This window comes from Haloarcula sebkhae (assembly GCF_014647415.1).
In the GTDB taxonomy this organism is placed as follows: Archaea; Halobacteriota; Halobacteria; order Halobacteriales; family Haloarculaceae; genus Haloarcula; species Haloarcula sebkhae.
In genome coordinates, this window is sequence record NZ_BMPD01000004.1 from 57,672 (window position 1) to 115,342 (window position 57,671).

A 57,671-nucleotide genomic window follows, 5' to 3' on the forward strand; every position below is an offset into this window, starting at 1 on the left:
CGTTCTTAGTCGACGGAAATCTGTGCTTGACTCCGCCATGGAGTCTCACAACCTCGGAGGATAGATTTGTTGTGTCCCTTTCTATTGGTGTAGGCGGTAGTGAACTACTCGATCAATACAGCTGCATATCGATCACCGATCAAGTGTCAAGAGATTATGCGGCCCGGTGGACACCGAGAGGGACACAGCGGAATGCAACACGTCTGTTCGCCCGTCGAAAAGCGTTTTACGTGATTGTCTGCTAGGTGAGGTGTACTGATGGAGCGGAGTATCGAGATCTCAGGCAACTCGATCGTATACCTCTTCTACGCGGTTTCGCTGGCTATCGTCCCGGTTTTGTTCTACTTCGTCGTATGGCCGCTGGATAATCTCACCAGCCTCGCTGCGGCTGGCGTACTCGCCGTGCTGGTTCTCGTGGCGGTGGCTGATTTCTGGTACTGGAAGACCGGCAAGTTGCGGGCACACCTCAGTAAAACTGCGAAGCGGGATCTCCCGTACGACATCACATACACCCCCTTTGCGGACCCCGGGCATATGGCCAAAGATTCCTGGCACAAGGCGGTCCGTCGCTTGCGTGGTGAGGACGACGAGGACGACTAATCCCTCGACTGGACATCTGCGCATCGAAATGGCAGTGCATCACCGGACAGAAGCTAAAGAGAAGAACGGCTCTGCTGAAATCAACAGCGGCTGATACAAATGAGGTGCTGTATAGAAGGCGTGGATAGGTCACCAGTTCGGCACACGATCTCACCGACTCGAATTGGTCAGTATAGAGGATATACGTACTTTTTTGAGTAATCAAAGGCAGGGCTTGCAATGCGACACGTGTGGACTGGGGCTGTCAGCCGCCGTGGCGGTAGGCAGTGCCCTTCGTCACGACTCGTCGTCCCGGTCCCGCCAGAGCAGGTAGTCAAAGGACTACCGCGTCCGGTTGTTCTACTTCGTGTTCGCGGTACTCTTGTACAATATCTGGCGGCTCACGGACTTCCTGCTGAAAGCGGGTGTCGACGACGAGATGGACTACGAACCAGTGTTGACCGCAGGCGAATGCATCGAGATCCTCGTTTCGGCGTTACTCCCACCAACTGACCGGCTGGGCGCCCTCTGAGTCCGCTGCTCGTGAGTGGCGACACTATTCAGCAGCGCCTGAATTCACGATATTTCTCACGTCTATCCGACAATTGCCTCCATACCCGGTCGATATCGACCGTTGACCGCCGAGAAAATCACGACTCGAGGCAGATTCGTCCCAAAAACGAGCGTATCCTCCGAAACAGTGGTGTCTACAGAATTCGATTTGGTATAGCAGCATATGATTTATGCGCTGCGGTAATTCAATCGCCAGTATTTGTCTTGTTGTGGGTTTCTGCGTGAGAAAACAATACAAGACAAACTATTAGTTGCACGATGAATATGCGCTACATACGAAAAATCGGTGATTCAGACGAACCAGCTAGACCAGTTCGTCGGTTGCTGCCGCTCCACCCCAAAACCAATGAGTAAAATTCGCTACTCAACCATGGACTTCGCTGACTGCGAGTCTTTCTATCACGAAACAGTCGTACCGACGATGGAAACCAATGGATTGGATCCGACCGCTGAAACCCCCACGTACACTTGGCTGAACCGACAATTCCCGGGATTCGTAAAGCACCTCCAACGGCGATTCGACCTGTCTCCGGGGCAGTTCTACGATGAAATCGGAGTACCAGAAGCCACGACTCCATCAGGATCATTTGACTTCCTCTCTGACAACACACAGCAGGCCATCGAAGCGTACCTCGACGAGCTTTCGACTCGACGTGGGCGTGCTGACGCGACGATCGACACACGGCGGTCGATTCTACGACGCTACGGGAAAGTATATACCAATATCCACGATACAAAAGATTTGCTCGCACCGCTGGAGAATCCCGACGAACGCGTTGCGGAGATGGATCGGGTAGCGGCGACGTTTGATGCGATGGACCAACTGGACGATGCCCTGACGACGCTTGCGTCACGGCGAAAATACGTTCAGGACACACGGCAGTTCTACAAGCACCTGGTGATGTTCGGAAACGCCGCGTACAATCCACTCGCTGATCTCGAAATCCGGTTTGGGTGGGATACGACTCCGTCCTGGAACAACAAAGCACTTGATAGAAACGCTGTCCAGCAGCTGTATGCAGCAGCGACTGATCAACGAGACAGATTTATCGTGGTCGCATGTTGTGGTTGGGGGCTTCGCCCGAGTGAAGTTGCATCACTACATATCCGGCAGCTCAACCTTGATCCGGACGATGATTCCCATCCGTACATAGAGTTCGGTGACGGCGAGCGGAAAAACGGTCCTGGGACCGTGGCTCTGCTGGCCGGTCTGGAGACAGTAAAGCGCCGTATAGAGACGCTTGGCGGTCCAGAGTGGAGTGGCTATCTCTTGCCCTCTCCGTCTGCAGCTACTGGCCATCTAACTGCCGAAACCGTCCGACGCCGGTTCAAGTCAGTGGCCGAGGCCGCAGATGTCACTGTCGACGGCGCCACACCAACGCCGAAAACTGGCCGTCGATTCTGGTATACTACGTACGGCGCTGCTGTTAGGCGAGTTGCAGAACGGTTTGAAGACGTCGCAGCGGAGCAGGGCTCGGCGTCTGCACAAGTCGTACTCGATAACTACCTCTCCGAGTCTGAAGCCCGGTCTCACCGACGGGCGGAGATGCGCGAGACGCTTGCAGGGCTGTTCGTCGAGTAGCCCACGTTTTGCAAGCCCGCTTCAGAAGGCGGCGTGTGGCTATACTATATAGCTATGCCGTCTGACTAATCTTTATATCTGTGCAGTGAATCCGATACGGTATGCTGACCTACACCGTGTACAGCGAGGCCGGCGGTGTCGGCAAGACAACGATGGCGGCGAACCTCGCTGTCGCCGACGCCCGTGCTGGTCACGACGTACTGGCAATCGATATGGACCCACAGGAGGGGAGCCTCTCGTTCCTGTTCGACGTCGCGGACCACCGAACGGACTCAGAGGCCGATAGCTTAGTTCGGCACCTCGTCGAACGGCCACGCGGGCCGTTCGCTGACCTCATCGAGACCTCCGAAGGTGTCGATGTCCTTCCCGCACACAACTCTCTGGAGGTGCTTTCGAAACATCTGCGGCGTCGCGAGGAGGAAGCGGCGGACTTCGGTGAGAACTGGAACCCGAACGTCCAGCTCCTTCGTGTGCTAAAGGACGCGGGCGTTCCGTCTGAGTATGACACTGTCATCATTGACCCGCCTGCGACCGCAGACGTGAAACTGTACAACGCCTTGCACGCGACGCGGAACCTCGTCATTCCATTCGAACCAAGCGGAAAGGGTCAGCAGTCCGTCGAGGGTCTTGCAGATCTCGTCACCGGACTCGAAGACACGCTCGATATCAACGTGGGCGTGTTAGCTGCCGTACCGAACCGGTTCAAAGGAACCAACGATCAAGAAGAGATGCTCAAACGGCTCCGTACGGAGTCGTACGACATACCTGTAGTGTTCCGCGAGCGAACGTCCTTGCTCGAAGGGTGCTGGCGCAAACAGTGTTCGGCGTTCAAATACATCGAAGAACACCGGAGCCGGGAACGTGAGTATGAAATGGAAACGCTAGAGCAGTTCGAAGAACTGGCGGCACACCTCCGACAGACCCGGGAACAGGAGGCAACAGCATGAAGTCCGGCTCCGGCGACGATCCGTTTGCAGAGACGGATGCAGATACAGAACCGGAATCGGATGGCCAGCAGGATGAGGTGACGGCTACCGAAACTGAATCCAGTGACGTACAAACTACGGCTCAGCCTGACATCCCATACAAATTCCGGCGGGACTCCGTCAAGCAGGATCGCAAACAACGGCCGATTTTTATCCGGCCCGAGGTTGAGGAGCGGGAGTCCACGTTCCTCCGCAATTTGGAGGACGAAGTCGGCGAAGACGTCTACAAGACTGACGCGCTTGAAGCTGCTCTCGTCGTTGCTATGGACAATCCGGATCTTGTCGCCGAGAAGCTCCGTGAGTGGGGGTACGACTGGGAGCAGTCAACTGCTTCCCGCTAACCATCTTTGCTTTCTGACGGAAATTAGCGCTGTCGACGAGGAGCTTCATTGGCACTTCGCCGGTGGTCTTGTCCGATACTTGTTGTTCTGAGCCTTCCCTGCCGAATGCACTGGAACTGATAGTTGTGCTGGCTGACTATATTTGTACACTCGCTTGCTCGACTGGGTTTTGCAGCTATACTTATTGGCTATAATCACTGGCTATGGTGTGTAGCTTCACTGATTGGCTATTCTGAGTAGCTATATTAGCTGGATATGTGGATCAGTCATTTTTGATCGCTATATGCTCTCGTCACCCCCTCTATGTGGTACGGCGAGCTGATAGACTGAACGTCGAATCTTGACTGAAGGCGCTAGATGAAGGTTCGGACAGCACTCAGAATATCTGCAGGCTGCTGCGGTTCGAAACTCTCCTGATACTCAATGTCTGACTTCGCTAATCGAGCTATTCCGTCTAACCCGATGCTGTGATGGATTGGTGAGGCCACACCAGTGACAGCTTTGGTCCAGAAGTTCTGGCACACCAACCTGCGTTTGTACGAGTCTTCTTGCACGAAGGAACTCACAGCGGCTCGGCCAGACTGTGCTGCATGTATCATTCCGAAGCCAGTCAGGCGGTTCGCCAGTCCGATGGCGTCGCCCGCGATATGGACCGTGCAGTCGTTTAGCTCGTACGAGCAGTGTGAGAGGCTCCGCAAGCCGTTTGAAACGTCAGTTCCGCTGTACAGGGCCTCACGTTCTGGGGCCTCAATATCGATTTCAGCAAGCAACTGTTGCATATCCTTGTACAGTTCAGTAGGGGATTTGTTCTCCCGACAGCCGAGGCCGACAGTTGCCTCTTCCGGTGACTGTGGCACGATCCAGAGGAAGTAGTTCTCGTACGCAAGTGCTCGCGGCTCGGGATACAGGTGCGAGAAATCGGCCTCTATCCTCCCGCTTAGCGTCGGACACGTTACGTCGTACGACAGGGACGTAAACCGGCTTGAGATCGGGAACTGACCGGTGGCATCAATCAGCAGATCCGACTCCGCAGATAACCGTCGAAACTCCGCTTCGTCGATGTCCGCATTCTCAACGATCTCTGTTCGGTCGAGTGTGCCCGCCCAGTGCTTCTCTAACTCGCCTCTGTTCAATATCACGCCATCAGGAACATTTATCGCAGTTTTCCCGCTGGAGCCGACGAATATCCCGGTATTAGCTTCCCTAACGTATCCCGGAACATGTCTATCTAGTGGCAGCCGTGAGTAGTCCCAGACCATCTCCCCCCAGGCCCCACGCCGATCACCGCTGTATGCACCCTTATCGTAGAGTTGCACGTCAGAAGTAACCTCTTCAGCCAATTGCGCTGCTGCCAACCCGGCGAACCCCCCTCCGACGATTGAAACCCTCATACCGTACCATTCGATGGTAGCTATTTCAAATATCCCATTGCCCGCCCGTATTTGACGCCGTTTCCACGCCACAACCGACAGTTTGTCTATCGACCAGCGTAGTGTTCGTGTGATGCTCCCTGCTCCGGGAGTCCTGTTTACCCATCACCAAACCCAAGTTAACATCTGTGAATAGAGCGGTCAGGGTGAACGGAGAGAGACTCGATAGCCGAGGTCTAACAGAATATGTGACAATATAGCTGACAGATCGCGTCGGAAACTCGGTCACGCCTTTCTACCCGAAGGACGCTGAATTGGGACCCTAACAGCATCCGGCTGCGAAAAGTAGTCGGGTCCAGTAGCAAACTCACGAATCGTATCACTTTAATCGGTCCTGCCAATAATATTCCCAAGAGATCTGCTTATACAGCTACTATCAAAATTCAGGTAGTAAATTCAGTACAAAGACCAATAGATGGCCGCAATACAATATTATATCAATTAATAAAGCTGCAAAGCCGCTATTCGACACCTAAAATTCAGATGCCGACATTTTGGTGTCGTGAGACATTCACATAGTCGTCTTCTCATCAAATTATACCGTGTGGTGGTATAACGAATGTACCACTGTTATTATGTCGCAGCCGTGGCCGTTCTATTGGCTCTGAATGTTTAGTCCCACTCCAGCCACGCTCCGCTGCTCGCATCACATGAATCGACTGAGGGGTCAGAGATGTGGTTGCTGATGAGCGGAACAATGACGGTTGGTGTGGTGTCTTTGAATGTCGGTTTCGCGATCGACTGACTACCTGAGTCGTTGGATGGAGACACACTCCCATCTTACCGTCCGGCAGGGGACCGATTACCCCTCTTCTCCTGTGCATTGAATATACCGAACAAGATCCCGGTGGCTCTGATCCTCGTTGCACTGGATGACGTATGGCCGAGGCCATACAGAAAGAGCGCACGGGGTGCCGTTGTCAGCAGGGGTGTTCTCTCGCGTTAACAAGGAACTCCGATTCGGAATTAACGAATATAGCAGAATTGCAAGCCGCTGTGCGTCGTCTTAGGCAATACTCGCTGCGACTGTTGGGCCTGATAAAGAACGTGTGAAGTGCGGCGCTACATCACTGCCGTGTGCGATATCTGTGCACAGAATCTTTGTTAACGCTCCGCAGAAGTGACCGTAATATTTGATATACGTGAATACTACTCATCGCTGGCGGCTGCGGACTCCAAATTGATCTCGATGATGTTTGCTGCCTCCATCACCAATTCCGGAAGATCACTACGAAGGTATTCGCCAGAGAGTCGCATTTTCGGTGCGGTCACGCTGATCGCACCACAGACTGTTCCGTCCACGTCCTGTATCGGAGCGCCTACGGATCGTAGTCCCCTGATTTCCTCCTCATCGTTTACTGCGTATCCCCTATCTCGAATGTCCGCGAGTTCTTCCCGCAGTTCGTCGGGTTCAGTGATCGTCTTTTCTGTCTGCTGAACGAGTCCCTCAGCGGCCACTGTTTCAGTGACTCGCGCTTCGTTGAAATGTGCCAGCAGCGCTTTTCCGGTCGCAGTACAGTGGAGATACTGTGGGGATTCCCTGGTTCGTCGTTGGTAGTCCACGGCCACAGTCGCGCCCCCATTGTGCTCGTATAGCGTTACCTCCCTGTTCCGGTACGCAACTGTGAGGTGAACCCATTCGTTTGTCTCTTCGGCTAAACGCTCTACTTCTTCTTTTCCGAGCTGATAGAGATTAACCCGATTCCGGACGCTTTCACCGAGCGGTATGAACCGCAGCCCTAACCGATAGACATCGCCTGATTTGTCGATAAATCCCTCAGCAACGAGTGTCTGTAGATACGTATGGAGTGTACTTTTCGCAACGTCAATATTGTTACAGAGGTCGGAAAGCGTCGCCTCAGACTGTGACTGAAGTTCACGCAGGATCTCACTGGCAGTCTGCATTGACTTGATTCGTCGGGACGGTGGTTCGCGTTCAGTCATGTGTTGATCCTCGTTTATCATGGTTATATGATTTTGGCATATCGAACGCTCAGTCTGGTGCTGGTTCCTTTCAAAAATACGGACCAGACTGGGATGATCTGTCTCGGCGCACCGGACTTCGAAACACAGTCGGATCCGGTCCAGACATCACGACTGGCTGTCCCCTTCTCTCCATGAACTTTTATTAATGATGGTGTCGATGGGGCAAATGACATGCGCTGTTGCCACAGTCGGTGCAGTCGCCAAACTATTCGTATAGAGTCTGAAAAACCGATTCGTCCCTCATCAGAAGGAACGGACCCTGATGCAAATACATCGCTGCGCAACCAGCGGAATCGAGATGCGTAATAGAATCAATACGTATGAGTTCTGAATTCGACATCAAGCTGTACGACGACATCGACCCCGAAGACCGGCCCTCTCTGGGGGAGGCGCTAATACCGATCATCGGGATGCTAACCGCGCTGGGTATAGGAATCGGAATTTACGGACTTGACCCGCAGTTCCCCCTCCTCTGGGGTATTGCCTTCACTGGACTGTTCAGTTACTACCGATTCGACATCTCTTGGGACGAGATGTATGCCGGGATCACACACACGTTGCTGATGGGCATTCAGGTCGTGTTCATCCTGTTTATCGTCTATGCGCTTATCTCGACCTGGATACATGCTGGAACGATCCCGACGCTCATGTACTACGGCCTTGACCTGCTGCATCCGATAGTGTTCCTCCCGCTCACAGCGATCATCACTGCGGCGATAACGTTTGCCATCGGGTCATCGTGGACCGCGGCGGGGACGCTCGGTGTTGCCTTCATCGGAATCGGTTCTGGACTGGGACTCCCTGAGCCGATGACCGCAGGTGCAATCCTCACCGGCGCATACACGGGCGACAAGCAGTCACCGCTCTCGGACACGACAAACCTCGCTTCGGCGGTGACGAACACCGATCTGTACGATCATATCAACGCGATGCGGGCAGGGACGTTCCTTGCCTTCTCCATCGCTGTCGTCCTGTACGCCGGTCTCGGTATTCGCGCGTCAGGATCTATCCCTGTCGATCGGATCGCTGAGATACAGACGGCACTTACGGGTTCGTTCACGATTTCTCCGCTCGCGTTCTTCCCACTTATCGTGACATTTGGGCTGGCGATATACGGCATTTCCGCAATTCCAGCTCTCGGTGCTGGTGTCTTTGCCGGCGCGATAACCTCGGCCGTGCTTCAGGGTAACTCGTTCACGTCGGTCTGGACCGTCGCACAGAGTGGGACAAGCCCGGAAACGGGGATGGAACTCGTAAACGGCCTCCTCGCAAGCGGTGGCATGGTCGGCGGTGCATGGGCGGTAACAATTGCTATCGCCGCACTCGCACTGGGCGGCCTGTTCGAGTGTACTGGAATTATCGCTGTCTTAGCTCATCATCTCGGCCGGCTCAGCAAGAGCGTTGGAAGTCTCACCGGCATTACGGTTCTGTCGTCAGTCTCGATGAACGTCCTTGCGGCAGAACAGTACATCAGTATCGTTGTTCCCGGCGTGACGCTGGGCAGTCTCTACGAGGAGAAGGGGCTCAAGACCGAGAACCTTTCGCGGGCGATTGAATCTTCCGGGACTGTCACAAGTGCGCTCATTCCATGGAACAGCGGCGCGGTGTTCATGGCTGGCACCCTCGGCGTCAGCACGTTCCAGTATGCGCCCTACTACTTCCTAGGCTTCCTTTCGCCGCTCATCCTCATTCTCATGGGAGTTACCGGCTGGCAGATCACATATACTGAGACTGAGGCTGACGACCAGATGACGAGTAACGTGGCTGCACCGGCAGATAGTGACTGAGAGTACCGCTCGAAACGAGTAACCATGTGAGATTCCGGAGCCAATTCTGAATCTACAGCACACCTCCGTTCTCGTGACCTGCTGCCTACTGGGTCCAGCGTAGCAGTGAGTGAAATACAATAACTGACACAGTCCGGTGAGCAACAATGATTGAAACAATTGAATGTATAATATTTTGTGTAATATATGACCTATTCGGTAACGTAACAACCGTTCGATGACTTGTTGATGCGAGAGGCTAGTCTTCTAGAGATTAAGATCGGATTATATCACGCTTTAACACTTCAAACCCACATTCAGAGATTCTTACGCCTAGAGAACGGATTTAACATACCGACAGATCTAGTTCCACTGGATATAGTGGAAAACTACATTGTTGGTTCATCTGTGTAAAAAGTGGGAAGAGTGGTGCTGAAAAACTGAACAGCGAAATCTCATTCTTTGCTACTAGGGCAGTGCATCTGGCGTTAGTGGCTCGCCGCACTAGCGTAGACGGCACAATGACTTGAACTGCCATCTAAATAGTAATATATCCTTCTTATATTAGAATATTACATAATCGCGGAAGAAACGTTCTGGTTGAAGTGGTCTTGTATTACTCATCCCACTGTTTTGTGGCTGGCGGGCCAACACCTGTAGAGTGTTCTCTGGGTAAAAACGCATGAGAGAGATGCCAGTAGCACCTGAGCGGCTGGAACTAGCAGTAGCTATTGCAACCTAGTTCACAACACGGCACAAATCACCAATTCAGTTGCCACTGACCCGTTCAGACCACTACAACACGGTCAGTCTGCCAGCAGCCCCGAAACTCGCCGACGGACTGCACTGACAGACCGAACTCGTACGTGGTTGTTCGTCCATCCGGGCCTGTAACCGTTACCCGCTGTTCAGCGTAGTTCTCATCCTGTTCCACAGGGCCTCGCACAGCCTCCCTGAAGTTGATCATCGGGCGGTACTGCGGTGACTGGACCATGGCTACGAACCGGTCAAGTGGGCCAGTCGAGCGGCGGTTGGCCGGGGAGGCGAAATTGTACGCCGTCATGATCCCCGCGTTCTCAAACGGGTCGTCGTTCGTTTCCAGGGCATCGAGCTGGATGGCAACAGCATCGCCGGGGCTGTATGTCTCGCTGGGCGTCGGAAGGCCGGCCACCGGGTACTCGCGTTCAGACATTGGTATCGTAGGGACGAGCGCGTATCTGTAACAGGTGCTGTATCAGCATGAATGGCACGGCTGAGCGACCACAGGCCGGACACCGACGGGAGTTTGTGTCACCGCCGACTAGATCAACTGACCGCGAACATGGCCCCACTCAGGGACGTACTTATCGAAACCATGCTGCTCGACGAGGAGCAGTTTCGCCGTCGGCTTCCGGACCTCGTCGAAACACATCAACTCCGGAGTGTTGACCCGGAACCCGCTGACGAGTCACCGGCCGCTGTCCTTCAGGATCTCAAGGGATTCGAGCCTACCTCGGTAACGGGTTTTGAGCGAGAATATATCGCGAAAATGGTGCGACTTGGGACGATCCCTCTGGGCCTGACGCTCACTGGCCCGGCGTATCAGGACAATCCAGTCCGATATGCGACACAGACGTTCCAGGAGATGACTGGGTATTCGCTAGCCGCGCTTCGCGGCGAGAACCTTCGACTGCTGCAGGGACCAGCAACAGACCCCGAGGCGGTCGCCACGCTTCAGGAGGGGATCGATATCTGGGAACAGCGGACCGTCGAACTATGGAACTATCGTGCGGACGGCACACGCTTCAGAAACCGGGTGACGATAGTGCCACTCACCGGTCCTGACGGCTCCATCACGAACTGGCTCGGGGTGCAGAAAGCCATCGACACAACAGACGACTAACTATCGGTAGCACTACAGAACGATACGTCCCATCACAGGTACCCAGTCAGCCTGCAGTATAGAGTAAATACGCCAATGCCGTTGTCATCCCGGCAGCAATCAGCAACGCCCATCCGGTTAGCCGGACACGTTTTCCGTACTCGCTCAAACTGCCGTCTTCGGTTCCGAGTATCGTGACGAGTCGACTCGGATGCCTGAACGGACTCGGTGGTTTTGGGGCAGGCAGTCGCTGCCGGAGCTGCCGGTACTCGGTGAACGACCAAACGCCGTACAGACACAGCGAGAGGATCATTCCGACCCAGAAGCAGAACGCTGCGATCAGGGGGAGTCCGACCGGACCCAGAAGTTCTGCCTGTATCCCCTGCGGTGCCCCTCCAAATCCACCAGTATTCAACAGCCCGAGAACTAACCCGACCATCGAGAGCCAGAACGCGGCGAAACAGATACCGAGAAGCTGTTTCGATAGCCGGTGCATAGTCGCTCCGTGACGAGCAACCCATGACTCGCGAGGCGCTGGCTGTCCCTCACTTGCCGGGCGTAGTTCTTGTTGGCCCGGATTCTTGGCCCCTAGTCCAGCTAGCACACCGATCACAGAGAGAACGCCGCCGACGGCGATGGCGCGCAGTGGGAACGGTGTCCGCTCCCGAATCAGGAACGCGTCGTCCGGGTCGGCTGGTGAGACGTACGCGCGGGTCGTTGTTCCAGGTTCGTATGACTCGACTACCGACTCCGCTTTGGACCGGTCGGAGTACGTTCGGATGCCCGTACTCGGGAACACCTGTTTGCTGGTGTACGTCTCTCCTTGATACCGGTACGTGTAGTGAATCTCCGGTTCGTAGTCGATTCCCCGACCGCCGTCCAGTCGGTCGACACGAGCGTCAGTGATGGTTGCCTGGACGGCCACGGCGTTGTTGACCGCCTGGGACTGCTGGACGTAGTCGTACCCGCCGAACCCGAGAAGACCAGCGGCAAGGAGCAGCAACAGCGCGCTCTTCCGTGAAAGGTGGAGGGTCGTGATTCCGAGCGGGACCTTCATGTCAAAAGGCAGTATTGTGTCCCGCTCGTATGAGCGTAGCGCTCGAAACAAAACACTTCACGGGCCGGCCGCCTTCTATCTGAGAGCGACCGAATCAATACGCTATCGGTCGTCGACCTTTCCGTCACGTCGGTCACGCTTTCTCGCTTCCGGGTCCCGCTCTGCCGGATCGCCGTGTCCGCCGCCACCGGGCGTTCGGACGGAGACGGTCGATCCAGCTTCGACATCCACGGAAGCCTTCGCGGGAACCGGCTCGCCGTCGACCAGATTCTCCCCCGTCGCACCGTCCTCGCCACCATCGATCCCAGCAGGGGCTGTCCGTCGGCGCTCCGTCAACAGTGACACGGTGGCATCTGTCTCGACGGTGACGGTGCGTTCGAGGCCCAGGCCACCGCGGTATCGGCCGTCGCCGCCGCTCGACGGACGTAGCGCGTACCGCTCAACACGGAGCGGATACTCGGTCTCCATCGCTTCGACGGGCGTGTTGAGCGTGTTCGTCATTCCGACCTGTACGCCATCCATCCCGTCTTTCCCGGGTCGGGCTCCGAACCCGCCGCCGATCGTCTCGTAATACGTGAAATCGCCGGTTCGGTCGCCGATGATGAGGTTGTTCATCGTTCCCTGTCCACCGGCGGGAACCCGGTCGGGGACTGCCGTGGCGAGCGCCGCCAGCGTGACATCCATGACGCGCTGGCTCGTCTCGACGTTGCCACCGACGACTGCGGCCGGCGCGTCCGGGTTGAGCACTGACCCTTCAGGCGCGGACACAGACACGGGTTCGTAACAGCCGTGGTTCGGCGGAATCTCCGGGTCGGTGATCGCCCGGACGACGAAGTAGACCGCGCTCTTGGCGACCGAGAGCGGCGCATTCAGGTTGCCTGCCACCTGGTCGGCGGTCCCGGCGAAGTCGACAGCGATTGAGGCCCCATCGATGGTGACGGCCACCTCAATCGGAATGTTAGCATCGGTTACACCGTCGCCTTCGAGGATATCCTGCGCTCGATACGTTTCGTCCGGGAGCACGTCGAGTTCAGCCTCGACCCGCTCGCGGGAGTACTCGATGACGGCATCGAACGCATCGAGCAGGGTCGACCCGTGTTCTTCGAGGAGTTCACCGATGCGTTCCTCGGCCCGTTCGTTTGCCGCACGCTGGGCCCGAAGGTCTGCCTCGCGCTCGTCCGGCGTCCGGACGTTGGCACGGATAAGGTCGTGAACCGCCTCGTTGGGTTCGCCGCCGTCGACGAGCCGAACGGCGGGCAGGCGGAGCCCCTCCTCGTAAATCTCCTTTGCACCCGGTGGCATACTCCCCGGCGAACTCCCGCCAACGTCGGCGTGATGCGCTCGTGAGACGGCGTACCCGACTATCTCGTCGTCGGGCGCGACCGTCGAGACGAGCGTGATGTCGGGGAGATGTGTCCCGCCGGCGAACGGGTCGTTGACGATGAACACGTCACCCGGTTTCGGGTCCTCCTGCAGGACGATATCCACCGCGTCGGGCATCGCGCCGAGGTGGACCGGGATGTGTTCCGCCTGTGCGATCATCCGACCCGACGCGTCGAAGAGCGCCGTCGAACAGTCCTGTCGCTCCTTGATGTTCGGGGAGTAGGCCCCGCGGATGAGCACGTGGCCCATCTCGGTTGCAACGCTTTCTAGCTGGTTCCTGAGGATTTCCAGCGTCACTGGGTCGATCGTCTCCTGTTCGTCAGTCGGTGTCGTGGCTTCGTCGTTCATGTGTCGCTCACCGCTGCTGTCAGTGTTCCGTCATCGCGGACCTGAACGTCCCAGGCCGGTGGAATGACGATCGTGCTCTCATCGCCCTCGACAATCGCGGGGCCGTCGATTCTGTCCTGTGGTGGCAGTTGTGCCCGCTTGTAGACCGGCGTTTCGCGGACCTCGTCGGCGAACACCGCCTGCCGAGAGCCCTTCTGTGGGTCGCTAGCGGCAGTGTACTCGACCGGCGGCGCGCTCCGCTTAACCGTCGTCGTCACGCGACAGTTCACCAGTTCGACCGACTCGTCCGCTCGGTAGCCGTAGGCGGACTCGTGGGCTGTGGCGAACCGCTCGCGGGCGTCCGTGGTGTCGAACGGCCGGTCGACGTCTACGGTAAGTTCGAAACTCTGGCCGGCGTACCGGAGGTCGGCGGAGCAACGCACTGTCGCCGCCTCACGGTCGCTGACCTCAGCCAGCAGTTCTTCTGACAGGTCCTCGTAGACTGTGTCGACATCGTTTGGGTCGACTGCGCCGAGTGAGCGCTGATACGTCCGTACTGCGTCGCGCTTCTCATCGGCTGCGAGCAGGCCATATGCCGACAGCACGCCTGAGGCGCGTGGAACCACCAGTCGATCCATATCGAGGCTATCCGCGATGGATGCCGCGTGCATTGGCCCGGCACCGCCGAACGCGGCGAGTCCGAACTTCCGCGGGTCGTACCCACGCTCGACAGTCACGGATCGAATGGCCCTCGTCATGTTCGCGTTCGCGACGCGGTAGACGCCACGGGCGGCTTCCAGGGGCCCATCGAGCCCCCCCTGGTCAGCGAGATCCGAAAGCGCGTCGTATGCGGCATCCGCATCAAGTGAGAGTTCACCACCCAGACTTGTACTTTCGCCGATGTAGCCCAGCACGAGGTTCGCGTCGGTGACGGTCGGCTCCGTTCCGCCCTTCCCGTAGCAAGCGGGGCCAGGGTTCGCTCCGGCAGAGCGCGGGCCGATTCGGAGTGCGCCCCCGGCGTCGACCCAGGCAATGGACCCGCCACCTGCGCCGACTGTTTCGACGTCGATCATCGGCGTCTTGATCGGCCGCTCGTTGATGACGCCCTCCGTTGTCCGTTCGGCTTCGCCATCGCGAACGAGGCTCACGTCGCTGGACGTCCCGCCCATATCGAACGTAACGAGCCCGGCCTGTTCGTCAGCCGCCATCGACCCTGCCCCAACGACGCCAGCAGCAGGGCCAGAGAGGACGGTCGTCACAGCGTTCCGCCTGACAGTGTCGGCATCGGTGATGCCGCCGTTCGCCTGCATAATTCGGGGCTGTGGAATCCCGAGGTCCCGCGCACGGTCGGTCAGACGGCTGACGTAGTGGTCAATTGCCGGCCGTACGTAGGCGTCGACGGCTGTCGTCGACGTTCGTTCGTACTCGCGGAACTCGGCGAGGACTTCGTGCGAGGCCGAGACAGGCACGTCGAGCTCATCCCGCAGGATGTCTGCGACGCGTGTTTCATTCTCGGGGTGTGCGTACGCGTGCAAGAGCGAGACCGCGACAGACTCGACATCCATCTCGCGTAGCTGCTCGGCGATTGACCGGACTTCGTCCTCGTCGACGGGCTGTTCGATACCGTCGGTGGTCGTCCGTTCGGACACTTCGAAGCGGCGGCGGCGGGGAACCAACGGTGTCGGCTTTTCGGCCGACAGATCGTACAACGAAGGGCGGTCCTGCCGACCGATCTCCAGAACGTCCCGGAACCCGTCGGTCGTGACGAGTGCGGTCTTTGCGCCGTCCTGTTCAAGCAGGGCGTTGACCGACACGGTCATCGCATGGGAGAACTCGCTTACAGTCTCAGGGTCGACCTCGGCCGCTTCGCAGGCCTTCTCGATTCCGGCGATGACGCCCTCGCTCTGGTCTTCGGTACTCGGGACTTTCGCGGTCACGAGTTCGCCGTCGAGCGACAGCGTCACGTCGGTGAAGGTGCCACCGACGTCGACACCGATCCGCCGGTCGCCCATCTACAGCACCCCCGCGACGCTGAGCAGGGTCCGAACTCCGAGCCACACGACGATGAGCGTCACGATCACGCCGAGGGCGTTCGCTATCGACCCGTTCGTGTACTCGCCGAGGAGGTCCCGCTGGTTCATCGCGTATATCAGGAATACCGCGACGATCGGCAATAAAATCCCGTTGACCACCTGTGCGAACACAATGATCTGGACGGGACTGCCGCCCAGCAACACCGAGAGGACCCCGACACCGAGGATAGTTCCCCAGACGGCACGGAACTGTGTACTCTGCATATCTGAATCCCAGCCGAGCGCACCTGTGGTCGCCCACGCGCCCGCGAGCGGTGCTGTCGTTGCGCTCGTGAACCCGGCGGCGAAGATGCCGATACTGAAGAACAGTTCGGCGTACGGGCCCGCGATGGGTCGCAGCTGTTCGGCCATTCGGCCGATGTCGCTGATCTGCGTTCCAGGCTCGAATGCTGCGGCCGCAGTCACCATGATCGTAATCGTGATGACGCCGCCTGCGACGATCGAGAGCACCGTGTCGATGCGGGAGTGGCCGATATCGTCGGGACCGCTCCACCGCTCTTGGACGTTACTCGCGTGCAGGAACAGGTTGTACCCCACGATTGTCGTTCCGATGAGGCCGGTGATGAGGTACAGCGACCCCGAGGGGATACCGGGGACGAACCCCATCGCAATCGCACTGGGGTCGGGACCGATGAGGATCGCCGACGCCACGAACGAGAACGCCATCACGGCGACCAGCCCAATGAGCGCTCGTTCGATCAGCTTGTAGCGCCCAGTGTAGAGCAGGAGTCCGGCCACGAGTCCCATCACGACCCCCCATACCGTCGAGTCGATACCAGTAATCGTCGCGAGCCCTGCGGCACCACCGAGGATGTTCCCGGCCTCGTAGGCGGCGGTCCCGACGCCGATCGCGCCGACAACGAGGAATATACTCACGTACTCGACGATCTGATTGTCGAACCGCTCCCGAAGTGCTTCGCCGAGTCCTTCGCCCGAGACAAGGCCCAGTCGGGCGCTCATCTCCTGAAGGACAATCGTTGCAACGATCGAGAAGACCATGGTCCACAGCAGCGCGTAACCAAACTCCGCACCGGTGACGCTCGCAGTCGTGACCGTGCCAGGCCCGATGAACGCGGCGGCGACCATCGCACCCGGACCGACGGCTTTGAGTCGTTCTGTAATGCTCATGATTGTTAGCTTTGATATCCACTGTCACGGTCCCAGCAGGTACTGAAAAACATTGTTAAGACCTGTGTGTGGCCGGAACATCGGTCGTATGAATCCTACATCTGTTTCACCAAGTGTATGAACTGGTAAGAAATATCCAACCCTCTGGTTCGAATCGATTTGCGTCCCGGGCGGGGGTATTCACGGCTGTCGTTCCTTCAACAGTACTTTGGATACGCTCTCTTCGATCTCGATTTCGAACGGGAGGTCGGTAATGCTACCGCGGATGAACCGGATCATCAGCCACCGCACCGACTCGGATGGAAACACCACGTGGAAACTCCCCTTTTCGTCGCGTCGAACGGTCAGGAACCCACAGAGAGAGAGCCATTCGAGCACGTCTTCGAGTGAATCGAAGCGCTCGGCGTACTCCTGCGCGTGGTACTGTGCCACCTGATCGATCATTTCGAGAATCTCCTCGTCCCGCTCCTCCGGGTCGGGAAACTGGCTCAGGAGTGCGTGCAGGAGGTCGATGTCCAGCAGGACGTGCTCGCCCGTCGAGAGCATCTCGTAGTACGTCTGGAGGTGGTCGCTGTCGCTCGCGTGGGCTGAGTCGAAGTTTGCCGCGTAGAACGCGATCGCCTCGCGGATCAGCTGGCTCTGGCTTTCCCCAGTCCGGTCGGTCAGACTCTCTAACGTCTCCTTGGTCTCCTCGTCGAGAGAGACGGTGACGCGGTCGGTTGGCATAGTGTTCCTCGTCACTGGATGGCCTTAATATCGTGTCGTTTGGTGACAGAGGGCTCGAAAACACGGCAGCGAGAACGGCAGCCAGATGTGGTCCGGAATCCGTTACGGCCAGGTGCCGCGCTGCTCGCCGGCGTTCATGACCCGCTGGAGTGCGACGACGTACGCGGCGGTCCGGAGCGACGGGAGGTTTCGCTCCTCGTAAGCCTCGATGAGGTTCCCGAACTGCTCCACGATAATCGAATCCAGTTCCTCGTTCACGCGCTCTTCGGACCAGTAGAAGCGCTGTCTGTTCTGGACCCACTCGAAGTACGATACGATGACGCCACCCGCGTTCGCGAGAATGTCCGGGATAACCAGCGTCTCGCGGTCGTTGAGAACGTCGTCCGCTGCGGGAGTGATCGGGCCGTTCGCGGCCTCGGAGATGACGTCGGCAGCGATATCATGTGCTAGGGACTCGTCGATGGCGTTCTCGAGTGCGGCCGGAATCAACAGGTCGACGTCGAGGGTGAGCAGTTCATCGTTCGTGAGTTCCTTCGCTGTGTCGGGATATCCGACGACGCTCCCGGTTTCGCGTTTGTAGTCCTTGACTGCGACGGGGTCGAACGATTCGTCGCTGTAGACAGCCCCGCTCGAATCGGACACGGCGACGACGTTTGCACCCATCTCGTGAAGGAGTTTCGCTGCGATCCAGCCGGCGTTCCCGTAGCCCTGGACCGCGACCGTCGCGCCTTCGATGTCCTTGTCGAGATACTCGAAGGCTTCACGCGCTGCGACGACCGTCGAACGCCCGGTCGCTTCGACACGACCTTCGCTGCCACCGCTTGCGAGGTCCTTCCCGGTGATGACGCCGGGCTCGGTCGTGTTTTCGAGTGTCTCGTAGGTGTCCTTGATCCAGTTCATCTCGCGCTGGCCCGTGTTGACGTCAGGTGCGGGCACGTCGCGGTCGGCCCCAATCAGTGGCGTCAGCTCCTTCGCGAACGAGCGGGTGACCCGTTCGAGTTCGCTCTCCGAATAGTTGCTCGGGTCGATGACGATGCCGCCTTTCCCGCCGCCGAGTGGGATATCGCCCGTCGCCGTCTTGTAGACCATCCAGCCGGAGAGCGCCTTGACCTCGTCCCGGTCCACCTGCGGATGATAGCGGATACCGCCCTTGTACGGGCCGCGATCACCATTGAACTGGGACCGGTATGCACGGAACACCTCGACCGACCCATCGTCCATCTCAACAGACAGGTTCGTTTCCAGTATCCGCTCGGGCGTTTTCAGTCGTTCCAGTTGCCCCGCTGAAATGTCTAAATATTATGCTGCAGCATCTATCTGCGTCCGTAGACTCTGGTACGGATTTACATCAGACATATATCCACGGGATTCATAGAGATACCAAAAGCTACCTATTTCTACCAGTAAAATTACTATATTACTCGATATAGAAAGGGCTAGCAAAGGGAGCTTACAGCGGCATTCGGGTCCGAAATATTCGGCCTATTTTCACGTTCTTATCAAATTTTGTCACTACTGTGTTTCCTGAAAAATCTGTCACCCGAACAGTGGTATCCGTATTGAGTGCCACAGCGTCCGCAATCTGTTCCGTTCCACTTACTGGAACGTCGACCCGGTCGACGTCCGGGATCAGACAGTCACGATGCTCTGTACGTTCGAGCAGGACGTCGCCGCTGGGGAAATGCCAGACCTGCGTCACGGATCGGAACAGTGGCACCGACGTCGGCGCTTCGACGCGCCTGGTAGCTCTCTTCTCCGTCAAGCGACGTTGTACGTCCATCATGGCTGGGCTGAATCGGCAGGAGCTATTCGCTCGCGACCGCCTGAACGACAGGCAGGGACCGACCGTGTCGGCGTCTGTGTGATGTCCGTCATGTGTCTTCGCGAGTACCGGCCGTCGACCGATGGCACTCTATCGAAACGACCACGGGAATGAGGAAATACTAAATTGTTTAGCAACGAAGCCCTCCGGACACCAGGTGTTTACTATTGAACCCTCCATCCAAAACGCGGCAACTGAAGCACCCCTTCCCCAACCGGTGGCGAGAACTCGCACGAGTAGCCACGTATCGCGCTAGTGACCTCAGTGATCGGTTTGTGACAGGGAGAATCAGATGAGCGACGCCGGGAGTCCACTCGACACAGCGCAGGTTCTCGTTGTCGGTTCTACAAACTGGAGCGAGCCGTTCTCAGCTGCTCTCAGCGCGAGTACCGAGGCCACTATCCACACCGCTATGACGACAGCCGACGCCCTGGATACCGTTCGGCAGCAGTCGGTCGACTGTCTCGTCACGGGAGAGACACTCGACGATGAGAGTGGCATCGAACTGGTCCGACAGCTCCGGGACGTGGCTTCGGATCTCCCCGTCGTCCTCGGGACTACGGACGGAAGTGAAGCCCTGGCGAGCGAGGCAATTCAGGCCGGCGTTTCCGACTACGTTCCCCTGTCAGGCACAGACGTCCCACGGATAGACGACCTAATCGAGCGAACCGAGAAGACACTCCAGTCCGCTCAGCGAGCGATCACGCAGCGCGAACGGGCACGGCAGTTCGACGCCGTCTTTCAGGACGCACAGACGGCCACGTGGGTCCTCGACCCGGATGGCTCGCTCGCCCGTGTGAATCAGACGGGACAGGCGATGATCGCCGAGGCCGTGGACGCGGTCATCGGCGACCTGTTCTGGACGCTGCCGTGCTGGTCCCAGTCCGAGGCGACAGAACGCGATATCCGGAAACTCGTAGAGGCCGCACGCGACGGGCAGTTCGGTAACGCGGTCGTCCATCGGCCGACCACAGCCACGGACCGCGTTATCGAGCTTTCGGTCCGTCCGGTCCGGAACGACTTCAGCGACGTCACCTCGATTGTAATCGAAGGGATAGACATCACGGAGCAGGTCACCCTCGACCGTGACCTCCGCCAGTCCGAGGAACTCCACCGGGTCACGCTCAGCAATATGACCGACACCGTCCTCATGACGAACGAGGACGGGGAATACACCTACGTCTGCCCGAACGTCCACTTCATTTTCGGCTACACCGACGACGAGATCCGCGGGCAGGAAACGATCGACACACTCCTCGGCGAGGACCTGTTCGACCGTGCGGAACTCGCAGAGAAGGGCGTTCTCAAGAACATCGAGTGTACCGTCACCGACAAAGCGGGCCACGAGCACACACTGCTGGTCAACGTCCGCGAAGTCGCGATTCAGGGCGGGACGCTGCTGTACAGCTGCCGGGATATCACGAAACGGAAACAGCGCGAGGAAGCGCTGGCGACGCTGCAGGAAACCGCACGGAAGTTCCTCTACACGGAGACCAATCAGGAGATCGCTCAGCACATCGTCGATGACGTGCTCAGTGTGTTCGATGTCTCCGCGAACGCCATCTATCTGCACGACGCTGAGACGAACGAACTCCAGCCTGTCGCACAGTCACAGGCGATGACCGAACACCATGGGCCACTTCCGGCCGTCCGCACGAACGACGACACGCTTCCGAGCCACAGCTTCGTCAACGACGAGACACTCGTGTTCGACGACGTCCACACGTCGGACCGGCTGGAAAACCGGGCGACCGACCTCCGTAGCGTCATGTTCATCCCGCTGGGCAACCACGGCGTGTTCGTCAGCGGCTCGACAGCCGTCGGGGTGTTCGACGACGTGACGCAGGAACTCACCGACCTGCTCGCAGCGACCGCCGAGGCTGCTCTCGACCGGGTCGCCCGAGAATCTCAGCTCCGGGAACAGGACCGCGAACTCCAGCGGCAAAACGAGCAACTGACCGCCCTGAACCACATCAACAACACGATTCGGGAGATAGATCAGACGATCGTCAGCGCCGAAACACAGGAAGAGATCAACCACACTGTCTGTGAACGGCTGACTGACACGGACCGATTCAAGTTCGCGTGGATCGGGAGCGTCGACCCGGGCGGTACTACCGTCGAACCGCGAGCGTGGGCCGGCAACGAACAGGGGTATCTCGACAGTCAGTCAATCGCCGTCGCGGATTCCGAGACCGAGCCCGCGGGCCAGACGGCTGCGACCGGCGACGTGACGATGATCCCTAACGTCGCCGTCGACCTCCGAAACGCGCCGTGGCGTTCTGACGCGCTCACCCGTGATTTCCTCTCGGTGTTGAGCATCCCGCTGGTGTACAACGATCTCAGGCACGGGGTCCTCACCATCTACGCGGACACGAAAGACGCGTTCGACGAGACAACGCGCACAGTGTTGCGCGAACTCGGCGAGACGATCGCCTCGGCGCTCAGTGCCATCGAACGAAAACACGCGCTGCTCACGACATCGGTGACTCGCGTCGAGTTCGACATCGATGACGAGCGATTCCTTCTATCGAGACTTGCCCGGTCGGCGGGATGTTCCCTCTCTTACGAGGGAGGCATCCAGCACGCACCGGCTGGTAACAGCGTGTTCGTCACGGTCGAAGACGCTGACGTGCAAACGGTTGCGGCGGCTGCGGCGGACATGACGTCGATTGACGACGTGACACAGATCAGTGACGACGACGCCGGGAGTGGCGTTCTGCGGCTGGAGTTGTCACAGCCGTTCCTCGCCTTAGAACTGGCCGACCACGGTGCTATCTTCCGGGCAGCGACTGCGGACCCGGACGGGACGACACTCGTCGTCGATGTGCCACAGAGCGTCGACGTTCGAAACATCGCACAGTTGGTCGACAGCACGTTCTCCGGCGTTGAACTCAAGCGAAAGGAGACGCTCGAACGGGGTATCGAGCAGGACCGCAGTTCGGAGTTCCTCACGGACCTCACGGAGCGCCAGCTCGAAGTGATTCAAACCGCCTACTACAGCGGCTACTTCGAGTCACCGCGTACGAAGTCCGGTGAGGACATCGCAGCGATGCTTGAAATCTCTCCGCCGGCGTTCTACCAGCACGTCCGGACTGTCCAGCGGAAGCTGTTCACTACACTGTTCGAAGATCGGAGCGTCTCGAGTCTAGAGTCGTGAAAGGGGTTTAATAATAAACAACCCAAGACACTCCTACTTCTTTGTTTAACCTCTGAATATTCCTTTGATGTCCTTCTATTCCTTAATCGAGTACTGGCGGTCGGACACCGCCACTCGTGAATACACATGAGAGATGTCGAGCAAGACCACGATGAGGAGACACCGTACGAGTGCTTTGCGTGTGGCAAAGTCATCACTGCAGAGAGCCAACCGGAGAACTGTCAGGACTGTGGCGGTGAAATGCGCAATCGACTGACACCGCTGGAATAACGATGGGATCGGAACTGAGCTCCGCTTCTCCTTCGGAAGACTCGTCGACGCCGCCCGAGCCAGAATCAGCGCTCGAAACAGCCCGTCTACAACTCCACCGAGCCGCGGACCACCTCGATATCGACCCGAACATCGTCGAGCGACTGAACCACCCGCGAAACGTCCACGAAGTCACCGTTCCGATTGAGCGGGACGATGGTACAGTCGAAGTGTTCACCGGGTATCGAGCCCAGCACGATAGCGTCAGGGGACCGTACAAAGGTGGGCTTCGCTATCACCCCGATGTGACGAGGGACGAATGTGTCGGACTCGGGATCTGGATGACCTGGAAATGCGCGGTAATGGACCTCCCCTTCGGCGGCGCGAAAGGGGGTATCGCCGTCAACCCGAAAACGTTGAGCCGAGACGAGAAAGAACGGCTCACCCGCCGGTTTACACAGGAACTCCGCAAGGTCATCGGCCCGAACCTGGACATTCCCGCCCCGGACATGGGAACAGACCCGCAGACGATGGCCTGGCTGATGGACGCCTACTCCATGCAAGAAGGCGAGACGATTCCGGGTGTCATCACCGGGAAGCCGCCGATTGTCGGTGGGAGCAAGGGACGCGAGGACGCGCCCGGTCGGAGCGTCGCGATTATCACACAGTTGGTCTGTGAGTACTACGACCAGCCACTGTCGGAGACCACGGTCGCAGTACAGGGCTACGGCAGTGTCGGCGCGAACGCAGCACGGTTACTCGACGAACGGGGCGCGACTGTCGTCGCGATCAGTGACGTGAACGGGGCAATGTACGACCCCGCCGGAATCGATACGGCGGCAGTGCCGTCACACGACGAGGAACCGGAAGCGGTCACCGAGTACGCCGACACCGTGATTTCGAACGACGAACTGTTGACGCTGGACGTCGACGTCCTCATCCCGGCCGCACTTGGGAACGTCATCACCGAGGCTAACGCGGACGACATCGCCGCGGATTTCGTCGTCGAAGGCGCGAACGGACCGACCACGTCCACTGCTGACTCCATCCTCGCTGACCGAGATGTCATGGTGATCCCGGACATCTTGGCGAACGCCGGCGGCGTCACGGTGAGCTACTTCGAGTGGCTACAGGATATCAACCGTCGGTCGTGGTCACTCGAGCGCGTGAACGACGAACTCGACGAAGAGATGCGGGCGGCCTGGGACGCAGTCCGGACGGAGTTCGAAAACCGCGACATCACGTGGCGCGATGCGGCGTACATCGTCGCCCTGTCCCGTATCGCGGAGGCCCACGAAGCGCGTGGGCTCTGGCCGTAGCACTGGTTCTGTCGGTTCCAGCACTGTCGGTGCCGAGAAACCGCGACCGCCCCGTCCCTCAGTAGCAAAACTCGAACCGTGCTCCGCCAGCAGTGCTCTCCGTCACACGGACGGTCCAGCCGTGTGCTTTGGCGATGTCCGCCACGATCGAGAGTCCGAAGCCAGTGCCCCCTTTGGTAGATGTCACGCCGTGTTTCAGTACCTCCTCACGCTTCCCCGGCGGAATCCCGTCGCCGTCGTCCGCGACGTAGAACCCGCCACGGCCGTCTAGTTGCCCGACAGTTACTGTGACATCTTCTCCACCGTGTTCGATAGCGTTTCTAAAGAGGTTCTCGAACAGTTGCGTCAACCGGCTGGCGTCACCAGCCACTGTCGGGACCGTGTCAGCAACTGTCAGCGTTGCTTCAGCGGTGTCGACGTATCCCCAGGCCTCTGTCGTCACGGTCTTGAGGTCGACCTGTTTCGTATCCGTAACTGTGGTCTCACCGCGCGCTAGCGTAAGGAGGTCGTCGATCAACCGCTCCATGCGGTCATGCGCCGCCTCGATCCGGTCTACGTGACTGAGGTCGCCTGTCTCTTCGACGATGTCGAGAAACCCGATGGCGATGGAAAGCGGGTTCCGAAGGTCGTGGGCCACGACACTGGCAAACTCATCGAGCCGCTCGTTCTGTCGCTGGAGTTCAGTTTCCCGGCTTGCCCGTGTGAATGCCGCCTCGACAGTCGTACCCAGTATCTGGAACAGGTCCACGTCTGTCTCAGAGAACGTTTGTTCCTGTGTCGTTCCGACGCCGATCAGCCCAAACTCGCCCAGTGGCACGAACAGGCCACTCCTGAGTTGTGCGTCGGCCTTGCCGAGTGTCACTTCGGACTGGAGGTCGTCGTATTGACGCACCTCCGACGTCTCGAATGCCTCCCACGCAAGCGCCTCTCCGGACTCCAACCGCGGGAGTTCACCGAGCAGTTCTCCCGTGGCAGCACTCGCCGTCAGCGGGACGAGCTCGTCGGCTTGATCGGCATACTCCCAGATACCGGTGAGCTCGAATCCGAGAATATCGACGGCAGCCTCGACAGCGATGTCGCCGATTTCGACACTCGACTGTGCACCACTGAGCCGCTGTGCTGTTTCCTGCAGTGAGCGGAGCTTCGACTCTAACTGTTTCTGCTCAGTGATATCCTCTAGAACGGCCAGTATGCTCGTTATCTCCCCATCCGGAGCAGTGATGGGGGCAACCGACAGGAGTATATCCAGGACCTCACCGGTCTTCGTCTTCCGTTGTACTTCCTTGCCCCGGATTTGATCGCCGCTCAATACGCGCTGTCGGTGGGACTCAAATTCAGCCTGCTGCTCATCCGGGACCATTGGATTGCCCTCGCCAAGCACCTCCGCCCGTGACCAGCCGAACATATTCTCGGCCCCATCGTTCCAGCGGATAACCGTCCCGTCCGTGTCGATTTCCATGACAGTGAGTGGTGTCGCTTCGATGAGTGATTCAAGTCGCTGGTTCGTTGTTTCGAGTTTGCGTTGTCGCTCGACCTGTTCGGTTACGTTGCGGGCGATGCCGACGATCCGGACGATTTCGTCTTCGAGGATGACTGGTGCGAGGCTCGTATCCCAGAACCGTGCATCGTCAGCGATGTCTAACTCCTCACGATACGAGATTGGCGCACGCTGTTCGACACAGCGAGTGTAGTTCGCCGCGAGTTCGGCACCACGTTCGTCACCGAAGATTTCCCGTGGTGTTTGTCCTCGAACCTCGTCGGTTGTGAGTCCAGTCTGTGCCTCGTAACCGGGGCTGAGTCGAGCAAACTCGAACGCTGGATCGTTACCGGCCGTATCGACATCAAGCATGAATATGGCGTCACCGGAACTGTTGAGTAGTGCCTCGTACTCCTCGGCAAGTTCCTGGTGTGCTCGTTCCCGGGCTTTTCGCTCCGTGATATCCTGAAAAACCCCCCGAAGCACGGGCTCATCGTCCTGTGGGTCGTCGACGCGTTCTCCCCACGCCCGAACGTCGCGCACGTCGCCGTCGGTCCGAACGATCCGGAGATCGATGTCGTACGGTTCTCGGTCCGCAATCGTCTGCTCGACTGCCTGCGCAATCTCTTCCCTGTCGTCAGGGTGATAAAAACCAAGTGCGTCATCGAGTGACGGCTCGTACTCGTCGTCAACCCCGTGAATCCGACGGACGCCGCCAGACCAGTCGAGGCTGTCCGTCGATGGAAAATACTCCCACACACCGATATCTGCGATGTCTTGCACCCGCTCGAACAGGAACTCCTGGCGCTTGAGGTCGGTCTGTTCCTGCATCCGGGATATTTCGGCGCTCACAAGCTCCGAGAGTAGCTTCACGAACGTTTGCTCAAGCGCTCCGAAGGGCGCGACTCGCGTTGTCGGACTGGAAAAATTGACCGTTCCGTACCGGACTCCATCGACGATGAGTGGCACACCGATGTACGATTCCAGCTCCAACTCACGATACGCAGGGTGGGTTTCTTTGCCATCAGCGACAGCATCTGCGAACGAGCAGACTGCATCTGTCCCGACCACCTCCGCGCAGTACGTCGATTCGAGGTCGAACTGGTCCTCGGATTCGATTTCCGTATCCGGGGCGTGTACTGCCCTGACCGTGTAATCATTGCCCTGAACGTGTGAGACGATTCCGATGTCGAGCCCGAGTGTCCGACAGCCAAGTTCGAGCAATTCTTCGAGACGCGCCTCGGCCGAGATATCGCCCCTTGCCATGACGCTCTGGAGGTCACGAAGCGCATCTCGCTCCTGCTCTAACTGTTGTTTCGCCATGCTCTGTTCGGTGATGTCACGGGCAACGACGAGCACCTGTCGGCCATTGTTGCTCCGGAACGGTGTGACGCGGACATCTAACGTCCGCTTGCCGCCACCGGTCGTCACATCGAGTTGCAGGTCAGTATCGTACAACCCCGTAACGCCACCGTCGGTCTCGATATCAGCGACCGTCGATTCGACCGCCGCTGTGAACCGGTCCGCATCGGAATCGGATATCCGATCTCCCACGACCGTTTCCAGTTGCTGTCCCGTTATCTTGGTCGATCCGTCTCCGGTAACCAGTCGTCTCGAAGCGGTGTTTGCGAACTCGATTGTCCCTTCGTCATCGAGAACGAACACAGCGTCGTGGATATTTTCGAGGATGGCTTCACTGCGCTCTAACTCCAGTTCTCGTTCCCGCTCCGCCGTGGTTTCTCGTGAAAAGACAGTCAGACCGTCATCGTCGGGAAAGGCTCGTATTTCGACCCAGTAATCGAAGGGTTCGCCAATGTACTGTTCGAACGACACCGGGTCGCCGGTCTCCATCGCGGTTCGGTATTTCTCTTCGAGTTCCGTTCCAACTATCGAGGGAAACTCTTCCCAGATGATCGTCCCGACGATAGCATCGGGGTCGCGGTCGACACGCTTTGCCATCTTCTCGTTTATGTACTCGATGCGCCATTCGCTATCGACGGCATAAATCGCGTCAGTTGCCCGCTCCAGCGTTCGCTGGAAGCGGTCGGACAGTCGCTCGGCGGCCGCTTGTTTGCGAGCGGCCTCAGTGAGCGTTTGGATGCGACTCGCCAGCAACTCGAAACTGTTCTGGCCCGAATGGATCGGGACGTAATCGGAGACGCCCGCCTGGGTTGCTTCGCTCGCGATTCGCTCGCTCCCCCGGCCAGTAAATAGTATTGTCGGTACTTCGTATTGTTCAGCCTGTAGCCGATCTAGGAGATCAATTCCCGTCCCATCCGGCAATGAGTACGACGTGACTACACAATCGATAGTCGAAGTTACAAGCAAGTCGAGAGCAGCCTCTATACTCCCGACAGCGGTCACGTCAAAGACAGTTGAGATATTCAGGAGTTTCGTCTGCGCCAACTCAGCAAAGTCACCATCGTCGTTTACATACAGAAGGTGAATGGAATCGGGAGTCTTGGCACCTGCATAGACCATTGCTATAGCTATGCATCGAGCTTTTATGAATCCACTGCGCCAGTTCTTATATGTGATATTATAATAGGCAACAATATCTGTGCCAGCCAACCTAACTACGTCTCAAGCGGCCTGTCTGCCCTCATCCGGATAGCTATCGAAATTCAACAAATAAATGACTGCCCTATCAGAGTATATATTCTGATACTTGGGTCGGCAAGTTTATCGCTCGAAGTTAGGTACATTCGATATTATGTCAGAGCTGTCGAATATCGTTGTTCTTCATATTGATGATGAACCGGATTTTTTAGATGTGGCATCGGAACTACTTGCACAGCAATCTGATCAACTCAATCTTATAACCGCGGCGAGTGCTGCTGAAGGGCTTGACCGGCTTGATGAACGTTCCGTTGACTGTATTGTCAGCGACTATCGGATGCCCGAGAAAGACGGCATCGAACTTCTCAAAGCCGCCCGTAAAGAGTACCCTGATCTTCCGTTCATCCTTTTCACCGGTGAGGGGAGCGAAGCGGTCGCAAGCGACGCTATTGCCGCCGGTGCAACCGATTATCTCCGGAAAGGACACGGAACAGAACGATACGAACTCCTCGCAAATCGCATTGAAAACGCCGTCGAACAGTACCGAACCAATCAGCGCGCTGCTGAACTTGAGCGGGTTCGTGCGCTCGTCAGTAGCATCGATCAGGCCCTCATCCGAGCGAGTTCGCTATCGGAAATCAAAACTCGCGTTTGTGAGATCATTAGCGACTCTGAGCCCTATCGGTTCGCCTGGATCGGGGAGCGAGATTCTGAGACAGACCGAATCGAGCCACAGACCTGGGCCGGCGTTGAGGACGCGTATCTCGACACTATTGTCGTCACTGCAGATAACTCCCGGACAGGACAGGGTCCCGCGGGGACGGCCGTCCGGGAACGACGCATTGCTACGGTACAGAATATTCAAGATGACCCGGGATTCGAGATCTGGCGAGAGGAAGCACTCGATCGCGGTTATCGAAGCACTGCTGCGGTTCCGCTAGAATACAATAACACTCTGTACGGTCTCCTGTGCGTCTATTCGTCCCGTCCATTTGCCTTTGCTGAGGGCGAACAGGCATTACTCGGCGAACTCGGGAACAGCATCTCGCACGCTATACACTCGCTGAAAATCCGGGACGAACTGCGCGCAGAGCGGACGTTTATCGATCAGGCACTCGATTCACTTGCCGACATATTCTACGTCCTCGATTCTGAAGGCAACATTCAGCGCTGTAACGAACAATTCGCGACGACGGCCGGATACACTGATGAGCAAATCGCGGATCTCGACGCCGTCAGTCTTTTTCCGGAAGACGAACAGGACGCAGTCGCGGGGGCGATCGAAGAGGCGCTCACAACTGAGCAATCGACAATCGAAGCGGACTTTCTTACTTCGGAGGGGAAGCGCACTCCCCACGAGTTCACCGCTGACCGCCTGACCGACCAGGACGGTAACCTGATAGGGCTTGTCGGCAGCGGTCGGGACATATCCGAACGTACAAAACGTGAACGGGAACTGCAGGATCAAAAAGAACAGTTAGAGCAGTTTGCTGCTACTGTCAGCCACGACCTGCGGAACCCGCTAAACGTCATCCAAGGTCGGCTGGAACTCGTCCAGGACGAACATTCGGGTGATCATCTGGCTGTGATCGAGACAGCGACTGACCGGATGGAACGGATTGTAGAGGACCTTCTCTGGCTAGCGCGGGAGCAACAGGAGATCGGGTCGCTGGAATCTGTTGCGATCGACGCAGCGGCTGAGGCCGCGTGGAAGCTCGTATCTGACCCTGCAGACGAGGCCGAACTGTACTGTGATTGCGAGGCCGATACCCAACCACTAGTCAAAGCTGATACCGATCAACTCCGGCATCTGCTCGAAAATCTGTTCAGGAACACGATCGATCACGCTGGCCTAGATGTCACTGTCGTCGTCGGTATCTTCGGTGACACCCCCGGATTCTACATCGAAGACGACGGCCCTGGAATCCCCGCCGAGGACCGCGAAAAGGTGTTCGAGGCTGGCTATTCGACTTCCGAATCAGGGACTGGTCTGGGCCTCAACATCGTCAAACGAGTCGCTGACGCTCATGGCTGGGACATTCGCGCAACTGAGAGTTCGATGGGTGGGACACGATTCGAGATCACGGGTCTCGAAACTGTGGAATAACTCACTATTCCGAATCTCTGCGTTCAATACAAAGAACTCGGAAAACCACAGGAGTTAGCACAGATGCAACGGTCAATTCACATATGGTTTCCAGTCCCTCCCAACAGAGATGGATACACCCCGAGTACGTCGCGACCGTCGTTGGTGTCCTTGCTACCGGTGCACTAGTATTCTACAGCGCAATCACTCAATCGGGTCCCACAGTCGAGGAAATCATATTCGTGGTGCTTACGATTACAGTGCCGACTACTGTTGCTTACGAACTTGCTTGTCGATGGCGGTGAGTGATTCTGAACGCCAGCCCGACTAACAGCGGGGTACCAGCCGGGTCCTATCTATACTTCACGACACATGGTCAGTGGTAGTTTCCGTCGCGTGGTCTCCGCTAACAGGCCAGTGTTGTGGTCGTCCGCAACGCTACAGCCAGCAACCGCCGTCGCTATCGGTGGTTGTGATGGCCCTCCCTAGCTGTGTGGGGGTATCGCCCACCTCTCGATGCTGCGATTGCGGAAGCTCAGTGATCGCAGAGCGAATAAAATGAGATAAAACGTCACAACGATTTTTTACACCAAGTACATTCCATTTCATAGGGTTCTGGTCCCCGCACCGCCCTCATTGAATCCGATCACGTTCATCAAACGGTCCGGGTCCGGAACCCGTTGTTGTGGATGCTGACTCCAAATGGTGTGGACGCTACCCCCCGGCTGCCCACCATTCTCTTGCTGTTCGAATCCGGGTGTACTCCGAACGTGAGCAGATGGGACTAACGCTAGGGAGAAACGAGTGGCTTGCGACAAAACCAACAGACGGCGAGGGGATATCACAAGCACTTTATATACACTCCTATCGGAGCTAGGTGGGTTCTGAGCCCTGCCCAATCGCGTTGGATTCTCCCGCACGATTGCTTCGGGCTGGAATCCGTCGTCGGTTTCGACGACTTCCGATGGTACGTTGCACCCCATCTCTCCCACCCCCACAGCAACGTCCCATCCTTTTAGATGATTGGCGGAGCCGTGCGTTCCGGTGATGACTGCACTGAAATTACCACTATGCTAGGAGTTACCACAAAAAATATGTCGAACGGTGAATTACGATTATATGGGTTCTGGTCCCCGCTTTGGGCCCTTTCCTACTTTGCGCCTACTCGCCCCACCCCATGTCTCGGGTCCAGAACCCATCCGTGCCTCTGACTGCAGTGGGTGGCACACACGGTGCCCATCGCCACCCGTCATCCGCTTTCCTACAGGAGCGCAACACCTACCTTTTCCAACCATGCTTCTGAGGGAACTGCTGTTACTGTGAGCCAGTAGCTTCGCTCGCTCTAGTGAGGATATCTGCGAGTTCCTCGCGGTCGAACAGCTGTTCGCCCTCGGGAATCTCTGGAAGTTCGCCAGCGGTGATCTCGCCCGGCCACTCACCGAATTCGTTGGGATAGAGCTGCTTTCCGAGCATCTCCGTCTGGAAGAGATTGATGATCGGACCCTGATAGGCTGACCCGCCGACGTATAGTCGATCCTCCTGAACGGCGGTGAGTTCCTGCCCCAGCGAACTGTCCCGCATCCCTTCGACTGTCCTTCGGAGCGCATCCTCGCCGTTCCAGTCGCGGTAATTGACGCCGAAGTGGAACACGAGCACGTCAGGATCGACCTCCAGCAGTGCCTCGTAGTCGACCTGGATCCCGGACTGGCCATCGTACTCGCCCTCGAACGCGTCGACAATGCCGAGATCTCGGTACTGTTTTTTCCGTATGCCTTGTCGATCTCAGTCCTGGGGTTGTAGGCACGGAAGAACCCCTCGTTGTCGGGGTTTATTTGCGCGTTGAGCAATCCGACGCTCGGACGATCGGACGCCGGTGGAACGCGCGACCGCATCTCCTGTAGCGCCTGCTCGTAGAGGGTGTTGATAGCAGCGGCTGTCTCGAACTTTCCGAGCAGTGCTCCGTATCTGCTGACGAATTCGGGGATATCGTAGTAGGCGTAGGACTCACCACCGGGCCAGGTGGGCCAGTCGTCGCCGCGTTTGCGGCGGCTGGCGTTCCCAAAGAAGGGCCCAATAGAATCGTTGATTTCGGAGATATCGCCCCCGTCAGCACCGTAGTACGAAATGAATCGGTTCGGGTCAGTAGCGAACAGGTCCGGGTCGAGTTCATAGAGAACCTCGGTTCTGAGCGACCAGTCGTCTGTCCGGACCAACTCCAGCGACTCGGGATCGGGGACGTCTACGCCGGGAAGTTGGTCGTAGAAGCCGGTGAACCAGAACTGGTTGCCCTCGGCGGCGACGAGCTTGTCGGCCTCCCCCAGTGCAGTCAGGATGTCCTCCTCAAACCCCCACCCGCCGACAATAGTCTCCGGACTCGACTCAAGTCTGAGGTTGCCCACCGGTGCCATCGTCCCTGAATAGGACCGGTCAGTTTGTGTCCGGGCTTCATCCGACTCGGTACCTCCACTCGAAAGCCCAGTACAACCTGCGAGCGAGCCAGTGGTCAGCAGCGCGGTCCCGTACTTTGCACACTCTCTCCGCGTCGACCACGTTCCGTCCTGATTAGTCTCCGCCATGAATTTTAGCCCAGCCTAAAATAACAAATACCCTTCGATTTTTAGTCAGACCTAAAAATGAGGCGGCCTAGCCATGCGAAACGAGTCGTGGTTGCCGGGACGAGCGGGGCATCTCTAATTCGAGATCCTTTTGTGCTAGGAGGGGTTCCATTAGCGGGGTATGAACGAGCTACGTACTGGATTGAGTTATGGCGATGTGCTTCTCGTCCCGAAGCGGTCACCGGTTGACAGTCGGAGCGACATCGACCTCTCGACGTCGCTTACGCCGACCATCGAACTGGACACGCCGCTCGTCTCCGCTGCGATGGACACCGTTACGGAGGCGGAACTGGCAATCGAGCTTGGACGGTCTGGCGGGTTCGGGGTACTACACCGGTTCCTGACGCCCGAGGAACAGGCCGAGCAGGTCGAGCAGGTGAAAGAAGCGGGCGAACAGATCGGCGCAGCAGTCGGTATCAACGAGGACTACGTCGCACGGAGCGCGGCCGTGATTGCAGCCGGTGTTGATGCACTTGTCGTCGACGTGGCCCACGGTCACCTCGACCGGTCGCTCGATGCCGTCGAAACTCTCGCCGAAGAATTTCCCGACACCGACCTCATCGCCGGCAACGTCGCGACGCCCACGGGTGTCGAAGACCTCGCCGCCGCTGGGGCCGACTGTGTCAAAGTCGGTATCGGACCCGGGTCCCACTGTACCACCCGGAAGGTCGTGGGTGCTGGCGTCCCCCAGCTGACCGCCGTTGATGACTGTGCCACGGCCGCCGAAGATCTGGACGTTACTATCTGCGCGGATGGCGGGATTCGCACGTCCGGTGACGCGGTGAAGGCCCTCATGGCCGGGGCAGATACCGTAATGCTCGGGAGCCTCTTTGCCGGCACAGAGGAGGCACCCGGGGCGGTCGTCGAAGTCGATGGCACGCGGTACAAGCAATCACGAGGGATGGCGACCACTGCGGCGGCCGAGGACCGTGATGACAAGCAGAACAACGTCAGCGCCGACGAAGGTGTCGAGGCACTGACCCCGTACAAAGGCTCAGTCACTGCTGTGGCCGAGGAGTTCTGCGCTGGCATCCGCTCCGGGCTCTCCTACTGTGGCGGGCATACAATCGCTGCGGCCCGCGACAAGGCGGAGTTCATCCGTGTCGCTCAGAGTGCAAAGGAGCGCGAGGGGTTCCACACGGACCACGACTGGGAAGGCGTCAACGTAGAGAGTGAGGCAACCCAGGTCCGCGACGCCGGCACTGAGGCGGCTGCCGACAGCGACGACTAAACTGCTATCAACGACTGAACGGGGTAGATACGATAACGATGCGCCAATGAGCGCAGCGAGGTAGAGATTCCGTCGGGCGTTCAAAAACTGGACCACCAACAACGACGGAGATTCTGTCTATACTGGGGCAGCACAATCGAGCAGTGATCGGTGCATCTCTCCGGAAGTAATTTTCATCCCGTGAGCGATACTCGACCCGGTCCCCAGTTCATAGCCTACTTGTCGAACTGCGCTGTCAACTGTTGCTGTGTATCCAGTCCCGTCTGAAATCGGGTGATAATCTCTGACTGGTGCTTTGGACATGCGAGCACAGCGACAGCCCCATCCTGAACCTGAATCACTGGCTGCTGTGGATTGTGCACCGCTAGGTGACAACTCGGACAGCTAACGCTGCCGGCAGGTCTGTAGTCTAGGAGTTCAGCGGTGGCTGTAGTCGTGTACCCGCAAACAGACCTGAACTGCGTCAAGTGATCAGTACAGCCTACAATCGGAACTGTTAGCTGATCGAGAAGCAGGAACGACGGCAGACCATCAGGAGATTGCAGTGCAGACCGACATGCGTCGCAGTGAATTGGCGGATATCTCTCGTGTTCGTCCGACGGATGCGGCAGGGACTCTCCGGGAACCATGATACGTAGGGTAGCTTCGAATTGAGTACCCACACGGGTAAGTGATGTGCCTAAAACGCTCATCAGGCACCGAATGGTCTCTAACGGCTTCAACCCGTCCGTTTGCACGCTGGGGACCCTCATCTGCCTGCGACTGCACGCAGCGTAAGTAGACCAGTAGTCACTCATCTCATCGCCGTATTGACTGCCAAGAGATGCTCGACGTCCGCTGAACGTCGTCCGTTGAAATACGGACGCAGGTAGAGATACGGTTCTGGCAAGAGTCGGTCGCGCTGCAGTGCCGAACTGCATACTGCCTCCGGAACGTATCAGTTCGACCTTCTCAACCGTCACTGGAGTTTCCACGGCTCCCTCCTACTCTTGTGTGGTAGCCGCTGGCGTTCGCACTTCCACTGCCGAATGCTTGTACTCTGGAATCTCGGCGACGGGATCGAGCGCATCGCCGGTCAGGGCGTTTGCGAGCGGGTCCAGATAGTGGAACGTACAGAACACGACTCCGGGCCGAATGGTCGCCGTCACAGCCGCCGACACTGTCACGCTGCCGCGCTCGCTCTCGACGACGACCGTATCGCCGTCCTCGATACCGCGAGCGGCGGCATCGTCCGGGTGGATCTCGAGGACATCTTCCCCGCGCATTCGCATGAGCGTCTCCGACCGTCGAGTGAGTGCGCCGCTGTTGAAGTGCTGGAGCACGCGCCCCGTCGTGAGAACGAGTTGCTCCCCGGTGACGGCATCGGCCGGCGGCGTCGGCGAGACTGGGGCCAGCGATGTGGTTTGCTCGCCCGACGCGAACGTCTCCGTATGGAGAACGTCGGTTCCGGAATCGGCGTCCGCCGGGAACGGCCACCGCTGGTAGCTATCACCGATGCCGTCGTAACTCATCCCGGCGTACAGCGGATTGACTCGCGTTAGCTCTTCGAAAACCGCTTCCGGTCCGTCGTAGTCGAACGCGTCCGACTGGCCGACCAGCCGCTGACCGAGGTCCGTGAGGATATCGAGGTCACGGCGGGCGTTCCCGGGCAGATCAGCGTTCGGTCGCATCCGCATCACCCGCCGGTCCGTGTTGGTCACCGTTCCCGATTTCTCCGCCCAACTGCTTCCCGGGAGCACGACATCGGCGTGGTCGACGGTCGCAGTCTCGAAGAGGTCGATGACGACACAGAAATCGAGCTCGTCGAAGCCGGCTCCGACAGAGGTAGCGTTTGGCTCCGTGACAGCCGGGTTCTCGCCGAACACGACCGCAGCCTTGATCTCGTCACCGAACTGGTGCGTCGCAGTCGTCTCCGTCAGGCCGGGTTCGCTCGGCGGCTCGACGCCCCACTCGTCTGCGACTCGCTGTCGGGCATCCGGGTCCGTAACGGGTTCGTAGCCGGGGAGCACGCTGGGAAGCGCTCCGACGTCGCCGGCCCCCTGCACGTTGTTCTGGCCCCGAAGCGGGTTCATACCGGTGCCGGGCTGGCCGACGTTGCCGGTCAACAGCGCGAGGTTCAACAGCGCGTGGACGTTGTCAGTCCCCCACGTGTGCTGACTCATTCCCATTCCGGTGACGATTGCCGCTGTATCGGCTTCCGCGTACGCCTGTGCCGCCTCCCGGACGGTTTCCGAGTCGACGCCGGCCACCTCAGCCCCTGACGCGATATCGACATCGTCGAGGTGTGCTGTCAGGTCCGCGTAGCCGGTCGTCCGTTCCTCGACAAAGGATTCGTCGACGAGCCCCTCGTCGAGAATGACCTTCGCCATCGAATTAAGCAGTTGGATATCGTATCCGGGACGGACATCGAGGTGGATATCGGCGGCATCGGTCGTGTCTGTTTCGCGTGGGTCGATATGGATGAGCGTTGCTCCGTTACGAATCGCCGGCAGAAAGTACGAACGGAAAATGACGGGATGCTGTTCGGCTGGGTTCGCCCCGGTCACGAGCAGACAGTCGGTTTCCGCGAGGTCATCGAGCGTGTTCGTCATCGCCCCGGCACCGAACCGCTCGCTCATCGCGGCGACCGTCGACGAATGACAGAGGCGAGCGCAGTTGTCGACGTTGTTGGTGCCGAGCATCCGGGCAATCTTCTGCAAGACGTAGTTTTCCTCGTTCGTGCAGTTCGATGATGCGAAGAACTCGACGGCGTCCGGCCCGTGCTGGTCGATGATTTCCGTGAGTCGGTCGGTCACGCGAGACAGGGCGGTCTCCCAGGGTGCAGTGGCGAAACGCCCGTTCTCACGGACGAGTGGCTCGGTCAACCGATCTTCGTGTTCGACCACGTCGTACGCGGCCCCGCCCTTTGGACAGATCTCTCCTTTCGTGTTCACTGGCCCCGCTGTGCCGGTCGCCTTCCCGTTGCCCGCGTACTGTATCGTACAGCCAACGCCACAGTACGGACAGACAGTCTGCTCGGCCCGGGGGTTTCGGTCCTGGTTGGTGCCCATTTGTACATTGAATGATAGGATTGCAGCTACAAGTAGTCCATCGGTAAAACGTAGGCGGGTTTATGAGTGGAGCAATACGATGGCTCCCGAACAGCGCCAGGGCTGGCTTCCGGCATGGCAGACCGTGTGTGGGTGTGCTGGCAGTTTCGAGAGGTACACCACATACTGTAATGGGGCACCACTCGTAGTGCCGATAGATGCGACCAGCCCTGACGACTGTGCAGTTCTTTGCGCTACTCGCAGTAGTTCTCAGTACACTGGTTTTCGCTACGTCGTTCGCCGTCGATACAACCAGTGCCCGCCCCGAACCAGTGGCGTTCGATAACACTGTCCAACGTGGCATTACGATGGCTGACGAACAGATCGCCCAGAACCGGAGTATCAGTGTTCCCCGCGCACAAGTCTTCTACTCACAGTACCGCTACGTTGTCGGCTACGTTGGCATAGATCAGGCTGTGACAGCACTCACGGAACCGGGGCATGAGCAGCAGTTCGGGTACCCACTCGTAGTGTACGTTTCCGACTACAGTGACCGGCCGGTCAGGTGCGGCGACGATGGCTCGCTCCGGACCGCCACACCGCCGGACTGGGTCGAAGCCAATCAGGCCCACTACGTCGTCAACGGCTCAGCGCGGGTGCCATCCGGACCGGCGGTTGTGCCGTTCGCCGACCGGGACGACGCAGAAGCATTCGCCGATAGCTGTGGCGGCCGAGTCATCGATTGGGAGGGTCTCAAGGGACACTCGTTCGACCTCGAACAGGCGGCAGCAATCCGAGAGCAGGTCGGTCCGCGGCGAAACGATACGAACGCCACCGTACAGGCGGCACGACAGCGGCGAGACCGACTTGTCTCGGTGGAAGTCGGAACTGATGCCCCGACGGTTCAGGCGGCCGTCGATTCGGCCCCGCCGAACACGACGGTCGTCGTCCCGGCCGGCACGTACGAGGAGCAGGTGACGATAGACAAGCCACTCACCCTCAGCGGCCCCGGAGCGACGCTTGACGGGGGTGGCAACGGCACTGTCGTGACAGTGACCGCCGACCGGGTCGGTGTCACCGGGTTCGACATCGTCGGCGTCGGAAACACGACGGCTGGCGACCCGACCAAGTCCAACGATAGCGCCTGGGACGCGACAGTGACGACCGCCTACGGCAACAGCGACGCTGCCGTGACCGGTCGAAACGCCTCCGGGCTCTACGTCGCGAACCTCACCGTCGAGACGCCCGCAAGCGGCGTCGTGCTGCGGCGGACACCCGGAGCAGTTGTGGAGAACAGCACGGTTAATGGGACGGCAGACTGGCAGGACGGATTTATGGGCGTGATCGGGATGCACGGATCGATCGTCGTGCAGGATTCGGTCTTCAACGGCGGGCGTGACGGCGTGTACCTCCACCGAGCCGACGGGACCGCTGTTCGGAACAATACGTTCCGGGACAACCGCTTCGGCGTCCACCTGATGTACACCTCCCGGGCGCTCGTCGCGGACAACGTCGCCCGGGGACAGGAGTACGCCGGCGTCGTCGTCATGACGAACCCTATGGCGAACGCCATCGTCGGGAACGACGTGCGCCACTCCGGTAGCGGCGTCATGTTAGCCGGCTCCCGGAGCTATATTGCACACAACGTGGTAGTCGACACTACTCAGGCAATGTCGACAAACGCCGACCGGTCCCTATACGAGCACAACGTCCTCTACGGGAATGATCTCGGCGTGCGGGCGTCGACAGTCGTCCCGTCGAACATCGTCACTGAGAACGATTTCATCGCGAACGACCGCCATGCCATCTCGGGACCGGGACCGCTACGCGTGTACACGCACGAAGGTCGGGGGAACTACTGGAGCGGTGCGTACGACCTTACTGGCGGAACTGGGCCAACACTGGGCCAGTCCTACTCACCCACCGATTCTGTCGACCGCCGCCTCCACCAGACCGACGCTGCGGTCGTCCTCAGGTCGGCACCGAGCGTCCGTGGTCTCCGTGCACTCCGTGGCACCACGCCTGGCTTCCGCCGGGGAACCATTGTCGACAGGGCACCCCTGTCAGCCCCCGCGAATCCCGAGACCGTCAGGCGTCTTCGAAACGAGACATCGATAGAGGAACCAGCATGACTGGCGAGACGTACCTCACGGCGGACGAAATCACGAAGACGTACGGCGATGTAACGGCCGTCTCGGAGGTGTCACTCGACATTCCGTCCGATGCCGTAACCGGGTTCATCGGCCCGAACGGGTCCGGGAAAACGACGCTCCTGCGTATGCTTCTGGGCGTCGAGCGACCCACCAGTGGCACCGTCTCGTACGGTGGGCCTGCGGCCGAACGCCAGCTGGGCTACCTGCCACAGCGGCCGACCTTCCGGCCGGGGTTCAGCGTCCGGGAGACGGCCGGATTCTACGCGGACCTCGTCGACGACGATCCGGACCGACTGCTCGAACGTGTCGGCCTCGAAGAAGTGGCTGCTCGTCCCGTCTCAGGGCTCTCCGGAGGGATGACGCGTCTCCTGGGAATCGCACAGGCACTGGCCGGTGACCCGCCGATCGTGATGCTCGACGAACCGGCGAGCGGCCTCGATCCGGCAATGAGTCGGCTGATATTCGATATCGTCGAGTCGATTGCCGACGCCGGTCGCGCTGTGGTTCTCTGCTCGCACGAACTGCCGCTCGTCGAGGAGACGGCTGACCGACTGGTGGTCCTCGAATCCGGTCGCCTCGTCCGAACCGGATCGGTCGAATCGCTCCGGGAACAGACCGGCGGGCCGCTCCACGAGACGTTCACGGCGCTTCTGGAACAGGACAGAGCCACTATCGCCGCTCCGGAGGGGGAGCAGGCATGACGGAGAGCAACCGGTTCTGGACGGTCTTCGTCCGAGAGGTACAGAGTGCAGTCAGGACACGCACCTATATCGCGCTCGGTGTGGTCACGGGGATTGTCCTGTTCGGCCTCGCCTATGCCGGTGGCGGCCCCGCCGGCGGCTACGTCCCCACTGTCGTCGACACGCTCGTTGCGGTCGAAGTACTCGTGCCGACGCTTGCTTTTGCGGTCGGCTATCGCGCGATCGCCGACCCCGCCGTCCGGGGAGAACTCGATATACTCGACACTTACCCACTCTCGACGTGGTCGTACGTCGGCGGGGTGTACGCTGGTCGTGCCCTGCTGTTGCTCACTATTGTCGTCGTCCCGTTGCTGGCGCTGGGCATCAACGTGGCGACGACCGCGGGCCCGGAGACAACGGTGTTCGCGAGCCATCGCGGCGTCGACTCGCCGTTCCTGTTCATCCGATTCATCGCGCTGACGGGCCTGTACGCGCTCTCGTCGCTGACTATCGCGTTCTTGCTGTCGGCGCTCGCCGGCAGTCGGGGCCGAGCGCTCGTGCTCGCACTCGCCGGACTGCTTGTCATCACCGTCGGAGGCGACTTGGCGGTGTTCGCGGGGCTCGATAGCGGTGTCACCACGAGCACACTCGGCGGTGCGCTCGCTATGACCCCGGCGGGAGCCTACCGCGGACTCGTGTTCAATCAGGTTCTGTACGTCGCTGTTCCGGGTCGGTCAGCGTTCGTCCCGACGTGGGTCGCCGCCCTCTCGCTCCTGTTCTGGTGGGGACTCACATTCGTGGGGGCGATGCTTGCGACGGATGCGGCCTGAGTCAGCCGTCATCCGTTGCGGCCGCGAGCCCATCGTCGACCAGCCGCGTGAACCGGTCGATGAGACGGTCCGTGAGCGACGGACGGACCGCCGAGAGCAGCCGCCGTGTCTCGTCCGGGTCAGTCAGAGCGACGACGACACGCCCCCGTTCGCCATACGATTTTTCGAGTATCTCTGCGTCAGCCAGTGCAGAAACGTGCCAGGAGACCGTACTCCGGGCGACTCCCAGCCGGTCGGTCAGTTCGTCTGCCGACAGGGACTCCGCTTCCAGCAGATGCAGGAGAATCGTCCGCGCAGTCTCTCGCCGGGCAAACGCGAGCACACGTCGCTCCCAGGGGCCGTACTCCTGGCTGTAATAGTGCGTTTTGCCCTGAACCTCTTCGGCGACGACGTCGCCGGCACGGCGTAGTTTCCGCAGGTGATACTGTGCCTGCCCAGTCGCGATATCGAGATCCGCTGCAAGCGCGTTGAAATGGACTCCCGGTTTGGACTCGACGTGGGAACGCACTTGCTCAGTAACCGTGGACATAGTCTTCAGTACGGCTTTCCAGCCACCGGGACAACAGGGTATCGGACGTTCTCACTCCGCGGGAACTCGCTTACATTCCACCCACCAGTTCTCGGGTTATGTCCTCGGCAGGGAGGGTCTGGCCGCCGTACTCTTCGGCGAACGACTCAGCGTCCGCGCTGTCGCTAAATGGAACGATAGCGGTTCCCATCGCGCCCTCCACGTCGGAACTTGCGACGACGGTGAGGGTTTCCGTCGAAGCGAAGGTTTCTCGTCCCAGATGTCGGGAGATGATGGTCTTGCCCCCGTCGGTCTGGGTTTCGTAGTCAGTTGTACTGTAGTCGGTCAGGAACGTCTCCGCCGGCGTCCATCCCGACTGTTCTTTGGCGAACCGGTGCCGATACGTACAGGTCGTACTGCAGAACCGTGCCGGTGGGTCGTGTCCCTCGGGCGTGTTGTCCTGGTAGTACGTTTGACCGGTTGGTCCCGGGTGCTGGTCGATGACCATCCCACACTGGTCACAGTTCTGGCCGCTTTCGATACTGACCGGTTCCATCTCCTCACTGGCCCCCAGACACCCCGAGAGCGACACGACTGTCGCGGTCCCGACGACGAACTGCCGGCGTGTCAGGGCTGGTGCATAGTCAGACATACTAGATAATACACTAGACGACATCAAATGGTTCATGGTGTGACCGTCGAAACGCCGGTCAGTCGGGGACGCTCGGCGGCGCGACCGAATAGATCGCACTCAGCACCAGCAGCGCGATGAGGAAATCGAACCCGTGTTCGGTGAGGTGATGTACTACCATCGGGACAGCCCCGAGGACAGTCCCGATGCCGACCACCGACCGAAGGACCAGCAACCCGATAGCGACAGTCAACAGAACGTACGGCCGCGACCGGCGTCGGTGTGTACTGGCCGCCGCGACGAAAAACAGCGCCACCGTTCCGAGCGTAGCGAGTCCCAGCACGGCAATCAACATTGCGGATTGACCGGGACTAATCCAGTCAGCCGTCGGTTGGAACATCTCTCAGGTCACGTTTCGGGCGGTTGCACTGGAATCGGTTTCGGTCGCGGTCGCTGTCGTGCCCGAATCTTAACGCCGAGGTGAGTGCTCCGAGACAGCTTCGCCGGTGTATGCCCGTCTGAAAGGTCTCTGTGTCACTCACTCAGGTAGCCACCAGTACCGGGCGTCCCGCGTTCTGGACAACTCGGTCGGTCACACTTCCGATCTGGTCGCCTTTGCTGTGGGAATGGCCGTGGTATCCAAGCACGATCAGGTCGGCGTCGACTTCGTCGGCATAGCTGATAATCTCCACGTACGGTTTCCCGTGACAGCACCGAGTGGTGACCTCGACATCGAGTCCGTCGCCTCTCTCAGCGATTTCCGTGAGCTCTTTGTTCCCCCATTCCTCGACCTCGATAGTTTCCAGCTCTATGCTGCTCAGTGCTGGCTCTGCGTGTCGATCCGTATCGACAACAAAGACTGCGTCAAGCTCGGCACCGTGTTGCTCGGCCTGTTCGAGCGCGTGTGTCGCTGCGCGGTTCGCGTGGGCACTGCCGTCGGTCACAACCACAATTGTGTCGTGCATACTAGCGGAAATGGTCGCCATCTTATTTTTCAACCCTTTGATAGTTATCAAACACCAATAATCTATTGTTATGTATGGCGAGCAGCCACAGCGCAATCAGTCGGATTTTGCTAAAATACCGTATTTTCAATCGCTTAAGCGCCGTTTCCTGTCACAGGCCAGCCACAGTCACGGTTCGATGTTCTCCCGGAAGTCGGGTGCCAGTCCGGTTTGTCGGATACCGGCGAGATCTGTTATCTCGAACTCGTAGAGTGCGACCCCGCCGGAGGTGGTGGCCGCTTGGAGCGTGTTGGGTCGCCAGGCGTTCTGTGTCATCGCCGTGATATCCGACCAGTCGTCCTCCGGCACACTGCTGATATCGCCGGCAAGCATCACGCTCTGCCACTCAAACTGGGTGTCGATGTCATAGACGAGAAACCGGCCACGGCCGGCCCGCTCAGTCAGTTCGGCTTTCCGGCTTGATTCGCCGAGGAGGTAGGTGAAATAGAGGCATGCTCCGTCATCAAAGCCGTACGATAATGGCAGCAGATACGGGACGTCTGTCGTCGGCAGCCCCAAGACTCCGGTCGAGTGTGTCGCGAGGAATTCCCGAATCGCTTCGTCGTCCATCTGTTCGAGTCCGTACTCTTCTAATTGGTCGATTGTCATAGGTCGCGTCTGATCATCCAGTTACGTATCACGAATGCAACCCCACGATAAAAAAAGTAGAGCGGACCGCTCTGAGGGAGTGGCTGATCACACTACAGATACTGTTATCTCTCCGGAATCAGGCTTAAGCGGTATATGACCGGCGCCGTCCACGACCACGGCCAGCGGTTTGACTGGACGTAGTTCGTCGACGCTCGCCGAAATAGAAAGGGCTGAACCGTCGGACGTAGCGTCCCACGAACGCGTCGTTGTTGACCTGATGCATACAGTAGTCCCGGCCGCTGAGTTTTACTCCCTCCGCAGCCAGCTCCCAGAAAGTGAAGACGAGGAAAACTGGCGCGAACTCTTCAGCATAGTCGATGCCGGTGGCTAGGGCGAGGCGGAAGAGGCGCAAACCAGTGGTGGTCCACAGTAGTCTACTGAAGCCCTTCAGTAGGACAGTCAGTAACAGCTCTCATGTCGCTTTCAAACGAATATATCTCTAATAGAATCTGGTAATAACTGTACAATTGTTACGCCCACCCCTCATACTCTGGGAGATCCGCCGACGAGTACTACCGATAACGCAGTCAAAATATTCGAGACGCCGATCTCAGCCGCTGGATTTCTAATAGCGTGAGAATCGCGACTGCAGTTTATTTACTGACAGCAACAATTCGTAAACACAGCAATGTTCAATTCAATTCTGATCCCGACTGACGGCAGCGAACACGCGACCCGGGCCGCCGAGCACGGGGCAGCCCTGTCCCGTGCGTTCAGCGCGAGCCTGCACGTCATAGCTGTCATCGATACGAGACCAGCAGGCGGGCCATTCAGCGGTGACGATCTCGAAGACGAGACACTTGACCGCATGACGGCCGACGCCGAAGACACAATCGCGGCTATCACGGACGCGGTGGACGCCGCCGGAGCGATACAGACGACTATCCACACGGGGGATCCAGTTGACGAGATTTGCGCATACCGCGACGATCACGATGTGGACATGATTGCTATGGGAACACACGGCCGCACAGGCGTCGGGAGATATCTCGCCGGGAGCGTGACAGAGAGCGTCGTTCGGCAGGCCGATGTCCCTGTTCTCACCGTCCGTGCAACCGACCGGAGTCGCGACACCGCTCCCTACGGCGATATCCTCGTTCCGACGGACGGAAGCGCACCCGCAGCGGCCGCAGTTGAGCCCGCGTGCGAGATTGCAGCGCAGTTCGACGCCCGCGTTCACGCTTTGAACGTCGTCAATCTCAGCAATATCGCAACCGGCTCCGAATACACGCTGCCGAAAGACCTGATCGAGTCCCTGGAATCGCAAGGGGAGACAGTGACTGAGCGGATTGCGGCACGAGCACGCGAATCCGGAGTGGAAACTGTCACACGGGTCGTCAGTGGATTCCCGGCAGCAGATATTCTTGAGTACGCTGAGGAGAACGACATCGATCTGATCGCTATGGGAACAGCCGGTCGGACCGGTCTCAATCGGTTCCTCATGGGAAGCACGACAGAACGGATCATCAGGCACGCCGACATGCCTGTACTCGCAGTCAACGCCCGAGACCAGCGCGTCGACGAATGACAGGACACGCGATCTGGTCCGTTTGGGCCCGACCGAGTACGGTCTCTACCGTCTCCTCGGCAGGACAACAGTCAGATACGATGCGACCGTGCACTTATTGTTGTTCTTGACGTGACACTAACTATGTCCGCGGACAACCCGGTTACATTGACCGACGAGGAACGGGACGCGTTTCTGGACAACGGGGGGACGGGTGTCCTCTCGCTCGCCGCCGGCGACGCGCCGCCACACTCGGTTCCGGTTTCGTATGGGTACGACACGCCGAACACCACCTTCTATTTTCGGTTGGCTGTTGGGACGGAGAAGTCGAAGGGCGAACTCAGCGACCGCGCGGCGACCTTCGTGACGCATCGCGAGACGGATACGGGGTGGCAGAGTGTGGTCGCCAGCGGTCGGCTCGAAGACGTCGAACGGGAGGGAATCGAGACGGAAACGCTAGAAGGGCTCGAACACGTCGAAATTCCGCTGATCGACATCTTCGAACGCCCGCTCCGCGAAGTGACCTTCGAATTCTACCGTCTCGTGCCAGATGACCTGACGGGACGGACCGAACCCTAACGCGGGACGGTTCGTGACAGTACTCGCTCATCGCTAGTCTGCCATTACCAGATCCCGGGATACGACGCTCACATCTGCGCCTCGGATCTCCGCTTGTCCACTCATTAGGGGTGCGGTTATCACGAGTCCGATACGTCTCCTCAACTGTCGAAACCAGCGGCTCAAGGAAGAACCACCGTACTGTGGGGACAAACATATATCAACATAGCGGCAGATCAGACTTCCATGCCCGAAGCCGCCCACACGCAACCAACTACCGACGTTCTTTCGGGGCTTGACAGCGAGGCTGATGGGCTCTCGCCGGCAGAAGCCCGAACTCGGCGTTACAGACACGGCGAGAACGAAATAACGCAGGGGAGTGAACGGACACCACTCGACATCGCTGTCGCCCAGTTCGATAGCGCCCTTATTTGGGTTCTCGTCGCGGCCGCGATACTGTCCGCGTGGGCGGGCAACGCTGTCGACGCAGTACTGATCGCCGTGATTGTGGTCGGGAACGGCCTGTTCGGCTTCGTTCAGGACTACCGCGCAGAGGGCACACTCGAATCATTGCGGAAACTGACCGCTCCAACCGCGACAGTCAGGCGCGACGGACAGTCCGTCGAGGCCGACGCGACCGAACTCGTTCCGGGCGATGTTATCGAACTGGAGAGCGGCGACGTCGTTCCAGCCGACGGTCGAGTGATTGACTGTCAGTCTCTGGAGGTAGACGAAGCAGCACTCACCGGTGAGAGTACGCCGGTCTCGAAGGGAACCGACCCGGTGGCCCCCGATGCACCGCTTGCGGAGCGCGAATCGATGGTGTACAAGGGGACGAACGTCACGCGCGGTTCGGCTATTGCCGTCCTCACGACAACCGGGATGGACACTGAGGTCGGGTCCATCGCCCAACAACTCGCGGACACAGCGGAGACCGACACACCGCTACAGACCGAACTCGACACGCTCGGGCGGACGCTCGGCGTCGGCGTGATGATCCTCACTGTGCTTGTGGTTCCGCTCCTCGTCTTCCAGGGGACCGAACTGGTTCAGGCGGCACTCACCGCGATATCGCTCGCCGTAGCCGCCGTTCCCGAGGGATTGCCAGCGGTTGTGACGCTAACGCTGGCCCTCGGTGTTCGGAAGATGGCCGACGAGAACGCGCTCGTGCGGCGCTTGCCCGCCGTCGAGGCGCTGGGGTCCGTCGATGTCATCTGTACGGACAAGACCGGGACGCTGACCGAGGGGCGAATGTCGGTCAGTCGGCTCTGGGTCAACGACGCTGTTGTCGACAGTGACGAGATGAACGGGGAGACCCTACCGGACCGCGTTGCCACGGTGCTCCGCGCAGGGACACTATGTAGCGATGCGACGCTCGAAGGGGGAGATCCAACGGAGCGGGCCATCGTCACAGCGGCTGATGAGTCCGGAATCGACGTCGAACGCCTCCGTCAAGAACATCCCAGAACCGACGAGATCCCGTTCTCGTCGGAGCGCAAGTGGATGGGTACTGTTCACGGTGACACGGTCTACGTGAAAGGCGCACCTGAAGTAATTCTCTCGAAGTGCGCCCGTGTCCTCACCGATACCGGACCGGCGGACCTGACGCCCGACGGAGCCGAGCAGATCAGGGAGCAAGTCGGGGCGTTCGCTGACGACGCACTCAGGGTACTCGCAGTGGCGTACACAGAAGATGCCGACGTGGTCGAACGCGATGATACGACCGGCGAGGCCGACGATGTCAGTGACGACCTGATCTTCGTCGGGCTGGTCGGCATGATCGACCCAGCCCGCGAAGAGGTCGCCGACGCTATCGCGGCGACCGAGCGTGCAGGCGTTGGAGTGAAGATGGTCACCGGTGACAACGTCAGGACCGCTGCAGCCATTGCCGGCGAACTCGGATTAGGCCAGCGCGTGATGGAAGGCCGTGACGTCGAGGACTGCTCCGATAAGGCGCTCCGTGACCGTGTCGAGTCTGTGGACGTGTTCGCACGCACGTCCCCGGAGCACAAGGTCCGGATCCTGCAGGCGTTGCAGGCAAACGGCCACACCGTCGCAATGACAGGCGACGGAGTCAACGACGCACCCGCGCTGAGGAACGCCGATATCGGCGTCGCAATGGGCGACCGTGGGACTGACGTGGCGAAACAGGCCAGCGACGTCATTTTGCTGGACGATAACTACGCGACGATCGAGCGGGCAATCGAACGCGGACGGGCTATCTTCGACAACGTCTGGAAGTTCGTCGGCTACCTGCTGAGTGCCAATGTGGCCGAAGTCGCCATCGTGTTTATCGCTTCGCTCTTTGGCTACCTCGTCCTGCCGGCGGTCCAGTTGCTGTGGATTAATCTCCTGACCGACGGTCTGCCAGCACTCGCGCTCGGGGCCGACCCGAAAGGCGATGACGTGATGCAGCGACCGCCCAGAGACCCGAACCGGGGAATCGTCGACCACGACATGCTCGCGCTCATCGGGGGCACAGGCGTCATCTCGACAACTGTGATGCTCGGACTGCTACTGGCCACGCTTGCCGGCGCACCCGCAGTCACGCCCTACGCGATGACGATGGTATTCACCGGGTTCGTGTTCCTCGAATTCGAGAAACTGTACGTGATCCGCTGGCTCCGGGAGACACCGACGCTATCCAATCGGTGGCTAGCGTCCGCAGTGGGCGGGTCGATACTCCTGCAACTCGCTGTGCTGTACACCCCTCTCAACGTCTACTTCGGGACGGTCCCGCTCGGACTCACTGATTGGGGGTTGCTTGGTGGCGTCCTCCTGCTCGCCCTGCCGCTGTACCTCGCTGTCGCCAGCGGGGTGAAGCGACTGTGACGTTCCGGGCCGTGTCCCTATAGCTGTCCGTTGAGAACTTTGGCGGCGACCAGCACCGGGTCCCAGACGGGGCTAAACGGTGGTGCGTAGGCCAGATCCAGCTGTTCGAGTTCGTCGATGCTCATGTCCGCCTCGATAGCCGTCGCGAGCGTATCGATACGTATCGCCGCCCGGTCTTCCCCGACGATTGCCCCGCCCAGCAGGCGACCACTCTTCCGGTCTGCGACCAGCGTCACGTCGGTGTCGTCGCCGCCGGGGTAGTACCCTGACCGGGAGCCGGCCGTGACTGTTTTTGATACCGGGTCGAAGCCGTTCGCGCTGGCCTGCTCGTGGTCGAGGAGGCCGACGCGACCGCATTCGAGGTCGAACGCCTTCACGACGGCTGTCCCGGCGATGTTTCCGACGGGCGAGGGGTCGCCGGCGACGGTCTGCCCGATTGCGCGGCCGGCCCGGTTCGCGGTCAGTCCGAGCGGCACCCAGTCAGGCTTGCCGGTCACGGCGTGGCTGTCCTCGGCGCAGTCTCCGGCGGCGTAGACGCCGTCGACGCTCGTCGCCCCGTACTCGTCGACCGCTATCGCACCGGAGGCTCCGAGTTCGACTGGCGTGTCCGAGACGAGGGTTGTCTTCGGCCGGATGCCGATACCGACCAGCGCGAGGTCCACATCGGTCGTGCCGTCGCCGTGTGCAACCGACGCGACGTGCCCGTGTTCGTCGCCGGCGAGTTCTTCGACAGCGGTGTTCAGATGCAGTGTCACGCCCTGTTCCCGGAGGTGGTCGGCAACGCGTTCGCCGACCGCTTCGCCGAACGGCGGCAGGAGGTGGCCCGATCGCTGGAAGAGGTGTGTCTCGATGTCGTGAGCCCGGAACGCCTCGGCCATCTCGACGCCGACGTAGCCGCCGCCGACGATGGCGACTCGCTCTGGTGGCTTCCACTCTGTGTACTTTTCGACGAGCGTCGTATCGACGTATTCGATACTCGTGTCGACGGCAGAGCTGCCGGGCTTGGAGAGCGCGGAGCGGACCGCGGCGGCCGAATCGAGCCCGTGCATCGTGAACGCGCCGTCGAGTTCCGCCCCCGGTATCGGCCCGGTCACCGCGTGTGCGCCCGTCGCGACCAGCAGGTCGCTGTATGGCTGGCTGAACGTCTCGCCGCCGTGGGTGACGGTGACTGCCTCGGCGTCGGTGTCGACGCCGACGACCTCGTGGTTCCGACGGAGGTCGATCCCCCGTTCGGCCGCCTGTTCGGGCGACAGCGAGAGGAGGTCCGTTAGTCGCTCGACAGTCCCTTTGACGTAGTAGGGCGTCCCGCAGTGGGCGTATGACACCCACTCGCCCTTTTCGAAGACAATCATCTCACGGTCCGGTGCCTCGCGAGCGAATTTGCTTGCGGCGCTCAGTCCGGCTGCGTCGCCACCGATGACTACGAACGGGTCCGTCATACAGGCCCTCGTGTCGCTGCGGTACTAAGCGTTGAGTGAGGTCCGGGTAACTGCGTGGGCTACTGGCTATCGATCATCTGCGGTTCCCATACTGCGTTCACGACCGTATGAGGTCGAGGATTCGCCACAGTGAGGTCGAACGTGACCGCCCCGCGCCTGGGATTAGAACGTGATGATTTCGTAGTCGTCGTCGACGAGCGAGCGAATACTCGGGTGGCCGTCATGCTCGTCCAGCGTGACGAGCCCGGAGTCGGCGACGGCGTCTTCGACGCCGAACGCACTGGAACAGTAGTCACAGACGGCCGTGTCGTCCTTGACGGTCTGGTACAGTTCGTGGTAGTCGCTGTCCTCGTCTTCGAGTTCCGGAAAGCACCGTGTCGACCCGGACCTGTGTGCCCTCCTCCGCACCGTTGACGACCTCGACGGTCTCCAGCACGTCGGCGTGATACAACAACCGCTTCGAAGAGATACAGCCACGGTTGAGACACGTCCCGCCGAGGGGGCCTTTTTCCACGACCGCGACTGATTGTCTCTGGTTCGCGGCGGCGTTTGCCACGTCTAACCCGGACCCGAAGCTGATGACCAGGAAATCAACCTCGTTCATATAAGCCCTGTCACCGTCCAGCAATATGAACGGTCCCCGGAAATGTCCTCACATACTAACCACGACGAGTGGGTAGCACTGTCCTCAATTGTCGACCGGAACCCCTCACAGCGTCTGCCAGCAGAGAATGCAGTGAAGTAATCACTCGAGCACTACGCTCTCTCTGTGCTGTGGTCGTACCACTGGGCGAAGGCGTACAGTCGCCGCGAGCGAACTGGATATAGTCGAGTATCAGCTATATCGACGTGAGTGACAATAGAAATGTGTAATAGGTACAATAACACTCATCTGCCAAGAATAGTGACAACCAGCCGATCACATACAGAAATCCGCTCGGCACGGGAGTGACAGAGGGCGATCGAGAGAAGACGGCGGCGTTAGCTTTCGGCAGTAGGAGTTGAAGTGTCGGACTGTTCGTACTTGTTCTCGAACTCCTGAATCAGTTGGCCCATCTTCGCGTACCAGTCGTTGAGCATCCGCTGCATCTCGCCTGCGATCTGTGACGGGTCCGTTGGCGAGTAGACGTGGTAGTAGCCGCCTTGGTCGTAGTTGATCTGGTCCTTCTCGATGAACCCCGTCTGGAGGAGTCGCTGGACGGCGCGATACGCAGTCGAGCGCTCGCGGTCGACCGCGTCGGCGAGTTCGTCGACGGTCAGTGGTTCGTCAGCCTCGACGAGCGCCCGAAAGCATTCTTTGTCGAGTTCTTTGAGCCCGTGGAAACATTCCAACAGCCCCTCACATTGCATATCCCGGCGGAGCTGTTCAGACATCGAATCTGGCATCGTTATCACCTGTTCGTAGCCGCTACGCGGTAATAAGACTTGTGTACGGTTCACACAAATGCACGCACGATCCGGCAAAAACTGCCCTCTGACGGACGGATGAGCGCGTTCATAATATACCTGCTACAGACCACACCGAACGGCTAGTCTGCGCCCGTCGCGGCTGTCTCGCGAGTCTCGCTCCGGGTTCGCCAGTAGCCCTGGAGATACGCGCCGATGAACATCCCGGCGAGCGCCCAGAGGATAGTGACGTTGCCGATACCGAGGCTCGCGTAGGCGGCCCCCGGACAGATGCCGGACAGTCCCCAGCCGACGCCGAAGATGGCACCGCCGATCAGGACGTTCCGGTCGAAGGACTTCAGACGCCGTTCGAAGGTATCGCCAGTCAGCGGCGCGCGGCTGAGGAGGCGGGGCGCGAGGAAGAAGGTCACGCCCGTCACGGCAGCGCCGCCGAACATCACGAATACCAGCCCGAAGTCCTCGAACTGGAGGAAATCCAGAACGACTTCCGGGCGCGCCATGTGGCTGTACGCCAGTCCGAACCCGAAGACGAGGCCGCCGACGAGAATCAGCGGCATGAACGCGGGGTGGCGGTCGTCGCTCACGTGTCCCTCCCCCGGGTCGCTCCCGTTCGCTTGTTTCGAGACTCTCGCTCCGCTCGACTCTCGCAGCTCACGGACTCACCCCCAGTGCGGAAACCAGTTGTGCAGTGATGATGGCGACTGCAAGGAACGTCAGGACGCCGATAATCGACGTTTTCGACGCTGAGCCGACGCCACAGACGCCGTGGCCCGACGTACAGCCTTTCCCGACGCGTGTTCCGATACCGACGAATAGCCCACCGAGGAGGAGTCGCCACGGCTGGACGTCGGTGGTCCATGCGCCGCCCTGATAGACGACCGCGTACACGGCCGCCCCGAGGATGATACCGAGCGTGAACACGACGCGCCAGTCACGGGAACTGACGTACTGCTGGAACCGGGACCGTTCCGAGACGTACGACAGCGTCGACTCAAGAAATGTACTCGCGCCGGCGCTGATGCCGGTGCCGAGATAGATGACGACAGTCCCGAGCCCGACTAGCAGGCCACCGACGGCGTAGCGACTGATGCCGTTCGGAAACAGTTCGGCGGTTACTTGCAGTGGGAGTGCCTCAATCACCATTGGCGTGGTTAGTCACCCGCAAGGGATTCCTGGCTAGCGGCGCAGTTGTTCGGCCCGAGCTCCAGCGTGAACGCTTCCTCGTCGTCGACGGCGTTCTGCCCGAGGTTCGTCGCGATGATCTCCTCGTAGTTGGCCGGTCGCGGCGGCATATCCGAGAGGACGAGCTCGACGAACGCGTCCTCGCCCATGGTGAGCGCGTCCATTTCTTCGACGAACTCACCGATTGGTGCGGTAAAGGTGCCGTCCTCGGCGGGCTCGGCGGCGTCGCTGAAGTGCGCACCGCCGACGAGCGTGTCGTCGGGCAGGGGTAGCACGCGCTCTTGAAGCGACTCGTAGAGCATGCGTGCGGCTTCGGGCGCGCCCTCGTCGCCCTCTTCGAGGTCGGGGCGAGCGACGCTCTCGATGAAGAGTCCGTCGCCGGTTGCAAGCAGGCTCCCGTCGACGAGGTAGGAGGTCATCCCGGTCGTGTGGCCGGGCGTGGAGACTGTCTTGATAGTCGCGTCGCCGACGTCGAACGTGTCGCCGTCTTCGGCGGTCGTCAGGCCGTCGGCGTCCTGCCGAGCTTGCGAGGCAGGGCCCGTGGAGCTTTGCTCCGCGGCGTAGGTGACGCCGCGGTCGACGGCGGCCTCTGGAATGACGCCCTCGACGCCTTCCGCGTCGAGGTCGCGAACGCCGGAGATGTGATCGGCGTGGATATGCGTATCGAGCGCGTACTGCAGGTCGACGCCGAGGTCGGCGGCATCTTCGAGGTAGCGGTCGGTGAACGCCCGCAGCGGGTCGATGATAGCGGCCTCGCCGTCGTTGTAGAGGAGATAGCCGAGACAACCCGAGGACGGCCGCTGGTACTGCAGGAGTGTGCCGGCGCCGTCGTAGCGTTCGACCTCGACGGCCTCGTAGATACTTGCCCACCCGTTCATGCCGTCTTCGAGATGGTTGACGTCGTAGCCGTGTTCCGCGAGTGTGCCTGCGACGTACTCGCTTGCGCCGCCTTTCGCGCACAGGACGGTCACTTCGCGGTCGTCGGGGACCCGGTCTAGGACCCCCTCGTCGATGTCGTCCTCAAGGAACTCGAAGTACGGGACGTTGATCGACGTGACGTTCTCGCCGTCGATGCGCCACTCGTCGTAATCAGATTGCATGCGCGCGTCGAGGAGCATTACGTCCTCACCGGCGTCGATGCGGTTTTTGAGCGATTCCGGATCAGTCGATTCCACGTCAACGTCCGGTGTCGGAAAGTCGTCAGCGTTCATGTTGTGCACTCGTTTCTACCGGGCGGATACACAAAAGCATTTGCATAGTAGTGCAAATACTAAACAATACTATTTGTCGGTCCAATCTATTTAGGTGCTAAATACGGCCTATAATGGGCTTTGAAACGATCATCGCCATATATGTGGGGCGACAGTTGTTTGCTAAAAACCCAAGAACCAACAATCTTTTACTTGACCGGATGGTATTGTGCGATAGCTCCAAGACAATCTAACGGAGCAAATAACCAATGAACGCTGAATTTGACATCGCGGAGACGCTCGACGTGAAAGGCGCATCGTGTCCCATGCCAGTGGTGAAGACGAAGTCGGCTACCGACGACCTCGACACCGGCGACGTCCTCGAAGTACTGGCGACTGACCCGGGAAGCATGAGCGACATCGACGGCTGGGCCGCCGGCACCGAGGGCGTCGAGCTCGTCGATCAGGAGGAGGGCGACGACGTGTACAAGCACTACGTGCGCAAGACGGAGTAACGATGAGCACGGACACACCAGACGCGCCATCCGACGATGCTCCCTCCGATGATCCGCCATCGCGCGCGGAGCTGGCCGCCCGCGTCGACGAACTGGAAGACGCGCTCGACGAGGCAACCAGTGCGGACGACGCAAAGAAGATGAGCATCATCGCGACGAAGGGGACACTCGACATGGCGTACCCGCCGCTCATCCTGGCAAGCACTGCGGCCGCGTTCGGGTACGAGGTGACCGTCTTCCACACGTTCTGGGGGCTGGACATCCTCCACGAGGAGCGCTCGAAAAACCTCAAGCTGAGCTCCGTGGGGAACCCGAATATGCCCGTGCCGAACGCCGTCGCCGCGCTCCCCGGCATGGACCGCGTGACGACGAAGATGATGGAGAAGAAAATCGCGGACAACGACACCGCCACTATCGAGGAACTCATCGAGACGAGCCTCGACATGGGCGTAGAGTTCCAGGCCTGTCAGATGACCATCGACCTGATGGACTACGACGAGGCCGACTTCTACGACGGCGTCACCACCGGCGTCGGCGCTGCGACAGCGCTGCAGGACATGGCTGACGCCGATATCCAACTCCTCGTCTGAAACGATTAATCGCGCAAAGGTCTCCGGCGGCCAACTATTCTGCTTTCTCCTCGGCGCGCTCACGGCCGACTGCGCCGGCAAGTGCCAGCAAGTAGCCCAGCCCGTGCTGGACGTCCGGGTCGCGTAGCCCGCGAAGCAATCCGATGGGGCCGACCGGCTCGGGCGGATTGCGCTCCGCTTCACCGAGGCCCGCCAGTAACGTCTCGATACCGTCACGGGTGTCGTCGTCTGCTGCCGTCTGTGCGACTTCGCCGAGCGCGGCACCCGTGCCAGCCAGCGAGGTGACCATCTCGTCGTCGAGTGCGGCGGTTGCCAGCGAGCCGACGTCGGCGAGTTCGGCCAGTTCGTCGAGCGTGCCGCTTCGCTGGAGCACGAGCAGGGTTTCGAGGGCATCCTGCAACTCGTCGCCGTTCTCACCGACGGTCTCGGCTAGGGCGACGGTCTCGTCAGTCGCAAGCCCGTCTGCGGACTCGGCGAGCGTCGAGCCCGTGGTCGAGAGCTCACGCACCATCTCGTCGGAGAGCGCGCTCTCGCCCAGCGAGAGCACGTCCAGCAGTTCGTTGACAGCGTTGAGGTGTTCGACGAATTCGGCGACGGCTTCGGGGTTCTGCTGGATCGCCGCTTCGAGGTCGGTCTGCTCGGAGACCTGTTCTCCGGACATGGTCAGAGCAACCCCCGTGCGGTGAGCCAGTAGGACTCGTTGTACGCCAGCTTCGACCAGTGGAGTTTCTCCGAGGGCGGTGCCGGCGACGGCTGGTTCTCGTAGTCGAACTCGACGAACGACGCCGCGTCCATTCCCGTCTCGATGAAACACAGCGTCTTCCCGTCGTAGGTCGCTGTCGGCGGACGACCGCGGATTTCGCTGGCGAGGCGCTGCCCGACGACGCCGGCCTGGTAGTGGGCGACGCTGCCCGCGTTCGGGACACCGGTGTCGGCGGTATCGCCGAGTGCGTAAACGTTGTCGACAGCCTGCGCTTCGAGCGTGTGCTTGTCGACGTCGACCCAGCCATTGTCGCCGAGCCCCGCCTCTTCGATGGGGTCGATACCGCCGTGGGGTGGAATCGTCACGAGGAGATCGTAGTCGAGTTCGGTCCCCTCCATCGACGTGATGGTCTTCGCCTCGGGATCAATCGACTCGGCGTTGAAGAACGTCTCGACCCCGATGCCGCGGTCGTCCATGATCGGCCGGGCCCACTCGGCGATATGGGGGTTGCCGTGGACGCGCTGGATCGGGTACGTGTAGGTGATGTCGACGTCCTCGCGGAGCCCGCGCTCGCGGAGCCAGTCGTCGGCCATGAAGACGAACTCGAGTGGTGCAGCCGGGCACATATGTGGCGTCCCGATGACGCTCAACACGAGATGCCCCTCGGTGAACTCCAGCAGTTCGTCACGGAGGGCGGTCGAGCCCGCCTCACTGTAGTAATTGTACCCGCCTTCCGCGAAGCCGGGAATCCGTTCGGGCTCTAGCGTCGACCCGGTCGCCAGCACGAGGTAGTCGTAGTCGACTGCCGGGGCGGTGCCGTCGAACCGTAGTCGCTGGGCTTCGGTGTCGATTTCGGTCACGCGATCGATTTGAAGGTCGACGACGTCGTCGACGAGTTCATCGAGCGGTCGCCGACCGTCTTCCGGTTCGCGTTGGCCGAACGGCACGTACAGCCAGACTGGCTTGTACACGTGGTCGGCCCCGTCGTTGACCAGCGTGATTCGGACGTCGCCGGCGTCGAGTTCGGCATCGAGTCGATCGGCGAGGTCGTTCGCGAGGACGGTGCCACCGGTCCCGCCACCGACGATGACGACGTGCTCAGTCATGATTTCTCCACGTAGAACGCGTTATGATCGTCGAACTCCTCGATGTCAAGCAGTTCGTTGCCGGCCTCTTCGGCCCACTCCGGAACGTCCGTGAGCGACTGGTCGCTGTCGCTCAGGAGCCGAACCACGTCACCGGCTTCGGCATCTCGGATCTGTCCGATGAGGTCCATCAGCGGACCGGGACAGGCTGCGCCTCGGGCGTCGACGGTTTCGTCAGGTTCGATGTCAGTCATGAGAGTCTCACAGGAGGTAGTTAGGCCTCATCCGTATTAGTATTGTGCGTAAATTCCAAGATTATGAAAAATTGGGTCAGCGCAGTGAAACAAGATTATCGCAGGTGTGGCGAGTACAGCATCGCTGGGAGCGCGACGCTATATCTATCGGGTAAACACGAGGGCGTAGTGGTACGGCGGCAGTTCGACCTGCCGCTCAAGCGTGAAATCCGACGCAGAGAGCACCGCGTCCTCGGTTTCCTCGGGTGTCATCCGAAGCGCTGTCGGCGGTCCTCGCGGTTCGCCCGCGACGGTCGTGGCTTCGCGCGGACGGTCGTGCCAGTTCACGACGAGTAGGCTCCCGCCTGGCTCAATCGCACGGAACGCCTGCTGAATAAAGCCGGACTGGTCGTCGACGCCGTGTAACGTATTTGCTACCACGAGTGTGTTTACCCGGGTGGGGAGCGCCGAAGACAAGTTCCGGGCGTCGCCGTGGATCGGAACGATGTTCTCGACCCCCTGTTGAGCGGCGAGGTGTTCGAGTTCGTCGAGGAGGGCAGCATCCAGATCGAGCGCGTACACCGGCTCGGGCTCGACGATACGGGCGG

The 57,671-nt window shown here is 59.5% G+C and carries 44 protein-coding genes and 4 pseudogenes (1 of these 48 only partly in view); 20 read left to right on the plus strand and 28 right to left on the minus strand.

The genetic code is table 11. From position 1 onward, the window contains the following. Nucleotides 1–258: 258 nt before the first annotated feature. From IEY38_RS12655 to IEY38_RS12675, 5 genes and pseudogenes are all read left to right on the plus strand, one after another. Nucleotides 259–600: a hypothetical protein gene (locus IEY38_RS12655; RefSeq protein WP_188978309.1), complete on the plus strand. Its 342-nt coding sequence runs from the start codon at nt 259–261 to the stop codon at nt 598–600. A 313-nt stretch (nt 601–913) separates the two neighbouring features. Beyond that, nucleotides 914–1,111, plus strand: a pseudogene (locus IEY38_RS12660) (hypothetical protein); the annotation flags it as partial. 411 nt (nt 1,112–1,522) lie between these two features. Continuing rightward, nucleotides 1,523–2,734 carry a tyrosine-type recombinase/integrase gene (locus IEY38_RS12665; RefSeq protein ID WP_188978813.1) on the plus strand — a complete coding sequence of 404 codons (1,212 nt, stop codon included), beginning with the start codon at nt 1,523–1,525 and terminating at the stop codon, nt 2,732–2,734. Between the two features lie 101 nt (nt 2,735–2,835). Continuing rightward, nucleotides 2,836–3,681, plus strand: a complete 846-nt coding sequence (locus tag IEY38_RS12670) for a ParA family protein (protein WP_170098786.1) — start codon at nt 2,836–2,838, stop codon at nt 3,679–3,681. Beyond that, nucleotides 3,678–4,061, plus strand: coding sequence for a hypothetical protein (locus tag IEY38_RS12675; protein WP_188978311.1), 384 nt, complete (start codon nt 3,678–3,680; stop codon nt 4,059–4,061). The genes IEY38_RS12670 and IEY38_RS12675 overlap by 4 nt, the downstream gene beginning before the upstream one ends. 353 nt (nt 4,062–4,414) lie before the next feature. On the opposite strand, the gene IEY38_RS12680 is transcribed toward IEY38_RS12675, so the two are convergent. Beyond that, nucleotides 4,415–5,452, minus strand: a complete 1,038-nt coding sequence (locus tag IEY38_RS12680; protein ID WP_229775293.1) for an NAD(P)-binding protein — start codon at nt 5,450–5,452, stop codon at nt 4,415–4,417. A gap of 1,188 nt (nt 5,453–6,640) precedes the next feature. Beyond that, nucleotides 6,641–7,435, minus strand: a complete 795-nt coding sequence (locus tag IEY38_RS12685; protein WP_188978313.1) for an IclR family transcriptional regulator — start codon at nt 7,433–7,435, stop codon at nt 6,641–6,643. A 362-nt stretch (nt 7,436–7,797) separates the two neighbouring features. Between IEY38_RS12685 and arcD the strand changes: the two genes are divergently transcribed. After that, nucleotides 7,798–9,264 (plus strand): arginine/ornithine antiporter ArcD, encoded by a 1,467-nt coding sequence (arcD, locus tag IEY38_RS12690; protein ID WP_188978315.1) that lies wholly within the window; start codon nt 7,798–7,800, stop codon nt 9,262–9,264. Nucleotides 9,265–10,030: 766 nt separating this feature from the next. Here the strand turns inward: arcD and IEY38_RS12695 are convergent. Next, nucleotides 10,031–10,435 carry a DUF4864 domain-containing protein gene (locus IEY38_RS12695; RefSeq protein ID WP_188978317.1) on the minus strand — a complete coding sequence of 135 codons (405 nt, stop codon included), beginning with the start codon at nt 10,433–10,435 and terminating at the stop codon, nt 10,031–10,033. Between the two features lie 51 nt (nt 10,436–10,486). Here IEY38_RS12695 and IEY38_RS12700 point away from each other — a divergent pair, with 51 nt between their 5' ends. Continuing rightward, nucleotides 10,487–11,125 carry a PAS domain-containing protein gene (locus IEY38_RS12700; RefSeq protein ID WP_229775294.1) on the plus strand — a complete coding sequence of 213 codons (639 nt, stop codon included), beginning with the start codon at nt 10,487–10,489 and terminating at the stop codon, nt 11,123–11,125. 46 nt (nt 11,126–11,171) lie between these two features. Here the strand turns inward: IEY38_RS12700 and IEY38_RS12705 are convergent, their stop codons facing one another. The 6 genes and pseudogenes from IEY38_RS12705 to IEY38_RS12730 form a co-directional block, all read right to left on the minus strand. Then, the gene (locus IEY38_RS12705) at nt 11,172–12,161 is read right to left on the minus strand and encodes a DUF3592 domain-containing protein (protein WP_188978320.1); all 990 of its coding nucleotides are present in this window, start codon (nt 12,159–12,161) and stop codon (nt 11,172–11,174) included. A 102-nt stretch (nt 12,162–12,263) separates the two neighbouring features. Then, entirely contained in the window at nt 12,264–13,892 is a 1,629-nt protein-coding gene (locus IEY38_RS12710; protein WP_188978322.1) for a hydantoinase B/oxoprolinase family protein, read from the minus strand. Further along, nucleotides 13,889–15,883 carry a hydantoinase/oxoprolinase family protein gene (locus IEY38_RS12715; RefSeq protein ID WP_188978323.1) on the minus strand — a complete coding sequence of 665 codons (1,995 nt, stop codon included), beginning with the start codon at nt 15,881–15,883 and terminating at the stop codon, nt 13,889–13,891. The genes IEY38_RS12710 and IEY38_RS12715 overlap by 4 nt, the downstream gene beginning before the upstream one ends. After that, a complete protein-coding gene (locus IEY38_RS12720) occupies nt 15,884–17,092 on the minus strand; it encodes an Nramp family divalent metal transporter (protein WP_188978325.1) in 1,209 nt (402 codons plus the stop codon). Nucleotides 17,093–17,272: 180 nt separating this feature from the next. Continuing rightward, on the minus strand, nt 17,273–17,818 hold the full coding sequence (locus IEY38_RS12725) for a ribbon-helix-helix protein, CopG family (protein WP_188978327.1): 546 nt from the start codon (nt 17,816–17,818) through the stop codon (nt 17,273–17,275). Between the two features lie 102 nt (nt 17,819–17,920). Beyond that, a pseudogene (locus IEY38_RS12730) lies at nt 17,921–19,174 on the minus strand (Glu/Leu/Phe/Val family dehydrogenase). Between the two features lie 758 nt (nt 19,175–19,932). Here IEY38_RS12730 and IEY38_RS12735 point away from each other — a divergent pair. The 3 genes from IEY38_RS12735 to gdhB all read left to right on the plus strand — a co-directional run bounded on the left by IEY38_RS12735 (nt 19,933) and on the right by gdhB (nt 24,368). Next, complete coding sequence (locus IEY38_RS12735) at nt 19,933–22,800, plus strand: bacterio-opsin activator domain-containing protein (protein WP_188978329.1); 2,868 nt, start codon at nt 19,933–19,935, stop codon at nt 22,798–22,800. Between the two features lie 126 nt (nt 22,801–22,926). Further along, nucleotides 22,927–23,070: a rubrerythrin-like domain-containing protein gene (locus IEY38_RS12740; protein ID WP_005533309.1), complete on the plus strand. Its 144-nt coding sequence runs from the start codon at nt 22,927–22,929 to the stop codon at nt 23,068–23,070. Between the two features lie 2 nt (nt 23,071–23,072). Next, on the plus strand, nt 23,073–24,368 hold the full coding sequence (gdhB, locus tag IEY38_RS12745; protein ID WP_188978331.1) for a glutamate dehydrogenase GdhB: 1,296 nt from the start codon (nt 23,073–23,075) through the stop codon (nt 24,366–24,368). A gap of 58 nt (nt 24,369–24,426) precedes the next feature. Here the strand turns inward: gdhB and IEY38_RS12750 are convergent, their stop codons facing one another. Then, nucleotides 24,427–28,326, minus strand: coding sequence for a PAS domain S-box protein (locus IEY38_RS12750; protein ID WP_188978333.1), 3,900 nt, complete (start codon nt 28,324–28,326; stop codon nt 24,427–24,429). Nucleotides 28,327–28,558: 232 nt separating this feature from the next. Between IEY38_RS12750 and IEY38_RS12755 the strand changes: the two genes are divergently transcribed. Further along, nucleotides 28,559–30,511: a hybrid sensor histidine kinase/response regulator gene (locus IEY38_RS12755; RefSeq protein WP_229775295.1), complete on the plus strand. Its 1,953-nt coding sequence runs from the start codon at nt 28,559–28,561 to the stop codon at nt 30,509–30,511. A gap of 1,293 nt (nt 30,512–31,804) precedes the next feature. Here IEY38_RS12755 and IEY38_RS21255 read toward each other — a convergent pair. Beyond that, nucleotides 31,805–32,146 (minus strand): substrate-binding domain-containing protein, encoded by a 342-nt coding sequence (locus IEY38_RS21255; protein ID WP_229775296.1) that lies wholly within the window; start codon nt 32,144–32,146, stop codon nt 31,805–31,807. A 1,080-nt stretch (nt 32,147–33,226) separates the two neighbouring features. On the opposite strand from IEY38_RS21255, the gene IEY38_RS12765 reads away from it, so the two are divergent. Continuing rightward, nucleotides 33,227–34,336 carry a guanosine monophosphate reductase gene (locus IEY38_RS12765; RefSeq protein WP_188978335.1) on the plus strand — a complete coding sequence of 370 codons (1,110 nt, stop codon included), beginning with the start codon at nt 33,227–33,229 and terminating at the stop codon, nt 34,334–34,336. Nucleotides 34,337–35,319: 983 nt separating this feature from the next. Here IEY38_RS12765 and fdhF read toward each other — a convergent pair. Then, complete coding sequence (fdhF, locus tag IEY38_RS12770) at nt 35,320–37,386, minus strand: formate dehydrogenase subunit alpha (protein WP_188978337.1); 2,067 nt, start codon at nt 37,384–37,386, stop codon at nt 35,320–35,322. A gap of 197 nt (nt 37,387–37,583) precedes the next feature. Here fdhF and IEY38_RS12775 point away from each other — a divergent pair, with 197 nt between their 5' ends. From IEY38_RS12775 to IEY38_RS12785, 3 genes are read left to right on the plus strand one after another with little or no spacing between them, the layout of a single operon-like run. Further along, a complete protein-coding gene (locus IEY38_RS12775) occupies nt 37,584–39,497 on the plus strand; it encodes a NosD domain-containing protein (protein WP_188978340.1) in 1,914 nt (637 codons plus the stop codon). Beyond that, nucleotides 39,494–40,219: an ABC transporter ATP-binding protein gene (locus IEY38_RS12780; protein ID WP_188978342.1), complete on the plus strand. Its 726-nt coding sequence runs from the start codon at nt 39,494–39,496 to the stop codon at nt 40,217–40,219. The genes IEY38_RS12775 and IEY38_RS12780 overlap by 4 nt, the downstream gene beginning before the upstream one ends. After that, nucleotides 40,216–41,028, plus strand: a complete 813-nt coding sequence (locus IEY38_RS12785) for an ABC transporter permease (RefSeq protein WP_188978344.1) — start codon at nt 40,216–40,218, stop codon at nt 41,026–41,028. The genes IEY38_RS12780 and IEY38_RS12785 overlap by 4 nt, the downstream gene beginning before the upstream one ends. A gap of 1 nt (nt 41,029) precedes the next feature. Here the strand turns inward: IEY38_RS12785 and IEY38_RS12790 are convergent, their stop codons facing one another. The 5 genes from IEY38_RS12790 to IEY38_RS12810 form a co-directional block, all read right to left on the minus strand. Then, a complete protein-coding gene (locus tag IEY38_RS12790) occupies nt 41,030–41,557 on the minus strand; it encodes a winged helix-turn-helix transcriptional regulator (RefSeq protein ID WP_188978346.1) in 528 nt (175 codons plus the stop codon). 70 nt (nt 41,558–41,627) lie between these two features. Next, nucleotides 41,628–42,188 (minus strand): nitrous oxide reductase accessory protein NosL, encoded by a 561-nt coding sequence (locus IEY38_RS12795; protein ID WP_188978348.1) that lies wholly within the window; start codon nt 42,186–42,188, stop codon nt 41,628–41,630. A gap of 58 nt (nt 42,189–42,246) precedes the next feature. Then, nucleotides 42,247–42,522 carry a DUF7471 family protein gene (locus tag IEY38_RS12800; protein WP_005533286.1) on the minus strand — a complete coding sequence of 92 codons (276 nt, stop codon included), beginning with the start codon at nt 42,520–42,522 and terminating at the stop codon, nt 42,247–42,249. Between the two features lie 187 nt (nt 42,523–42,709). Next, the gene (locus IEY38_RS12805) at nt 42,710–43,132 is read right to left on the minus strand and encodes a universal stress protein (protein ID WP_188978349.1); all 423 of its coding nucleotides are present in this window, start codon (nt 43,130–43,132) and stop codon (nt 42,710–42,712) included. A gap of 168 nt (nt 43,133–43,300) precedes the next feature. After that, on the minus strand, nt 43,301–43,780 hold the full coding sequence (locus tag IEY38_RS12810) for a pyridoxamine 5'-phosphate oxidase family protein (RefSeq protein WP_188978352.1): 480 nt from the start codon (nt 43,778–43,780) through the stop codon (nt 43,301–43,303). 670 nt (nt 43,781–44,450) lie between these two features. Between IEY38_RS12810 and IEY38_RS12815 the strand changes: the two genes are divergently transcribed. The 3 genes from IEY38_RS12815 (at nt 44,451) to IEY38_RS12825 (ending at nt 48,719) form a co-directional block, all read left to right on the plus strand. After that, nucleotides 44,451–45,350, plus strand: a complete 900-nt coding sequence (locus tag IEY38_RS12815) for a universal stress protein (RefSeq protein ID WP_188978354.1) — start codon at nt 44,451–44,453, stop codon at nt 45,348–45,350. 123 nt (nt 45,351–45,473) lie between these two features. Further along, entirely contained in the window at nt 45,474–45,908 is a 435-nt protein-coding gene (locus IEY38_RS12820; protein ID WP_188978356.1) for a pyridoxamine 5'-phosphate oxidase family protein, read from the plus strand. A 225-nt stretch (nt 45,909–46,133) separates the two neighbouring features. Next, nucleotides 46,134–48,719, plus strand: a complete 2,586-nt coding sequence (locus IEY38_RS12825) for a calcium-translocating P-type ATPase, PMCA-type (RefSeq protein WP_188978358.1) — start codon at nt 46,134–46,136, stop codon at nt 48,717–48,719. A gap of 17 nt (nt 48,720–48,736) precedes the next feature. Here the strand turns inward: IEY38_RS12825 and IEY38_RS12830 are convergent, their stop codons facing one another. From IEY38_RS12830 to IEY38_RS12855, 7 genes and pseudogenes are all read right to left on the minus strand, one after another. Further along, complete coding sequence (locus IEY38_RS12830) at nt 48,737–50,158, minus strand: FAD-dependent oxidoreductase (protein WP_188978360.1); 1,422 nt, start codon at nt 50,156–50,158, stop codon at nt 48,737–48,739. 162 nt (nt 50,159–50,320) lie between these two features. Next, nucleotides 50,321–50,536, minus strand: a pseudogene (locus tag IEY38_RS12835) (hypothetical protein); the annotation flags it as partial. A 40-nt stretch (nt 50,537–50,576) separates the two neighbouring features. Then, a pseudogene (locus IEY38_RS21815) lies at nt 50,577–50,762 on the minus strand (dihydrolipoamide dehydrogenase); the annotation flags it as partial. 377 nt (nt 50,763–51,139) lie between these two features. Continuing rightward, nucleotides 51,140–51,544 (minus strand): helix-turn-helix domain-containing protein, encoded by a 405-nt coding sequence (locus IEY38_RS12840; protein WP_005533265.1) that lies wholly within the window; start codon nt 51,542–51,544, stop codon nt 51,140–51,142. Between the two features lie 143 nt (nt 51,545–51,687). Further along, the gene (locus IEY38_RS12845) at nt 51,688–52,149 is read right to left on the minus strand and encodes a YeeE/YedE family protein (protein WP_188978364.1); all 462 of its coding nucleotides are present in this window, start codon (nt 52,147–52,149) and stop codon (nt 51,688–51,690) included. Between the two features lie 67 nt (nt 52,150–52,216). Continuing rightward, nucleotides 52,217–52,708: a YeeE/YedE family protein gene (locus IEY38_RS12850; RefSeq protein ID WP_188978366.1), complete on the minus strand. Its 492-nt coding sequence runs from the start codon at nt 52,706–52,708 to the stop codon at nt 52,217–52,219. An 8-nt stretch (nt 52,709–52,716) separates the two neighbouring features. Then, the gene (locus IEY38_RS12855; protein WP_188978368.1) at nt 52,717–53,958 is read right to left on the minus strand and encodes an MBL fold metallo-hydrolase; all 1,242 of its coding nucleotides are present in this window, start codon (nt 53,956–53,958) and stop codon (nt 52,717–52,719) included. A gap of 248 nt (nt 53,959–54,206) precedes the next feature. Here IEY38_RS12855 and IEY38_RS12860 point away from each other — a divergent pair, with 248 nt between their 5' ends. Both IEY38_RS12860 and IEY38_RS12865 read left to right on the plus strand, forming a co-directional pair. Continuing rightward, nucleotides 54,207–54,452, plus strand: a complete 246-nt coding sequence (locus IEY38_RS12860; RefSeq protein ID WP_188978370.1) for a sulfurtransferase TusA family protein — start codon at nt 54,207–54,209, stop codon at nt 54,450–54,452. Between the two features lie 2 nt (nt 54,453–54,454). Beyond that, entirely contained in the window at nt 54,455–55,042 is a 588-nt protein-coding gene (locus IEY38_RS12865) for a DsrE/DsrF/DrsH-like family protein (RefSeq protein ID WP_188978373.1), read from the plus strand. A 34-nt stretch (nt 55,043–55,076) separates the two neighbouring features. Here IEY38_RS12865 and IEY38_RS12870 read toward each other — a convergent pair whose 3' ends face one another. From IEY38_RS12870 to IEY38_RS12885, 4 genes are all read right to left on the minus strand, one after another. Beyond that, entirely contained in the window at nt 55,077–55,703 is a 627-nt protein-coding gene (locus tag IEY38_RS12870; RefSeq protein ID WP_188978375.1) for a DUF1641 domain-containing protein, read from the minus strand. A 2-nt stretch (nt 55,704–55,705) separates the two neighbouring features. Continuing rightward, nucleotides 55,706–56,851: an NAD(P)/FAD-dependent oxidoreductase gene (locus IEY38_RS12875; RefSeq protein ID WP_188978377.1), complete on the minus strand. Its 1,146-nt coding sequence runs from the start codon at nt 56,849–56,851 to the stop codon at nt 55,706–55,708. After that, the gene (locus tag IEY38_RS12880) at nt 56,848–57,084 is read right to left on the minus strand and encodes a sulfurtransferase TusA family protein (protein ID WP_188978379.1); all 237 of its coding nucleotides are present in this window, start codon (nt 57,082–57,084) and stop codon (nt 56,848–56,850) included. The genes IEY38_RS12875 and IEY38_RS12880 overlap by 4 nt, the downstream gene beginning before the upstream one ends. Before the next feature lie 144 nt (nt 57,085–57,228). Next, on the minus strand, nt 57,229–57,671 hold the 3' portion of the coding sequence (locus IEY38_RS12885; protein WP_188978381.1) for a class I SAM-dependent methyltransferase. The gene runs 151 nt beyond the window's last position; 443 of the gene's 594 nt are visible here — the last part of the coding sequence; its start codon lies off the right edge, out of view — the gene reads right to left on this strand; it ends in the stop codon at nt 57,229–57,231.

Bases quoted from the DNA above. Each gene is read 5' to 3' on its own strand.
- IEY38_RS12805 (WP_188978349.1), bottom strand. From the start codon at position 43,132: ATGCACGACACAATTGTGGTTGTGACCGACGGCAGTGCCCACGCGAAC.
- IEY38_RS12865 (WP_188978373.1), top strand. From the start codon at position 54,455: ATGAGCACGGACACACCAGACGCGCCATCCGACGATGCTCCCTCCGAT.
- IEY38_RS12825 (WP_188978358.1), top strand. From the start codon at position 46,134: ATGCCCGAAGCCGCCCACACGCAACCAACTACCGACGTTCTTTCGGGG.
- IEY38_RS12810 (WP_188978352.1), bottom strand. From the start codon at position 43,780: ATGACAATCGACCAATTAGAAGAGTACGGACTCGAACAGATGGACGAC.
- IEY38_RS12870 (WP_188978375.1), bottom strand. From the start codon at position 55,703: ATGTCCGGAGAACAGGTCTCCGAGCAGACCGACCTCGAAGCGGCGATC.
- IEY38_RS12875 (WP_188978377.1), bottom strand. From the start codon at position 56,851: ATGACTGAGCACGTCGTCATCGTCGGTGGCGGGACCGGTGGCACCGTC.
- IEY38_RS12785 (WP_188978344.1), top strand. From the start codon at position 40,216: ATGACGGAGAGCAACCGGTTCTGGACGGTCTTCGTCCGAGAGGTACAG.
- IEY38_RS12720 (WP_188978325.1), bottom strand. From the start codon at position 17,092: ATGAGCATTACAGAACGACTCAAAGCCGTCGGTCCGGGTGCGATGGTC.
- IEY38_RS12750 (WP_188978333.1), bottom strand. From the start codon at position 28,326: ATGGTCTATGCAGGTGCCAAGACTCCCGATTCCATTCACCTTCTGTAT.
- IEY38_RS12740 (WP_005533309.1), top strand. From the start codon at position 22,927: ATGAGAGATGTCGAGCAAGACCACGATGAGGAGACACCGTACGAGTGC.
- IEY38_RS12735 (WP_188978329.1), top strand. From the start codon at position 19,933: ATGAGCGACGCCGGGAGTCCACTCGACACAGCGCAGGTTCTCGTTGTC.
- IEY38_RS12765 (WP_188978335.1), top strand. From the start codon at position 33,227: ATGAACGAGCTACGTACTGGATTGAGTTATGGCGATGTGCTTCTCGTC.
- IEY38_RS12710 (WP_188978322.1), bottom strand. From the start codon at position 13,892: ATGAACGACGAAGCCACGACACCGACTGACGAACAGGAGACGATCGAC.
- IEY38_RS12850 (WP_188978366.1), bottom strand. From the start codon at position 52,708: ATGGTGATTGAGGCACTCCCACTGCAAGTAACCGCCGAACTGTTTCCG.
- IEY38_RS12830 (WP_188978360.1), bottom strand. From the start codon at position 50,158: ATGACGGACCCGTTCGTAGTCATCGGTGGCGACGCAGCCGGACTGAGC.
- IEY38_RS12670 (WP_170098786.1), top strand. From the start codon at position 2,836: ATGCTGACCTACACCGTGTACAGCGAGGCCGGCGGTGTCGGCAAGACA.
- IEY38_RS12775 (WP_188978340.1), top strand. From the start codon at position 37,584: ATGCGACCAGCCCTGACGACTGTGCAGTTCTTTGCGCTACTCGCAGTA.
- fdhF (WP_188978337.1), bottom strand. From the start codon at position 37,386: ATGGGCACCAACCAGGACCGAAACCCCCGGGCCGAGCAGACTGTCTGT.
- gdhB (WP_188978331.1), top strand. From the start codon at position 23,073: ATGGGATCGGAACTGAGCTCCGCTTCTCCTTCGGAAGACTCGTCGACG.
- IEY38_RS12790 (WP_188978346.1), bottom strand. From the start codon at position 41,557: ATGTCCACGGTTACTGAGCAAGTGCGTTCCCACGTCGAGTCCAAACCG.
- IEY38_RS12685 (WP_188978313.1), bottom strand. From the start codon at position 7,435: ATGACTGAACGCGAACCACCGTCCCGACGAATCAAGTCAATGCAGACT.
- IEY38_RS12820 (WP_188978356.1), top strand. From the start codon at position 45,474: ATGTCCGCGGACAACCCGGTTACATTGACCGACGAGGAACGGGACGCG.
- IEY38_RS12680 (WP_229775293.1), bottom strand. From the start codon at position 5,452: ATGAGGGTTTCAATCGTCGGAGGGGGGTTCGCCGGGTTGGCAGCAGCG.
- IEY38_RS12855 (WP_188978368.1), bottom strand. From the start codon at position 53,958: ATGAACGCTGACGACTTTCCGACACCGGACGTTGACGTGGAATCGACT.
- IEY38_RS12755 (WP_229775295.1), top strand. From the start codon at position 28,559: ATGTCAGAGCTGTCGAATATCGTTGTTCTTCATATTGATGATGAACCG.
- IEY38_RS12715 (WP_188978323.1), bottom strand. From the start codon at position 15,883: ATGGGCGACCGGCGGATCGGTGTCGACGTCGGTGGCACCTTCACCGAC.
- IEY38_RS12675 (WP_188978311.1), top strand. From the start codon at position 3,678: ATGAAGTCCGGCTCCGGCGACGATCCGTTTGCAGAGACGGATGCAGAT.
- IEY38_RS12655 (WP_188978309.1), top strand. From the start codon at position 259: ATGGAGCGGAGTATCGAGATCTCAGGCAACTCGATCGTATACCTCTTC.
- IEY38_RS12725 (WP_188978327.1), bottom strand. From the start codon at position 17,818: ATGCCAACCGACCGCGTCACCGTCTCTCTCGACGAGGAGACCAAGGAG.
- arcD (WP_188978315.1), top strand. From the start codon at position 7,798: ATGAGTTCTGAATTCGACATCAAGCTGTACGACGACATCGACCCCGAA.
- IEY38_RS12795 (WP_188978348.1), bottom strand. From the start codon at position 42,188: ATGTCTGACTATGCACCAGCCCTGACACGCCGGCAGTTCGTCGTCGGG.
- IEY38_RS12665 (WP_188978813.1), top strand. From the start codon at position 1,523: ATGGACTTCGCTGACTGCGAGTCTTTCTATCACGAAACAGTCGTACCG.
- IEY38_RS12700 (WP_229775294.1), top strand. From the start codon at position 10,487: ATGGCACGGCTGAGCGACCACAGGCCGGACACCGACGGGAGTTTGTGT.
- IEY38_RS12815 (WP_188978354.1), top strand. From the start codon at position 44,451: ATGTTCAATTCAATTCTGATCCCGACTGACGGCAGCGAACACGCGACC.
- IEY38_RS12840 (WP_005533265.1), bottom strand. From the start codon at position 51,544: ATGCCAGATTCGATGTCTGAACAGCTCCGCCGGGATATGCAATGTGAG.
- IEY38_RS12695 (WP_188978317.1), bottom strand. From the start codon at position 10,435: ATGTCTGAACGCGAGTACCCGGTGGCCGGCCTTCCGACGCCCAGCGAG.
- IEY38_RS12860 (WP_188978370.1), top strand. From the start codon at position 54,207: ATGAACGCTGAATTTGACATCGCGGAGACGCTCGACGTGAAAGGCGCA.
- IEY38_RS12800 (WP_005533286.1), bottom strand. From the start codon at position 42,522: ATGTTGATTGCCGTGCTGGGACTCGCTACGCTCGGAACGGTGGCGCTG.
- IEY38_RS12880 (WP_188978379.1), bottom strand. From the start codon at position 57,084: ATGACTGACATCGAACCTGACGAAACCGTCGACGCCCGAGGCGCAGCC.
- IEY38_RS12705 (WP_188978320.1), bottom strand. From the start codon at position 12,161: ATGAAGGTCCCGCTCGGAATCACGACCCTCCACCTTTCACGGAAGAGC.
- IEY38_RS12780 (WP_188978342.1), top strand. From the start codon at position 39,494: ATGACTGGCGAGACGTACCTCACGGCGGACGAAATCACGAAGACGTAC.